Source organism: Parasphingorhabdus sp. SCSIO 66989 (assembly GCF_032852305.1).
GTDB lineage: Bacteria > Pseudomonadota > Alphaproteobacteria > Sphingomonadales > Sphingomonadaceae > Alterisphingorhabdus > Alterisphingorhabdus coralli.
On the sequence record NZ_CP136594.1, the window covers coordinates 2899031 to 2956701 of the forward strand.

Here is a 57671-nt window from a genome sequence, read left to right on the forward strand (position 1 = left end):
AATCGCAATCGCTGAGGTTGCGATTATCATGACAACAACCACGCCAACCACGACGACAATCAGCAGCCCGATAAAATAATCAAGCGAAACCGTGTCGGTACTCGCGGCGTAGATCAGGCTGGAAAAATAGGCACCAAAGCCCCCGATGATAGTCAGCAAAGCCGCCCAGGCTATCTTCTCATGGAATGGCATATGCATATCCTTTCTAACACCATGTCGAATCAATCTACCTTTATGTTAGATATATTTAACATTATGGCAAGTTTTTATGACATAGCGGAACTATGCACTGCGCGGAAAACCACACAGGCCACACTTATTTCTCTTGTTTTTTCTGAGGTTTAGCCACGTTGAAAAACGATCACGGGGTCATCGCTATGTATGCGCTCGCCGACCCTAATAAAGCCATGCCGTTCGGCCAAGCGGATAGACGGTAGATTGTCCGGTGTAATGATGCAGACCAGCGGCACAGCCAAATGGGTGTCGGCCCAATCCAGCGCCGCGGTTAGAGCCTCACTGGCATAGCCTTGTCCATGTACTTCGCTGTCGAACAACCATGATGCCTCGGGCCAGGAGACACCAAAGCGGCCCGGCTCAGCCGGCCCCGGCAATGGCGGCGAAAAATCCCGCTGATAATCGGCTAAAGCAACATCACCGATCAGTTGCCCACCTTCGCGCCGCTCCACCGCCCACACGCCATGGCCCAAAAGCGGCCATAGGCCGGAAGCATAGGCAAATTTCTGCCATAGCTGGCTACGGCTCTGCGGTTCAGTTGAGATATGCTTCACCACCTCGGGCTTGTTCCGGATACCGCAAAAGGCGTCAAAGTCTGCGCGTTCAAAAGCGCGCAGGATCAAACGGTCGGTAACAATACGCGGAGCAGTGACGGGCCTGTCTGTACCACCCATAACGCCGCTCTAGGCAGGAGGGTGGATCATGCCACCGCTATAGGTGAAGCCGCCCTCACGATCCTTTTTCAACAGCGCAGGAGCGTCGAGATCAACCCAGTCCGCCTTTTGCGCTAGGGCAAAGGCCGGCGCTGCGCCGAGGCTGGTGCAGAGCATGGTGCCGACCATGGTTTTCAGATCCCGCATCCGCGCCTTTTCCATCAGGTTCAGCGCCTCGGTCAGGCCACCGGTCTTGTCGAGCTTGATATTCACCACGCCAAAGCAGCCTTCAACCCGGTCAAGGTCTTCGCTGGTGTGGCAGCTTTCATCGGCGCAGAACGGCACCGGTGTTTCCACCGCCATCAGCTCATCCTCAAAGCCGGCAGAAACCGGCTGTTCGATCAGCTCCACGCCATATTGTGCGGTGCCGATGGCCATGCTCAAAATATCAATCTCGTCCCAGCTCTCATTGGCATCGGCGATGATCCGCGCGCCCGGTGCACCGGCATGAACCGCCGCCAGCCGCGCCATATCGTTTTCGCCATTCAGCTTAACCTTGAGCAGCTGATAGCCCGCCTCAACCGCCTTGGCGGCATCAGCCTGCATCTGCTCCGGCTCGCCCAAAGAAATGGTAAAGGCGGTTACCAGCGGCTTGGGTTCGGGCAGGCCCGCCAATTGCCACAAGGGCTTGCCGCTTGCCTTGCTCTCCAAATCCCAAAGGGCGGAATCGAGCGCATTGCGCGCCGCGCCTTCCATCATCGATTCCAGCAAATCCTCGCGGCTGATCGGGCGATTTTGCTTGGTGCGCATCTCAATCGCCTCGACGCACAGCTCGGCTGTCTCGCCTTCATAATAGATCGGCGTGCCTTCGCCCCGGCCAATATGTGTGCCGTCGGTAACCTCGCAAACGACGAGATCAACATCGGTCTTGCTGCCACGGGCAATGGTGAACGCGTTGTCGAGCGTCCAGCGTTCTACGGTTGCAGATTTGAGTGTAATCATGCGCGGTGATGTAGGGGATTCAGCCGGATGGGAAAAGGCCTAAAGAAAACCCTTGCATATATTTTCGTCATCCCCGCGAAGGCGGGGATCAGGCTTCTGAATTAGGAAAGCATTTCTCACGCGGAGGCGCGGAGACGCGGAGGATTTACTTTTTTCTCCGCGTGTCCGCGCCTCCGCGTGATTCAAAAAAAGCCCTGGCCCCGCGTTGACCTTCGGTCGCCTGCGGCTCGCGGGGCCGACAATGGCCGGGTATTTAACTACTAACCATTATGCTCCAATATCCACTCCTCAACAACAGGAGCGATTTTGGTGCGCCATTTGCTGCCGTTGAAAATGCCGTAATGGCCGACATTCTCCACCAGATCGTAGAATTTATAGCTTTCATCCAGCGCCGGTGTGAGATGCAGCGCGGCGCGGGTCTGGCCGATGCCGCTGATATCGTCGCGTTCGCCTTCAATCGCCAACAGGCCGATATCGTGGATCGCGCCGAGATCAATCCGCGTGCCGCGATGCATCATCTCGCCGCGTGGCAACAGGTGCCGCTGGAACACATGATCGACCGTCTGCAGATAAAACTCCGCCGTCATGTCACAGACCGCGCGATATTCATCGTAAAAATCCTTGGTCGCGGTCGCGCTTTCGCCGTCGCCATCGACAAGATGGCGGAACATCTCCCAATGGCTGAGCATATGGTTGCCGAGATTCATCGACATAAAGCCCGCCAGCTGCAGGAAACCGGGATAAACGCGGCGGCCACCGCCGGGATATTGCATCGGCACGGTGGTAATCGCGTTCTGCTCAAACCAGCTATGCGGCCGTTGCATCGCCATCTGGTTGACCGATGTCGGCGCCTCGCGGGTATCAATCGGGCCTCCCATCATGGTCAAGGTCCGGGGGCGGCAATCATGGTCTTCGCCCGACATCACCGCAGCAGCGGCAAAGCACGGCACCGAAGGCTGGCACACCGCCAGCATATGCGCACCGGGGCCGATATGCTCCAGAAACGCGATGACATAGTCAATATAGTCATCAAGATCGAAAGAACCCTCGGCCAAGGGCACCTGCCGCGCATCACGCCAGTCAGTGATAAACACCTCATGCCGCGGGATCATCCGCTCCACCGTGCCGCGCAGCAGCGTCGCGAAATGGCCTGACATTGGTGCGGTAATCAGCAGTCGCGGTGCATTGTCGGGCAATGCGGCATGGCGGAAACGCTTAAGCTGGCCAAAGGGCAGTTGCAGCACGATATCTTCGGTTACCGGCTGCGGCTTTCCATCGACATCCACGCTCTCAATGCCAAAGGCTGGCTTGCCGCGCGGGGCCGAGGCGTGGGCGAACACGTCCAATGCATGGGCTAATGCAGGTCCGCCACCGATATAGGACAGTGGATTGGCGGGATTATTGAGAAATTGTGCGCTCATATTCGCCCAGGCACTTGCGCTCGCCAGCATGGAGCGCTGCATTTCATAGGCGTGATAGATCATAAATGTTCCTTGCGACGCGGAGGGCCGACGGCATTGATGCTTCGTTTTCGGCTTTGCCCCGCCTGTTAATCCAAGATTCTAGCCGTTTTTGCCGCATTGCACAACCAGCGGGCGTCTCGCCTGTTGATATAGCGCGACTATCGCCAAATTAGATACCAAATCGGTTGAGCCTGTCGAACCGGGCTGCTAGCGCACTTGCCATGGCAAAAAACACCGACGGCGACGATAAGTCCGGTCGTTCGATCCGAAAATTAGGCAATTTGACGCTGCTTTGGCGGCATGCGACCCGCTACCCCAAGCAGATCCTTTTCGCCGGCATAGCCCTATTGGTGGCGGCGCTGGGCACATTGGCAATCCCGCGCCAATTACAGAAAGTCGTCGATGACGGCTTTGCCGCTTTGGGTACAAATGCCGCCGATATTGCGCCGTTTTTTCACTATCTGTTGCTGATTGTCGTGGTGCTGGCCGTGGCCACAGCGCTGCGTTTTTACTTTGTCTCATGGCTTGGAGAGCGCGTGGTCGCGGATATCCGGTTGGCGGTGCAGCGCAATCTGTTGCGCCAGTCGCCGGGCTTTTTCGAGGAGAACCGGCCATCGGAAATCGCTTCGCGCATGACTGCCGATACTGCGATTGTCGAGCAGATTGTCGGCACCACCGTATCGGTCGCTTTGCGCAATCTCGTCGTCGGTATCGGCGGGATTATCTATCTGTTCTATCTCGCACCACAGCTTACTGCCTATCTGCTGATCGGTATTCCGCTGATTATTGTTCCTATTGTCATCATTGGTCGCAAGCTGGAGAATGTCTCCAAATCGAGCCAGGATCGCGTCGCCGATGTCGGCGCGACGACAACTGAAACGCTGGGCGCGATGAAGATCGTACAAGCTTTCGGTCAGCAGGAGCGCGAGGCAGAACGCTTTGCCGGATCGGTCGAACGCACCTTTGAGACCGCGAAAAAGCGCATCAAACTGCGGTCGCTGCTGACCTTGGTAATTATTACGCTTATCTTTGGGGCGATTACCGGGATTATGTGGCAAGGCGCAGTCGATGTTGTCGAAGGTCGATTGACCGGTGGTACCATCGCGGCGTTTATCTTTGCCGGGGTGCTAGTCGCGGGTTCCTTTGGCGCACTGACTGAGGTCTATGGCGACCTGCTGCGCGCCGCCGGAGCTTCTTCGCGGCTGAATGAGTTGCTCAACGCCGAACCCGATATTGCTGCTCCTGCCAAGCCGGTGGACCTGCCATTGCCACCGCGTGGGCAACTGAGTTTCCAAAAGGTCACCTTCCGCTATCCGACGCGGCAGGACATTCCCGCGATTGAGGATTTCAGCCTGACCGTGGCACCGGGCGAGACAGTGGCAATTGTCGGCCCCTCAGGCGCGGGCAAATCCACGATATTCCAACTGGCACAGCGTTTCTATGACCCCGAAGCGGGGACTATCCGTATCGATGGCGTTGCCCTGCCCTCAGCTGACCCGGCAGATGTGCGCGAACGCATGGCCTATGTGCCGCAGGAGAGTGTGCTGTTCGCAGCCTCGGCGCGTGACAATCTGCGCTATGGCAACTGGAACGCGAGTGACGAGGAAATCTGGGCCGCAGCCGAAGCCGCCAATGCCGCCGAGTTTATCCGCGCTCTTCCTGAAGGCCTGGACAGCTATCTCGGTGAAGCGGGGACGCGGCTGTCCGGCGGCCAGCGACAGCGCATCTCTATAGCCCGCGCACTGCTACGTAATGCGCCGATATTATTGCTCGACGAGGCGACATCCGCGCTCGATGCCGAGAGCGAACAGTTAGTGCAGCAGGCCTTTGACCGTCTGATGGAAAACCGCACCACATTGGTCATCGCCCACCGCCTCGCCACCATCCGTGCCGCCGACCGCATCGTGGTGATGGATGAGGGGCGGATAGTTGAGGAGGGCAATCATACCGAGCTCAGTGCGAGCCAAGGGCTCTATGCGCGCTTGGCGAGCCTGCAATTTGATATGCCTCCACGTGCCGAAGCGGTAGCCGCTAAGTAAATGCTGAGGGCTTAGGAGCAACGCCTTGCCTGTGCGACACTTTGTTATCTCTCCCTCATAGGAGGCAATATTCACGCGGAGACGCGAAGGCGCGGAGGGAGCATAGTTAGCAAGCATTCTCTTTGATTATCTTGGCGTGCTTTGCATAGATATGCACTTCCATGGTCTCAGGTCGCCTGACACTCATTGTAGCGAGCCTATCTTCTCCGCGCCTTCGCGTCTCCGCGTGAAACAAAAAGGGCTGCATCTTGCGATGCAACCCTTTTCCTATTTTCTGAGTTTGATCGATCAGGTCAAACCAGTGTCAGCCCTCGGTAAAGACGCGATATTGCTCATTACCGACGAAACCGAATTTCGTCACTTGGGCGACCTTAATTGACCGCAGTACCTGATTAACCCGCTCATAGCGTGCAACCGCATCAGGCTGGAACTGTAGTTCCGGTTCCACATCCATCGCCATTGACCGCGCCAGCAATTCTTCGACCTGGCTGAGGCTAACTGCCTCGCCATTCCACAACAGGGAATCATCGGGTGAAACAATCAGCTTGTTCCGCACCGGGTCAACCGGAGGGACATTCTGACTGTCGTCCGGTTGTGGCAGGTCCAGCTTCACCGCGTGCATTTGCGGCGGGATGGTAATGATGAACATGATCAGCAACACGAGCATAACGTCGATCAACGGCGTCGTGTTCATATCCATCATTGGACTGCCGTCGTCTTTACCACCACTCATTGCCATAACAGGCTCTCCTTAAACTCTTGTCGCTTCAGCGACGGGCCGAAGACCAAGCTCCGGCACTCACAGGCTTTGTCAGCCTCCGGTATTGGGTTCAGAAATAAAGCCAACCTTCGGGAAGCCCGAAGCCTGCATGATGAAAATCGCGCCACCGATGCAGCGATAAGGCACATCGACGTCCCCACGAATATGCGCCTCGGGCACATCTTCGGGCTCAATATTTTCAATGCCACCACGATCTTCGACGAATTTTTCGATATAATCCGTCGCCCATTCCTGCAATTCGGTCGATGAAACGGGGGTAACATTGCGGTAGACGCGGCACTCGCCACCCTGCGAAGCCCCCTCATAACCGGCATCACCCGGGCTACGACCAGAAGAATCGGTGGACGTTACCGACAACAGAACATTTTCAGCCTTGGTTTCATTAGGCTCATATTCCTGTATCGGCAGTTCGAGGTTCTCAATCGTCTGAATCGCCACCGGGATGGCGATAAGGAAGATAATGAGGAGAACGAGCATAACATCCACAAGTGGTGTGGTGTTAATGTCGGACATCGGCGTTTCCGCGCCGTCGCCTCCCATACTGATTGCCATAACGTAATCCTGTTTCCAGCTTTTGCCTAACGTCATGAAAGATCATGACGGTCAGCTTATGGAATATTGGCTACGGCCCGCATAGTGCGGGCCGTCTCCGATATTGTCAGTTACTTCTTGCCTGCAGGCGTTGTGGTCGCAGCAGGCTTGGCAGCGGCTGGCTTAGCAGCAGGCGCTGGCTTCTTGGCCGCAGCAGGAGCCGCAGTCTCTGGAACAACCTTACCGTCAGAAGCGATATAGGCGAGCAGATCGGTCGAGAATGAGTGCAGGCTCTCCGCGATCCGCTTGTTGCGGCTTTGCAACCAGTTATAGGCAAGCACAGCAGGCACAGCGACGAGCAGACCAAAGGCGGTCATAATCAGCGCCTCACCAACCGGGCCGGCAACGTCACCAATAGCTGCCGATCCCTTGGCACCAATTTTGATCAGTGCGCGGTAAATACCAACAACCGTACCGAACAGACCGATAAACGGAGCCGTAGCACCCACGGTTGCGAGGAACGGCAGTCCGCCGGCCAGCTTGGCATTGATGCTGTCTTCCGAGCGGGTCAGCGAACCGTGCAGCCAATCATGTGCTTCCATAGGATCGGTGAGCTTGGCATGCTCTTCATCAGCCTGAATAGCATCGTCAACGAGCTGCTTATAGGCAGAGTTCTTTTCCAGCTTGGCCGTACCTTCACGAAGTGACTTGGTACGCCAGAACGAACGGTTGGCTTCTTTTCCCTGCTTCATCACCTTGTTCTGCTCGAACAGCTTTACCAGCAGAATATAAAGCGAGAAAAACAGCATAATGGCCAAGATACCAGCGGTAGTCCAAGCAACCGGGCCACCTTCTTCCATCGCCTGCATAAAGCCAAATTCGGTTTTTGGAACTTCAGCAGCTGCCAAAAATTCAATAATCATCGTATCTTCCTCTCAGAAAATTTGCGCCCAACCCACCATCAAGGCCGGGCAAATCAACCATAAACTTCAATGTGTTGCGCCAAGCATCATTGTGGAATCTGCCAACGCACCGCGAACGGATAGGTCCCCGTTATTGGGTTATCCTGCGGGTCCAGTGCAGGGCGGAAGCGAGCACGACGCTTAACATTCTTACATGTCGCCGCATCAAGATCGCTGTGACCACTGGAGCCCGTCACTGCACAATCCGACACGCGACCATTTGCACCCACGGTCAGACGAACGCGCGTTGTTCCCTCACGACCCTCACGCAAAGCCCGTGACGGATAGTCATTGGTATTCGCCCAGCTACCACGATTGTTGCGTGGCTCAGGGTTAGGACGCTTTGACACCGGCGGAGGCGGTGGAGGCGGGGCTGCTGGGCCAGGATCAGGCACAGGCGCGGCCTGCTCCGTCGGCACAAACGAATCAGGAATTTCCTGCTGCGTCTGGATCGGCGGCGGAGGCGCCGGAAGCTGAATTGGCGGCGGAGGCGTCACAATTGGTGGCGGCTCAGCCTGTTTCTCGGGTTCTGGTGGCGGTTCCTCTTCTTCAGGTTCCGGCACTTCTTCTTCAATGTCGATGACTTCGGTCGTATCAAGGATCTTCTTGCCGGTAACGACTTCGAAGCCTTTGATAAGCGCATAGGTTAGCGCGACCATGGTCAAAGCAACGATAATTGCGGAAACAATTCTGTTTCCGGTCATATCCTGATCAACATACGCCATTCAGTAAAGCACTCCCTTTAGCTTAAGCATGTTCGTTTAGAGGGGCGATTTATCACAGCCAAACGCCCTGTTCGGCCATATGCGAACCGTGGTGACAAATATCACTCTACCCCCTGCAATACAGCATCACATACTGACTGTGTTTAACGCCCACCCGCAATATTTTTGTTTTCTTGTTATGCGCATGCTTTAACGACAGTGAGCGAGGCAGGCAATCGCTTTCATAAATTCATATCGGATTAACCCTGTCACAGTCACGTTCTGAACATTACCAAATCCGATTGTGCAGTGCAAAAAGGTTTCGAGCTTATGCGTCCCGGCTTTTTGATTATTCTAGGATTAGCGCTGTTTTTCGTTGCAAATCATGGCGCTGCTCAATCGCCTTCGACATCATCGGGCTTGAGCTATGCCAAGTTGGCGCAACTGAGTGATAATTCTGATATCATCGCGTCAGCGCGTGTAAAACGAGCCATTACATTGCCGCCAGAGCGTGCTCCGAATGTCGCAATCGGCAATGTCCGAATCTATGTAGAAGCCGAAATTCTCGGTTTGATCCGCGGTCAGGGCGGATTGCCCGAATCGATTCGCTATCTGGTGGATATGCCGCTTGATGCTCGTGGCAAAGCGCCAAAGATCAAGAAAAAGTCCTTCTTGTTGTTCGCCCGGCGCGGCGGTTCCCCTGCCGAGCTGCAACTGCTGGGGCCAGATGCACAGCAACCATGGTCACAGACGCTCAATGATCGTGTCCGCGCCATTACACAGCAGTTGCTGGCAGCCGACGCACCACCCGTCATTACCGGGGTAAAAGAGGCCTTTCACGTCCCCGGTAATCTGCAAGGCGAAGGCGAAACCCAGATTTTTCTCAACACCCCCAATGGTGACCCAGTCTCGATCTCGATTCTGCGGCGGCCGCGGCAAACGCCGGTCTGGGCGGTATCGCTAAGCGAGATTGTCGACGCTTCGGCAACGCGGCCCCGACGCGACACGCCTTTATGGTACCGCCTTGCCTGCGGGTTGCCGCGTGAGATCCCCGATGATGTGCTGTTCTCCGCCGACAACCGTGCCAATATGATAGCGCGGGAGGACTATTCGCTGGTGCTGCGCGATTTGGGGCCGTGCGAATAGCGCCCGCGCCAAGCTCAGAGCTTGCGCTTCGCCAGCAACTCCTCGCACACATCATAAGTGCGTTGATTATCGACATCGACGGCATAGGCACCATCATCATAGACATGCGCAGTGATTTTAACGCCGAACCGGCGTGACAGCGTACCCATAATCTGGTCGAGTGACCACCAGCCCAGCTTGAACCGAATCAGATTGAGAATGCCAAAGGCCTGGGCGATCCGGCCACGGGTCTTGATAAACTGCCCACCTTGGCGAAACGCCTCAGCCGCACGCATCGCATGGGCGTTGCCGAGCCAATAGGCATTGCAATTGGCGATAGCGACATCACGAAACTCATAGAACTTCCGTTGCCCTTCGGGATGCGCCGCCAGGATATCCTCACGCCGCGCAACGGCCAGAACCGCCCCGGAACCGGTAGCGATGCCATGATCGTGAATTTCACGCAGCGATTCCGGTGTCGCCAGCACATTATCGCCGGTGGTGATCAGCAGCGGGAAGCGGTTCCCGGATTCGGCCACCGCCGCTTCGACGCTCTCGACAATTCCCGCCTGCGCCTCACATATAGTAAGCCGCCCGGCTTTTTTGAGCGCAACCACGGCGGGAAGGTCGGCAATCACTTCCGGATCATGGATCGAGATGATGATAAGATTGTCCGGCCACGCCTCGCCTGCGGCTTCCAATACCCATTGCAGCAATGGCTTGCCTTGTATGGGCACGCGGCATTTATGGCTGACCCCGGCCTTTTCGGCCAAGGGGTCGAGCTTACCGTCGCGCTTGCCAGCGAGGATAAGTAGGGTTGGACTATTGGCTGCCGCCGCCGCGGCAGATGAAGGGGTTTGGGCTGTCGCCATGATATTTCCTAATGATGTTTCTGCTCCGCTGGCACATCATCGCGCTGCGGGCATGACTATGGTGCGGCATATAGTAAGCAAGGGCCGCAACGTAAACCTTGCCGGGCAACGCGTTTAGCGCTGGCAATTCGCATCGACCAAGTTAGACAGGCCGAATCATATAAAGAAACGGGACAATCACATGGCATCGCGCACTCTCTCTATCGGCATTGTCGGCCTTGGCACGGTCGGCACCGGGGTCATTCGGCTGATCGAGGAAAATGCGATGTTGATTGCCCGCCGTTCGGGCCAGACCATCAGCATCGGCGCGATCACTGCACGTGACCGCAATAAGGATCGCGGCGTTGACTTGAGGGGCTATCGCTGGGTCGATGATATGCTGGAAATGGCTGATGACCCTGAACTCGATATCATTGTCGAGCTGATCGGCGGCAGCGATGGCCCTGCCCTGACTTTGGCCAAGAAGGCGCTGACCAATGGCAAGTCCTTGGTCACGGCCAACAAGGCCATGATCGCGCATCATGGATTAGAACTAGCGGAACTCGCCGAAACCAATGGCGCCGCCCTACATTATGAGGCGGCGGTGGCTGGTGGCATCCCGGCAATTAAAGGCGTGCGCGAGGGCACGGCGGCGAACCGCATCGAACGCATTTACGGTATCTTGAATGGGACCAGTAATTATATCCTCTCGACCATGGAAACCAGTGGCCGCGATTTTGATGATGTCCTCGCCGAAGCACAGGCGCTGGGCTATGCCGAGGCGGATCCCAGCTTTGACATTGATGGTGTTGATGCCGCGCATAAGCTTTCCATTCTCGCCAGCCTGGCCTTTGCCAGCCGTCTCGATTTCGATGCGGTGGCTACTGAAGGCATTCGCGCCATACAGGCGGCCGATATCGCCCAGGCTGATGCGCTGGGCTATCGTATCCGCTTGCTCGGTCTGGCTGAACGCCATGATGGCGATAAGGCAAGCGAGCTGTTCCAACGCGTCCACCCCTATCTGGTGCCCAAAAGCCATCCGCTCGCCAATGTCGATGGCTCAACCAATGCCGTCGTGGCCGAAGGCAATTTCTCCGGGCGGCTATTGTTTCAGGGTGCTGGCGCAGGCGACGGACCAACCGCCTCGGCAGTCGTCGCCGATATTATCGCCATTGCCCGCGGCGAACTGTCGCCCGCCTTTGCCATGCCAGTCAAAGCGCTGGAACCATGCGCCCCGGCAGAGTCCGGCCATCGCATCGGCCGCGCCTATCTGCGCTTTCAGGTTGCAGACAAGCCGGGCGTGCTCGCCGAGATCACCGCGGCCCTGCGTGATGCCGATGTCTCCATCGAAAGCCTGATCCAGAAAGAGCGCAGCCCAAATGATGCAGTGCTGGTCGCAATGGTGACGCATGAATGTGCCGAAAGTCAGGTCAATGCGACACTCGATGCACTGGCCGGTTCGTCAAGCCTTTTGGGCGAGCCCATGGTTATCCATATATTGGGTGATGAATAACAGCAGATGGACCTATCCGCTTCATGATATCGGCAAGAATAGGGTTATCTGATGGATAAACGAGGCTCAAAATGCATGTACTGACTGGTCGCCATATTAATAAAGCTGCAAAAAGCCTTCTATCAATCATAGCGTTAGCATCCCTTCCTCTCCCATTGGCAGCACAGGAAACGCAGCAAGAAAACGAGGCCTCTGAATGTGATGAATGGGCTGCAAGCGACAGTGCCTGGCAAGACATAGAGCAGGCACTACGCGAGAATTATGCCTATCTAGATCGCGTATCGGATCATGATGCTTTGCTCGAGAATACGGGCCGAAACGCAGAGAAAGCGGACAGTCTTGCTGAGCTCTCAATCATAGTAGAAAACCTTGGCTATGCATTTCGCGACAGTCATTTCCATGTGAGTCCCGCACCGCCTGTCGAGCGCGCATGGATACCCACGGGAACTGACCTATGGGCTGCTCGAAATGAACTTGGGAAGTTCATGCTCATTGATGTCAAAGCAGACAGCGATGCTTATGCCAAAGGTCTGCGTCCGGGAATGGAAATTCTGTCGATTGGCGGAGAGCCCACAGCCGATGCCGTCGCGAAATTGCTTGAGCCTGTCACCCAATCGCCTTCAGCCGAGCAGCTGGACTATGCAGTGAACGTACTTCTCTCCGGGTTTACCAACACCGATCGCTCCATAGCTGTCAGGCAACCGGATACGACCGCCCGCTTGGTGACTTTGGCAAAGGGGTTATCCAGCTATAAGCGCCCCAAGGAACCTGTAACCTTCAAAGCCATGGGAGAAACAGCCTATTTCCGTTTCAACAACCAGCTTGGTGAAAACCGCACCATTGCAGCTTTTGATACGCTAATGGGGGAACATGCCGATGCCGCCGCTTTCATTATTGATCTCCGTGATACACCAAGCGGCGGAAATACCACCGTCGCCCGCGCAATAATGGGGCATTTTGTGCAGCAAGAAGCTCCGTATCAGCAGCATATCAATGCTTATGAAAACGACTTTCTCGGCGTCAAGCGGCTGCAGGTAGAATATGTTTTTCCCCGCCAACCCAATCCCTCGGTTCCCGTGGTTGTTCTGGCTGGTCGCTGGACCGGCAGTGTTGGTGAGGCCATTGCGATGGGCATGGATTCTGCCGCAAATGCGTATAGCATTGGCACCGATCTTGGTGATTTGCTGGGGACACTCAACAATCATACACTGCCTAATGGCTGCATGACACTGAACTTTGCCTATGACCGATTGATGCATGCAGATGGCACGAGACGCGAGAACTGGATGCCTGACCAGATACTGACAAGTGGTGAAACTGATGCTGCAGGAAAAGATCCTGCTTTATCTGCGGCATATGAATATCTTGCGTCACGCAATATTCAAACCCGATAAGCATATGCTGTGTCATGACACTGAAATCCAACACCCGCAAACTCGCAAAACTTGGCAAGCAGGTCAGTGATCGGCTGAACCGTAACGCGCGTGTCTATCGTTTTGAGACCAACAAAGCACAGGTTTACAGCATGTGTGGCTTCCTGCCCGCCGATGACTGCCGGATGCTGGTCCGTATGATCGATCAGGATGCTGTGCCTTCAACATTATATGATGCTTCTGAAGACAACGAGTTTCGCACCAGTTCAAGCTGCAACTTCTCAAGACATGACCCGGAAATCCAGCGGATTACCCAACGCATATCCGGGCTTCTCGGTATTGATACTGGCTATGGTGAGACGATTCAGGGGCAGCGTTATCAGGTCGGACAGCAATTCAAGATGCATCACGACTTTTTCCATGAGCGCACCAGCTATTGGGAGAGGGAAATGTCCCGTTCCGGTCAACGCACCTGGACGGCCATGGTCTATCTCAATCAGCCTGAAGGCGGCGGCGAGACCCATTTTCCCCATCTCGGCTTTGGCGTGGTGCCGCAAGCGGGTACATTGCTCGCCTGGAACAATCTCAGCCCGGAAGGCAAGCCCAATGGCTACACCGCCCATATCGGCGCACCGGTGACCGCGGGGACGAAATACATCATCACCAACTGGTTTCGCGAACGCCCTTGGGCAGACGATTAATCGTTGATCATCTCGAACCCCTAACTTGAGAACTTAAAACGATATATCATTACGTATAGTAAACATCGACCAACGGTCCTGATGGTTCGGCTGACGCATTTGCCCGGTCGACCCCGAAGACGTAGAATCGGCGCAAATTTCTACAAAGGGATCAAGATCATGCGCATGACCATGTTGCTCGCCACCTCCACTATTGCTCTAGCGGTATCCGCGCCGGGCAGTGCCTTTGCCAACACTGCGGCGCCCGAGGCCATCGCTGCAGCCGATGCCATGATTGACAGTCATGAAGACCAGACCGAAGGCGAGAAGCTGCGCGCCATTTTTTCTGCCGATGACCAGGCCAATCTGAAGCGCAATCCGCTCTTTGCTCTGTTCCGCGGCGATATGCGTTATGCGGATCAATTTGGCGACTATATTTCTGACGCCTATAATGAAGCCGAGAAGAAAGCCGCCGAAGACAATCTGGCGGCGCTGGCCGCGATCGACACCACGAAACTCAACAGCGTCGATGCGATTGCCTATCAGGTGTTCAAGCGCAATCAGGAATCCTCGCTGAAAGGCTATTCCGACGAGATTTTACCACTCACCATCGTCCGCCCGCTCAACCATTTCTCCGGCTTTCACACCTTCTATCCGACATTCGCCTCAGGCAAGGGAGCCGCGCCGTTCAAGACGGTGACCGATTATGAGAATAATCTGAAACGGCATCGGGGCTTTATCCGCCTGATGGATGCCAGCATCGAGCGCTTCAAACAGGGCGAAGAATCGGGCGTTTTTGAAACCAAGCTGACCATTCGCAATGTTATTGAGCAGCTCGATACCCAGCTTGCGCAGGCGCCGGAGGAAAGCCCCTATTACGGCCCGATAAACAGCTTTCCCGAGGACTTTAGCGAAGCCGATAAGGAGCGCCTGACCGCCGAATATCGCGATATCATCACCAAGGGTATCTATCCGGTCTATACCCGGATGCGCGACTATCTGCGCGATGACTATCTGCCGCAAGCGCGCGATGGCGTTGGCCTCTCTTATATGAAAGGCGGCGACAGGATGTACCAACATCTGCTCGAACAGACGACCACCCTGCCGCTCACCGCCAATGAGATTCACGAGCTTGGCCTCAGCGAAGTCGCACGCATCACCACCGAGATGGAAGCGATCAAGAATGAGGTCGCGTTTGATGGCACGTTGAAAGAGTTTTTCGACTTCATCCGCACCGACCCGCAGTTCAAACCGGAAAGCCGCGAGGCTCTGACTCAGGCCTATTATGATCTTGGCAAAAAGGTCGATGCGGTGATCGAAACCCAGTTCAAGGTGATCCCCAAAACGCCGCTGGAAATCCGCCCTTATGAGCCGTTCCGCGAGAAGTTTCAGGCAGGTGGTTCCTATCAGTCGGGCACGCCTGATGGCTCACGCCCCGGTATCTTCTATTTCAACGCCTATGATCTGCCCAGCCGAACTACGCCGGGCCAGACCACGCTGTATCTGCATGAGGGTGCACCAGGCCACCACTTCCAGATCAGCCTGGCGCAGGAGAATGATGACCTGCCCGCCTTTATGCGCTTTGGCGGCAACACCGCCTATGTTGAAGGCTGGGCGCTTTATTCGGAGAAGCTGGGCTTCCCCATGGGCCTGTTTGACGACCCGTATCAGCGGCTTGGCCATCTCGACGACGAGATGCTGCGCGCGATGCGGCTGGTCGTCGATACCGGGCTGCATTCCAAAGGCTGGACCCGCGAACAGGCGATCCAATATATGCTCGACAATTCCTCCATGGGCGAGACCGACGCCACTGCCGAGGTCGAGCGCTATATCGCCATTCCGTCCCAGGCGGTCGCCTATAAGATCGGCGCGCTGACCATCCAGCGGCTGAAAAAAGAAGCACAGGCCGAACTGGGTGACAGGTTCGATCCACGTGAATTTCACGACCAGATACTCAACACCGGGGCGCTGCCGATGAGTGTGCTGGAAGCGAAGATCAAGGACTGGGTGGAAAGCGTGAAGACGTCCTGAGCATATCCTCCCCTTTAGGGGAGGGGGACCAGCCGGAGCTTTAGCGAAGGCTGGTGGAGGGGCACCCTCGGCATGATCCAAACCCTCTGAAGATGAGAGGCGCTTGGCCTGAGTGATTTGCGACTTTGCCAATGTAGCGGCCTATTGACTATTCTGCCTGTGCCCCTCCACCAGCTTCGCTGGTTCCCCTCCCCGTCCCGGGGAGGATCGGCTAACCCCTTGCGGTAATATGGCGCGCGACTAGAACAGAGCGATGCGCATTTCTGTTCTTCTGGCCGCCACCGCCCTCGCCTCGCTTTCGCTGAACGCCTGCAAGCGGATCGATCTTGAGCAGCAAGAAGCCGAAGCCGGCACCGCCGCCATCCCCGAACCGCGCGCCGATGTCCTCACCGACCGCTTCGCCAGTTTCGCGCTGGCCTGTGTGCATAAGCAATATCCCAACAAGATCAGCCATGTGCTCGACAGCGAAGCCGATGTCGCCGCGCCGCGTGATCTTTACCCCGCCTTTTATGGCTGTTTTGACTGGCACAGCTCGGTGCATGGCCATTGGCTGCTGGTGCGTATCCTTAAAACTGATCCCGATAGCCCCGGCGGCGAGGCGATGCGCGAGGCGATCATCACCGCGCTCGACCGCAGCTTCACCGAGGACAATATCGGAGGCGAACTCGCCTATTATCAAGGTGAAGATCGCGGCAGTTTTGAGCGGCCCTATGGCATTGCCTGGTATCTGCAACTGGTTGCCGAACTGCATGAAAGCGATGAGCCCAAGCTGCGCGAATACCGCCAGACCCTCGCACCGCTGGAGGACGCGATTGTCGCGCAAATCATGCAATGGCTGCCCAAGCTCGCCTATCCGATACGGCTCGGCACCCATAACCAAACCGCCTTCGCCTTTGGCCTGATGCTCGACTATGCCCGCACCGTCGAGAACAGCGCGCTGGAAAAGGCGCTGACCGACAAGGCGCTGGAATTCCATAAAGACGATGTGAACTGCCCGCTTGCCTATGAGCCATCGGGTGAGGACTTCCTCTCGCCCTGTCTGATGGAGGCAGACCTTATGCGGCGGGTGATGCCGCAAGCCGAATACAGTGCATGGCTCAGCCGCTTCCTGCCCACCATCCCCACCGATGGTTCCGCCAATTGGCTAGAACCCGGCGTGGTGCGCGATGCCAGCGATGGCAAGCTGGTGCACCTTGATGGCGTCAACCTGTCGCGCGCCTGGGCATTGGAGGGCATTGCCTCCGCCCTGCCCGACAATGACCCGCGCGCCGCCGCGCTCACCGCAGCCGCCAAACTGCACAAGGAAACCGGCATCGCCGCGGTCAGCGATGAGCATTATTCGGGCAGCCACTGGCTCGCCAGCTTTGCCACTTATCTTGAAACAAGGCGCGGCCTATGACCTCCTCTCCCCTGCTCACCTCGGCGCTGGAAATCCTTGAAAAGCTGATCAGCTTTGACACCACCTCGCGCGGCTCCAATCTTGAGCTGATCGCCTGGGTCGAGGACTATCTGGCGCAACATGGCGTCAGCGCCAGCCGCGTCGCCAATACGCCCGGCGAAGATGGCGTTAAAAAAGCCAATCTCTTCGCCACTATCGGCCCCGAAGTTCCCGGCGGTGTGATCCTCTCAGGCCATAGCGATGTCGTGCCGGTCGATGGCCAGCCCTGGACCAGCGACCCATGGACGATGACGCCGCGCGAAGTGGAAGGCGAAGACCGGCTCTATGGCCGCGGCACCGCCGATATGAAAGGCTTTCTCGCGCTGGCGCTCGCCACCGTGCCGCTGTTCGTCAAGGGGAGCAAACCCGTCCATCTCGCGATCAGCTATGATGAGGAAGTTGGCTGTCAAGGCGCCCCGGCGATGATCGCGCGGCTGGCCGAGACCATCGCGCCGCCGCTCTGCGCGATTATCGGCGAGCCGAGCCTGATGCAGCCGATCAGCGGGCATAAGGGCATCAATGTCTATGAGGTGCATGTCACCGGCAAGGAGGCGCATAGCAGCCTGCCGCATCTCGGCGTCTCGGCGACCATGGTGGCGGTCGATCTGATGGCCGAACTGCGCGAACTGGCGCTGGCGCTGGAGGGCAATCCGCCTGCGGGCTCCGGCTTTGTCCCGCCGCATGCAACGCTGACCATCGGCACGATCCAGGGCGGCACCGCGGCCAATATCTTGGCGCGCGAATGCCGCTTTACCTTTGATCTGCGCTGCCCGCCCGGCATCACCGCCGAGGAAGTGCTGGTCCCCTTCCGCGCCGACATAGCCCGCGCCGACGCCGCGATAGGCGCGCAATGTTCAGAGGGCGGCGTGACCCTCACCCAAATCGCCAACGCCCCGCCGCTGGCACCGACAGAACACAACCCCGCCGAAACCCTGGCCCGCAGCCTCAGCCCCGCGGTAAAACCCGGCGATAACAGCCCCGCCGGCCAAGTCTCCTACGCCGCCGAGGCCGGCCAGTTCCAGCAAGCCGGCTTCCCCACCATCATCTGCGGCCCCGGCTCCATAGAACAAGCGCACCAGCCGGACGAATGGATCGCAGTCGAGCAAATGGCGCAGGGGGTTATGTTTATGGAGCGATTGGCGGCGGAGTTGGGAAAATAGCCTGCGACCGCAACTCGCCATTACAAATAGTGCCTAGCTGCACGCCATGCTTTGCGGTTTAGAGACCGTCAGGCTCTCACACAATCCTCGGTAAGCTACAAATGGCTGAATATCAAATTTGTTCCAACGTGCAAAACTGATCGGAGCATCCGTTCTACAGCGAAGGGCTAACGGTCCCATTTCACCGGAAAAATCTCAGCTAGGCGGCGCGTCTTCTGCTGTGGGTGGCACCGTAAGGCTGTCATCTGATCCGGGATTATCTGGCGTCAATTGCACATCGCTGCCCGCCGCCTGTGCAGCCGCGGCTTCTTCCGCTTCGCGCTGTTTGCGATAGGCCTCCAGCTCGGACTGGCGCTCCAGCTCGGCAGCTTCGACCAGCGCGGCTTCTTCATCAATACGCGACAAGCGTTCCTGGCGCGCTTGCTCGATTAGACGGCCTGCCTGGACATCGGCATTGTTACGCTGTGCCGAATAATAATTGTTGATCAACTGGGTGGTACAGCCGGTGAACCCGCCAACACCAACAGGGGAACAACTGTTCGTTCCCGTTGCGCCAACGGTTTCAAGCGATTGCACCCGCAACGCCCAAGCCTGGTTTTTCGGGTCATTCGGGTCACCGCGCAGATTGGGTGGAATGCGATAACGCTCTGACTCATCAAAGCGGACGCAAACCACAATCTCGTCCGCATCAACCGAAGGCTCACACTCATCATCGCCATAAACGGGCTTTTGTACGATCCGTTCGGCGACATCGGCGGGAACCTCGGACTGCGCCCATGCCGGAATTGGCGCGGCAATCAGGCCGAATGTGGCTGCAACAATAAGTGGACCCTTGGGCATATCAATCTCCGTCACGCGGCCTGCAAGGCCGGACCGGGAATGGTCCCGGCATGTTCCTTATGGCGATTAGGCGAATGTGGCTGAATGATTGGTGAAAGCCCCCGCCTCTCGCTTAAAAGGCATTTGGCGCAATTCAGACGCGCTTGGCAAGGGCAATCGCGGCACGACATCCAAGACGGATCATTCCGGTCATCAGCGGATAAGCAGGTGCCTGCTCAGCGCCCTGCTCCAGCGCCTCATGCTTGTGCTCCAGCTCTTCCTCGCGGAATTTGGCTATGGCTTCGGACAATTCCGGGTCTGCGTCGCCCAGTTCATCAAGCTGATCCTGATAATGTTTGTCGATCTCGGTCTCGACCGCGACGGTGCAGGCCATAGCGGCTTCCGGGCCAATCAGCGCGGTTGCGGCACCTAAACCGAAACCCGCTACATCCCAGAAGGGCTGTAAAGCCGTTGGGCGCACGCCGCGCTCGACAATCAGCTTGTCAAAAAATTCGCGATGCACCTTTTCCTGCTCTGCCATACCAGCGATAGCGCGCGCCGAAGGGTGGCGATTGCCCATGACCGCGAGCTGCCCCTCATAAATCCGGGTCGCGCCAAATTCTCCCGCCTGATCGACACGGATCATCGAGTCTATTTCCGCCTTATCCGCCATATATCATGCACCCTTGCTGCTGCGCGCCATCATGAAGATGATAATAGCGCCAAAGACCGAGAAGAGGAAGTTAAAGCCCGCCAGGGAGATACCGAACACGCTCCACGGTGCAGTGTCACAACGCACTATCGGCGCATCCATGATCGCATCGAGTGTCTGCGCCGCGTCCAACCCCTGCTCAAAGCCGGATGCGCAAGAGGTGATCCCTTCCCACCAGCCATATTCCACCCCGGCGTGGAAACCACCAATGGTACCTGAAATCAGGATAGCGAGAGCAGCGAGCAATGTCAGCGGTCGAGCCATCACCGAGCGGTTCAGCACCAGCGCCAATCCGCCCAACACAATGGCGGCATAGTGCGGCCAGCGTTGCCACATGCACATTTCACACGGGAAAAGACCAAAGCCATATTCGCTGATCAGCGCACCCGCAATAAGTCCCAATGGCAGCACAAATGCCAGCAGGCTCGCCCATTTATTGCTCATGGGTATCCTTCAATTCGCGCAGTAATACGGTCAGTTCTTGCGCGTGTTACCACCGGTGCGCGCAGCCAGACGCGCGCTGGCCTCTGTGGTGCGGCCAATGGTTTCCAGCGCATAATGCAGTTGAAAGTCCTCTACGCCCTTCTCTTCCAGCTCTTCAGCGCTGGTCGAGAAACGCGGATCTTCAACGGTATCATCTTCAAGCACATCATCATCAATATCGACTTCATTGATCAGATGACCACGCAGATCGGATTCGCGGAAACGGATACGCGTCTTGTAATCCGGGTCGGACAATTGCGGCACAACAATATCGGGGCGAATACCGCCCTCCTGCACCGATTTGCCATTGGGCGTGAAGTAACGCGCCGTAGTGAGTTTCAGCGCAGTGGTGCGCGACAGAGGCTGCAGCGTCTGCACCGAGCCTTTACCAAAGGTCTGGTTACCCATGATCAGCGCGCGATTATGATCCTTCAGCGCACCGGCCACGATTTCCGAAGCCGAGGCAGAACCAGCATCGACCAGTACAATCACCGGCAAATTGCGGGCATAGTCGCCGGGCCGCGCAAAGAAGCGCTCAATATCGCCCTTGCGCCGACCGCGTTGGGAAACAATTTCGCCTTTGTCCAGGAAGACGTCACTCACCGCCACAGCCTCATCAAGCAGGCCGCCCGGATTGGAGCGCAGATCAAGCACGATACCATCAGGCTTGCCACCCAGCTTTTCTTCAATATCGCTGATCGCATTGCGCACATCCGCACCAACATCGGCGGTAAAGCTGGAAATGCTGATGACGCCAATATTGTCTTCAATCTCCCAGGTCACCGGGGTGAGTTCAATAATCGCACGGGTGATATCGACATCAAAAGGCTTGTCACGACCGGGGCGGACAATGGTGAGGTTGATCGTTGTGCCCGCCTCGCCGCGCATCTGATCAACCGCCTCGTCCAGCGTGCCGCCAAAGATCAGCTTGCCATCGAGATGGGTGATAAAGTCGCCAGCCTTGATACCGGCCTTGAACGCCGGGGTGTCCTTGGTCGGCGCGATGACCTTTACCGCACCATCCTGCATCGTCACCGAGAGGCCAAGGCCGCCATAGGACCCTTCGGTCTGGGTGCGTAGATTCTCAAAATCATGCGCATCGAGAAAGGAACTGTGCGGATCAAGGCTGGAGAGCATACCATCAATCGCGCCGCGCATCAGGTCTTCTTCGGTCACCTCATCGACATAGTCCATGCGAACACGTTGCAGCACGGTGAGAAACTCTTCCATCCCGTCATAGGATTTCGCATCCACTGCGGAAATAGCCGCTGTAGTCGCTGGAATGGTCGCCAAGGCGGTGACCAGCAGCGAAGCGCCAATAAGATTGGATGAGAAAAGACGAGAGGCAGCCATCAAACAAGTCCTTTGCGATTCATTATGCCGTGCGCATGGTTACAATATCGCATATTCCGCGCCCAAACGCATGACCATCATGCGCTAAAGTTGCGAAATTGCCAAATCCGTTAACCGCAATTATCATTGCGCATGTGTCAACAGGTCTGACAGCAATATAATAACCTACAGGATATGGTATCCCGCATATGAACCTGCAATGAGCAAAATTGTATCAAATCCGCTCAAGGAGCGTCAGGCAACATGGGTCTGGTCGTTCTGCCAAGGCTCGGTAGAGACAATCCAACCGCCGCCGAGGACGCGATCACCAGCATAGACCACCGCCGCCTGACCTGGTGCCACACCATATTCCGGCTTAAGGAAGCGGATGACATTGCCATCCATGCGCCCAGGAACCGGTCTGGAAAGCGAACGCACTTTGACGGTCAGCTCTTCATGCGCGTCCTCATCAGGCGCTCCGCCAATCCAGTTCACATCGCGGATTGCAGCAGCCTGCACAGCCAACGCGATTTTCGGGCCGACAATCACCTGCTGCTTGGCCGCATCAAGACGGATGACATAAAGCGGCTCAGGCTGGCCGCCAATCTCCAGACCTCTACGCTGGCCCACGGTATAGTGGATCAGCCCCTTATGCTGGCCCATAACCCGGCCATCAATATGAACGATATCGCCGACAGTCTCGGCTTCGGGCCGCACCTTGCGAACAATGCGCGCATAATCGCCATCGGGGACGAAGCAGATATCCTGACTATCGGGCTTCAGCGCCACGACAAGTCCCATTTCTTTAGCAATCTCGCGCACCACCGGCTTGGGCATATCGCCCAGCGGGAAGCGCAGATAGTCAATCTGTTCATCGGTGGTGGCAAACAGGAAATAGCTCTGGTCGCGCGCCGGATCAAAGGCGCGATGCAGTTGCGCCCGGCCATCTTCGCCGACAACACGGCGGACATAATGACCGGTGGCCAGACAATCGGCACCCAGATCACGCGCCATCTTGAGCAGGTCAGTGAACTTCACCCCCATATTGCACTGGATACACGGGATCGGCGTCCGCCCGGCGAGATATTCATCGGCAAAATTGTCGATCACAGAATCGCGAAAGCGGCTTTCGTGATCAAAGACATAATGCGCAATGCCCAGTCGCTCGGCGACAGCCCGCGCATCCCGGATATCCTGCCCGGCACAGCAGGAGCCGGTGCGATTCACCGCCTCGCCATGATCATAGAGCTGCAAGGTAATGCCAATCGTCTCTGCGCCACTGGCCGCAGCCAAAGCGGCGACCACGGACGAATCCACCCCACCCGACATCGCAACCACGATGCGCTTGCCGGACAGGTCTTCGCCCAGCTGGAAATCAGCCTGCTGCCTTATCATTGGTGAGAGAGTGTCAACCATGCGCGCCACATAGGGTGATTCTGCCAGATTTGCCAGTATTTGCGTGAATCGCGGTCGCCAGATGCCGGTTGGAGCCATTAAATCAGCTTTTCACAGGCTCGGCGCGCAAAGAGACTGCGCCATTCTGATGGGGTCGGCAAGACAAAATTAACCAAGACTAATCAGCCGTCAATGCCGCTTTTACCGGACTTTAGAGAGTGCCGATATATAGGCTGATACATGGATATGAACTTCCCCCATAAGCGGCCAGCGCATTGGCCGCATGATCCGGCGCTTGCCGAGACACGGCGAGAATTGCGTCCGGTGACCTATGCCGAGCTGATTGCGCTGTCACATTCCGCCATATCCGTGGCAGGTCAGTCCAATTTGGGCGTATCCGCTATTGGCCAAAGCGCCGCAAAGTCGCATCATTCATCAGATATTGAGGCAAAAGCATCGGAAACCGATGATTGGCAATGGCCCCGAAGGATCGAAATGCTGGGCAAAGGCAATGTATCCATTGCGGCCCGGCCTGATCAGGGAATGGGCAGTTTCGCCGATGCTGTTCAACCTTTGCCTCCGGGGGATGACATAGAGCAGAGTGATGCAGCGAGAGGGCAAAGCAACTGACGTAAAGGGTTACCATCCTGTTTACCTTGCGCATTTAGCATCTGGCAAAGGCTGGAACGTATAGAATGGCGGACAAGAAAACGGGGCATGATGATGAGAATGAGATTGAGGACCGCATGATTGAGAATCAGAAAATAAAGCCGGACCGGGTCATCGGGCCTTTGGGCGAACCGCTGACGCTGGACACGCTTCCCCCGCGCGATACCCGTCGCTGGGTGGTTCGGCGCAAGGCTGAGGTGGTCGCTGCGGTCAATGGTGGACTGCTTACCATTGATGAAGTGTGCGAGCGCTATGATCTCACTCTGGAAGAATTTGCCTCATGGCAGCGCGCGGTTGACCGTTCGGGAATGCCGGGCCTGCGCGTCACCCGCATTCAGCATTATCGCGACCTCTACGAACGGCAGCAGAAATACTGAAGAATAACTAGGGTCAGGATGCATGACTTGGATCTCAAGCTCCAACTCCCTCCAATAGCTTAGAAGCAATGCGCATATGCGCGTCCTATAATCAGGTTTTACATGCCAACCTGATCCTGCACCTCTTTCCCAGAACCATCTGAAAAATATATGGCTTTTCGCGACTCAGTGGCTGAATGGCTGGTGCAACGCTATAATGGTGCCACTGGCTTGGGCGTTGTCCATTGCCTGAAACCAGCCATTCTGGCAAAGGCGCGACGTCTTTGGCCTGTCATCATAGATCGCTATGATGTTTTCAGGCTCTTCAGATAAGCAGAGGGACACAAAAATGGGTTGGATTGTTGCAATTATCGTAGGCGGTATCTCAGGCTGGTTGGCCAGCATGGTGATGAACCGCGATGCCAGTATGGGCATTTTCTGGAACGTCGTGGTCGGCATTATTGGCTCGAGCATCGGCAATTGGGTCGGCGGCTTTTTCGGTTTCGGTGGCACGATTCAGCAGTTCTCCCTAAGTGGCCTGTTCACCTCCTTTGTCGGCGCCGTCATTCTGCTGGGTGTGCTGAACCTGATCCAGCGCGGCAAGGTTCGCTAAAACGCGACCACCGGCGAATCTCGCCAGGGAAACACAAGCCTAAAACGCCTGGGCCGGATATGCCGCGCCCGGGCGCTTTTGCGTGTCACATCGGTGAAAATGCAGAAAATTGTCGTTCCGCAAGACAAACAAGGCGATCTCTTCGACAAGTGGCATGGGGCGGAATTGCATCGCCAGTGCTCGCGGCATATTACGAACCTAGGATGAACAGCAATCTTGCACACGGTGCATTATTGAGATAATACACTATAGGAAATGCGAAGATAGCTGTCCGGTTCATCAGGGAGTTATGAACCGGCAAGCCCAACCCCTAATCACCGGGTGAGGGCTGCATAGATGCAATTGAGAGAAGTGCTGAATGAAACACGAGACCAAGATTAGCGGCGAGCGTATTGAAACGCCGGTCGAGTCACCGCTTCACGATGTGGAACAGGACGAGTTGAAGGGCTCTAGCGGTCGTCGCAATCTAATCATTGCGGCTATTGTTGCCGCGGCTGTGATCATCGGCGGCATCGTGTATTTTTCAGGCACCGGCGCGGGAGAGACGAGTGTCGCCGCGGGTGCGGATGAGGGCAGCAGCCAGGCTGTGACGGTTGTCGTTCCGGGCAGCAGCACGGTGGAGCGGGTTATCAACGCCACTGGCACTTTTGCCGCGCGCCGCGAAATGCCGATTGGCGTCGCCGGGGAAGGCGGCCAGGTGATCCGCGTTCTGGTTGAACCTGGCACATGGGTCAAACAGGGCCAGGCGCTGGCGATTATCGACAAAGCCGTCCAGAATCAGCAGTCGCGCGCGCTTGCCGCAGAGATCGGCGTCGCCGAAGCTGATCTTCAACTGGCGCAAAACCAGCTTGAACGCGCCAAGCAGCTTGTCGGACGTGGTTTTATCTCGCAGGCGGATGTTGACCAGCGCACCGCAACCCGCGATCAGGCTATTGCACGGCTGGAAGTCGCCAAGGCGCGGTTGCGCGAACGGCAAGCCGCCAATGCCCGTTTGAACATCGTCGCGCCTGCCAGCGGACTGGTGCTGGAACGTAATGTCGAGCCGGGTCAGGTTGTCGGCGCAGGATCGGGCGTCTTGTTCCGTATGGCTGCAGGCGGCGAGATGGAATTGCGGGCCCAGCTAAGTGAGAGCGATCTTGCCGGGCTGTCCAACGGTGTCACAGCCAAGGTTACCCCGACCGGTACGAGTAAGAGCTTTGAAGGTCAGGTCTGGCAGGTTGCACCGATTATCTCTGAACAATCGCGTCAGGGTATCGCCCGGATTGCCTTGCCTTATGATCCGGCGATACGACCGGGCGGTTTTGGCAGCGTGGCGATTGTTAGCGGCGCGACGGATTCTCCGGTGCTGCCGGAATCGGCGATCCAGAGCGATGCCAAAGGCGCCTATGTCTATATCGTCAGCAAGGATAACAAGGTTGAACGCCGCGATATTGAAACCGGTGGCGTGAATGCCAGCGGTATCACCGTCACCTCGGGCTTGGCCGGCAATGAGAAGGTCGTGCTCTATGCCGCCGGTTTCCTTAACCCTGGTGAGACCGTCAATCCGCAAGTGCGCGGAAACGAGCAGGTCGCCTCGGCAGGCAATGGTGGGTAAAGTTGGGCAGCGCAGCAATGCCACGGCTAACCAGTTGATTGGGACAGGACAATGAATTTTCGTAACATCTCCGCATGGTCCATCCGCAACCCGGTGATCCCGCTGGTATTCTTCACCATGTTGCTGCTGGCTGGAATGCTCAGCTTTGCGCGCATGGACGTTGTCAACAACCCCGATGTTGAGTTTCCTGCGGTCAATGTCACCATAACCCAACCCGGTGCCGCACCAACAGAGATTGAAAACCAGATTACGCAACGGGTGGAGTCAACCGTGCGCTCGATCAGCGGCGTGCGACAGATCACCTCTACGGCCAGCGAGAGCGTTTCCAACACCAGTGTCGAATTTGTCGTAGGCACCGACCCCAATGATGCGGTGTCAGAGGTCAAAAACGCGGTGGACTCGATCAGGGGAAGTCTGCCTGATGGCATTCAGGAGCCGTTTGTCAGCAAGATCGAGATCGCCGGCGGTTTTCTCGGCATCTTCGCGGTTGAAGCCGATGATATGACCATCGAACAGCTGAGCTGGTTTGTCGATGACACTGTTTCAAAGCGGCTGCTCAAGATTAACGGCATGGCCGAAGTGGACCGCTTTGGTGGCGTAGATCGCGAGATTCAGGTGATCGTCGATCCAGCCAAGATGCAGTCGCTCGGCGTGACCGCCAGCCAGATCAACAATGTGCTGCGCCAGGTCAATCTCAATGCTGCTGGCGGGCGGGTCGAAGTCGGCGGCGCCGAGCAATCGGTGCGCGTGCTAGGCAACTCCAAGGACGCCTATGAGCTGTCACAGACTCAGATCAGCCTGCTCAATGGAACGACCATCAAGCTCTCCGATGTCGCCACCGTCCGTGACGGCTTTGCCGAACGAACATCGATCAGCAAGGTGAAGGACAAGGAGGTCGTCAATTTCTCCATGTCGCGCGCCAAAGGCGCGTCCGATGTGTCGACCTATGAAGAGGCACTGGAAGAAATAGCCAAGATTGAGGCGGAAAACCCGGGTATCAAATTCATCAAGCTGTTCAACACCGTCAAATATACGCAAGATCAATATGAAAGCTCTATCGCCGCTATGGTTGAAGGCGCGATATTGGCGGTTGTTGTTGTCTTCTTCTTCCTTCGTGACTGGCGCGCGACCATTATCTCCGCTGTTGCGATCCCGCTGTCTGCCATTCCGACTTTCTGGTTTATGGATTTGCTCGACTTCAATCTTAACCAGCTTTCACTGCTGGCTTTGGGCTTGGTCGCCGGCGTGCTTGTCGATGACGCGATTGTGGAGATCGAGAATATCGTACGCCATATGCGGATGGGCAAATCGGCCTATCAAGCCTCTATCGACGCGGCGGATGAAATCGGCCTGGCAGTTGTTGCCACCTCTTTCTGTATCGTCGCTGTGTTCCTTCCGGTTGGCCTGATGCCAGGCATTTCCGGGCAGTTCTTCAAAAACTTCGGTATTACCGTAGTTGTCTCGGTACTGATGTCGCTGGCGGTTGCGCGCATGATAACGCCGCTTATGGCGGCTTATTTCCTTAAGGCAAAGGGCCATGCCGAACATGGCGAAGGTCCATTGATGGACCGCTATATGGGAATTTTGCGCTGGACCCTCGACAACAGCGCTGCGCAGCGCTTCAAGGCTGCCGGTGACCCTGATGCCGGTTGGTTTGCGCGACTGCCACGTCGCATCGGGGCTCGCTTTCTTGACCATCGCATGTGGATGATGGGCCTCGGTGTCTTGGCATTTCTCCTTACGCTTGTGCTTTTCGCCGTCACGCCGCAACAGTTCCAACCGACCACCAACTCTGACAACAGTCAGATCACTATTAGTGTGGTACCGGGAACCACTCTTCAACAGAAAGAACAGATTGTCGATTCGGTAGCGGAGCTGATGTATGAGCAACCGGAAGTCGAAATGGCGCTGAAACGCGTCCGTTCCGGTAGCGAAAGCAGCATCTTCATTACGCTGAAAAAAGATCGTGAAAAAACTTCGATTGAATGGGAGCGCAATCTTGCACCGGTACTCGCCAAGATTCCCGATGCGCGCGTTCGCTTCCAGTCGCAATCAGGCGGTTTTGGCAGCGGCCGTGATATCACCGTGCTGCTTTCGGGCTCTGACCCGGATGTGCTGCAAAAAGCGGCAGCCGATCTGGTCGAGCAGATGAAAGGGCTCGATACCCTCGTCGCTCCCCGTGTTGAGGGCGATATGAGGCGCCCGGAAATCATCATCGAGCCAAGAACCGAATTGGCAGCGGAACTGGGTATCACCACCGCAGCGCTCAGCCAGACAATCCGCATCGCAACACTGGGTGAGATCGAGCAGAATATTGCCCAATTCTCATTGTCCGACAGGCAAATTCCCATTCGTGTGATGCTGCCGCAGTCTTCACGACAGGACCTTTCAACAATCGAGAATCTGCCCGTGCCGACTGCTACAGGCGGCTCGGTTCCACTTAGCCGTGTCGCCGATATCAGCTATGGCGCGGGCCCCACGTCCATCCAGCGCTTCAATCAGAGCCGCCGTGTCCTGATCGGAGCCGATCTGGCCAAGGGGATTGTGACCGGAACGGCGCAGCAACAGATCGACAATTTGCCGGTTATGAAGAATCTGCCGACCGGTGTCAGCACTGCACCAGTAGGGGATGCGGAATGGCAGCAGGAGCTGGCAGAAAACTTCATCATCGCGCTGGTGTCTGGCGTGTTTCTGGTGTTTGCCGTTCTGGTGCTGCTCTACAAACGCCTGATGTCGCCACTCGTGAATATGTGCTCGCTCGCGCTGGCACCGCTAGGTGGCATCTTCCTAGTCTGGGCCGTTGGCCAGCCACTTTCCATGCCTGTGATGATCGGGGTGTTGATGTTGCTCGGCATTGTGTCGAAAAACTCGATCCTGCTGATCGACTTTGCGATTGAGGAAATGGCGACGGGCACCGACAAATTCGCCGCCATTGTCGAGGCAGGACATAAGCGTGCGCAGCCTATCGTGATGACCACCGTCGCGATGACCGCCGGTATGGTTCCCACTGCCCTGTCGCTATCCGGCGATGGCGCCTGGCGCGCGCCTATGGGTACGGTGGTGATTGGCGGCCTGATCATGTCGACGCTGCTCACGCTGCTGATCGTTCCTGCTGGCTTCAGCCTCGCCGACGGGGTTGAGAAGCGCATGGGCCCATGGCTACGGCGCAAATTGCTGACCTATAATCCGGGTGATGCCAAGCCTGCCAGAACAGGGGATGACAGCAGCGGCTCACCGGGTATACAACCCGCCGAGTGACGTCAGTTAGCAATACCGGCTTCTCCGGGGGGCAAGTTCCGGCACAGGAGGATCGCGCGCGGCGAATGCGTATCGTCGCGACATCTTTGCTATTGCTGATGGCGCTGGTGTTTATCGGTGCCCTGCAACTGGAAGCGCAGCATCCGGCATGGGGCTATGTCGTCGCTTTTTCAGAGGCGGCCTTGGTCGGCGGTCTTGCCGACTGGTTTGCCGTTACTGCGCTGTTCCGTCATCCGCTCGGCCTGCCGATCCCGCACACCGCGATCATCCCCAATAACAAGGACCGCATCGCCACCACCATGGCCGGGTTTCTGCGCAGTAACTTTCTGATTCCCAAGGTGATGGCGCGGCGTATGCGCAATATGAATGTCGCGGCGGCGGCCGGGCGTTTTCTTATTCGTGAGCATGAGGGTGATGCTGTTGGCGAGAGCGCGATGCGGTTGGGGCTCTCCAGCCTGTTCGCCGATGTGATGGAGTCGCTGGACAATGACAAGCTCGGCGGCATCGTCAAAAGCGCTCTACGCCAGCAACTGACGACGCTGCAGATCGCGCCGCTGCTTGGTCAGATATTGAAAGCCTCGATCGCCGATGGCCGTCATCGCCCGCTGATCGACAGCTTCATCCTCTGGGGCGCCCGTACATTAGAGGCCAATGAGCATCTGATCCGCGATATGGTGCATGAAAAGGCCAACACGATCATGCGCTGGACCGGGCTGGATGACCGGCTCGCCAATGGTGTTGTCGATGGTCTCTATAAGCTGCTCACAGAGGTCGCCGATGATCCTGAGCACCCCTTACGCGAAAAGGTCGAAGAAGGCCTAGCGACGCTGGCCGATGACCTGATCAACGACCCGAAAATGCACCAGCGCGTTGCCGATATCAAAGCCGAGGTTATCTCCAATCCCGCTATGGGCCGCTGGATCGACGGCCTGTGGGAGCGCGGTCGCACCGCCCTGCTCACCGCCGCACGCGACCCTGATCGTTCGCTCTCTGGCCAGTTCAGCCAGAGCCTCGAACAGGTCGGCGACGCCCTGATGCAAGAAGGCGAGTTGCAGATACAGGTCAACCGCTTCGCCCGCCGCACCTTGGTCGGCGTCGCCACCCGTTATGGCGACCAGATTGTCCGCCTCATATCGGAAACCGTACGCGGCTGGGACACGCGCACCCTGACCGCGCGGGTAGAAGGGGCGGTAGGTCGCGATCTGCAGTTTATCCGCATCAACGGCACGCTGGTTGGCGGCCTGGTTGGCCTGACCATTCACGGGATATTGCAACTGGCAAAGTCTTTTTAGGCAAACCGACACAACGACTTGCACAGACAAATCAGGTGTATTAGTAATACAATACACCTGATTTGTGAAAGGGCCTCATCTTGCCTGCAGAAATACAGCCACTCGAAACACCACAGCAAAAAACCGGCCGATGGCATCTCGGCGCACTGGGTGACTTGCTCATCGTGATGGCGGTGCTGGTTGGAGTGAAGCAGTCGCTCTTGCCTTTCACCTATCTCTATGCCGGCCCCGCCTCGACAACCAGCGCGATGATCGTCGCCACCTATTTGCTATGGCGTCGCGGTTCAAGCTGGAAGGCGTTGGGTTTCAAATGGCCGGAAAGCTGGTGGAAAATCGCCGCTTTAACGCTTCTATCCATGGTCGCATTTGTTGCGGCCACCGGGTCCATGCAGTTTGTTGCCGACCACTTCTTTGAAAAAGTCGGCACAAGCGGTCGCTTTGATCATGTCGAAGGCAATTTATGGGCCTATATAGGGATCATGGCCTTGGTCTGGACGCATGGCTCATTCTTCGAGGAGCTGCTTTTCAGAGCCTTTATCATTGACCGATCAAGCAGCTTTTTGGGCGGTGGGCTAAGGGCGGACCTTATCGCCGTGCTGTTCTCTTCCGTCTTCTTTGGCTATCGGCACTATTATTATCAGGGCATTTATGGTGCGCTCGTTACCGGAGCAGCAGGCCTGGCATTCGCCCTGATCTATATCTGGGTTGGCCGCAAAAACATCCTGCCGCTGATCTTCGCCCATGGCGCTATTAACTCGCTGGCGCAGACATTGCGCTATTTGGGGAATTAGCCAGCAGGATCAGCACTGGGCTGCCTGGCCAGAAGAACTGCTAGGCAAAGCTGGCCTGGCCTTCCTGAATGCCCTCGGTCTCGCCAGACTGGGACGCTGGAGCAGTGGCACCATCCGCCTCTTTGGGTGACATGGAGTAGATAATGGCAAAAGTCATGCGCAGCACTCCAGCGGCGGTTACCCCGGTGCTTTGATGGCCGGTGGGGCCGGCTGCATAGATGATGATTGCCGTGACAAAACCCAGCAATGCAATCAGCAACTTCATTATTGCTTCTCCGCGAATTACGGAGAAACACCTATGTGCCTAACCAACTGGCCCTGTGACATGCCGCATAGGTCATGCCGTTTTAGGGTGGATTTACAGATTGTTACTCAAAATATCCCAGAGATACTGAGTTTTATATCAAGCAACACAGCGTGAAGAGCCAAAGGACTGTCTATCCGCGCTGGAGCAGCATCCGCGCCTGATTGGCGATCTGCGCCAGCATCGAGACGCTGGGCGGGACCGAGAGTTGGGCGCGTTTTACCAAGCGACGGAATTGGGTAATGCGATCAGCATTGGCCGCGATCCAGCCCTGTGCATGCGCAACCGGATCATCGGCCTCAGCAAGAAAATCGCGGCGCATCTGCTGAAAATCGCGGGCCATGCCGGAGACCAGCAACCGCTCCCATGGGTCGGTCGGACTCATCCGCGCTGCGGTCATCTGCACCCAGTCGAGTGCCAGGGCAGATCCAAGATCAGAAAAGGCGCGGGTGACGATATCGGGCGCGATTCCCGATTGCAGCGAAAGCTGGGCGAGGCCAACTGCACCATCCATCTTGAACAACCATGCAATCAGCGCTGCCATTTCTTTCGGCGCGCCGTCGCTGCATAGCGATTCTTCGAGCTCATGGTGCTGGCTGCGTGACTCAGCGCTGAGCAACTCGTCCACCTTGTCAGACAGCTTGGCCACTGGCGCGGCGAATTGCTCGACGATCGTACCCGGCAATGTTGTTGCACTGGTCTGGCGGATAATATCCGCCATTTGCGAGCGCAGCGCCAAGGCCGCGCGATCAAACAGCATCAACCGCACCTGCTCATCCATCGGGGCTTTATCCAGCTTCTCCCAGAGGCTGGTCATATCGAACAGCCGTTCCGCCGCGACAAAGGCGATGGCGACATGGCCGAGCGAACAGCCTTCTTCTTCCGCCAGGGCCATCGGATGGATAATGCCCAATCGGTTGATAATGCGATTGGCCAGCTTGGTGGCAATCAACTCTTTACGCAGCTGGTGCCCTGTGATCTGGTCGGCAAAATCCTGCTGCATCGCCTCTGGGAAGGCAGCCAGCAGTTCGGGCTCCATTGAAGGATCATCGGCAATCGGGCTGGCTTCAATCGCGTCCTGCAGGCTGAGCTTGGCGGTCGACAACAGCACCGCCAGTTCAGGCCGGGTCAGGCCTTGATCATCGGCGATACGGCGTTTCAGCGTATCATTATCGGCAATGCCCTCAACCTCGCGGTCGAGCCGTCCCATTTCCTCGAACGACTCAATCAACCGGATATAGGACGGCAGCGTATCGGCACCGCCGCTCTCGGCAATGGACAGGCCGAGCGCCTGAAAACGATTATCCGCCAGTACCAGATCGGCGACTGCATCGGTCATACTTTCCAGCAGGCTGTTGCGGTCGTCGGTGGACAGCGCTCCGGCGCGCACCGCCTGTCCCAGTGCAATCTTGATGTTGACCTCATTGTCCGAGCAATCAACGCCGGCGCTATTGTCGATAAAGTCGGTATTGACCCGACCACCATCGAGCGAAAAGGCGATACGACCCGCCTGGGTAATGCCGAGATTGGCGCCCTCGCCTATCACCTTGCAGCGCAGATCTTCAGCATTGACGCGAAGGACATCATTGGCGGGGTCACCTACGTCGAGATTATTCTCATGCGCCGCCTTGATATAGGTGCCGATACCACCAAACCATAGCAGATCAGCCTCGGACTTGAGAATGGCGGTGATCAACGCATCCGGTTCAATCTCATCCTGCTCCAGACCCAGGAGCGTCTGTATCTCGGGTGTCAGCGTCAGCGATTTTTGTGAACGCGAGAACACTGCACCGCCCTTGGAAATCAGTTTGGCATCATAGTCCTCCCAGCTCGAACGCGGCAGATCAAACAGTCGCTTGCGCTCTACCCAGCTTTTCGCCGGGATGGGGTCAGGATCGATAAAGATATTGCGATGGTCAAAGGCGGCGACCAGCTTGATCGCCTTGGAGAGCAGCATGCCGTTGCCGAAGACATCGCCCGACATATCGCCGCAGCCGATGACATTGACCGGCTGGCTCTGCACATCCACGCCCATTTCCAGGAAGTGACGCTGCACCGAGACCCAGGCACCACGTGCGGTGATACCCATGGCCTTATGGTCATAGCCTTGGCTGCCGCCGCTGGCGAAGGCATCACCCAGCCAGAAACCGGCCTCTTCGGCAATACCATTGGCGGTGTCGGAGAAGGTCGCCGTGCCTTTGTCGGCGGCGACCACGAAATAGGGGTCCACACCATCACGGACATGCACGCCGTCAGGATGGACCACTTCGCCATCGACAATATTGTCGGTGATCGAGAGCAGCGAGCGGATAAATTTCTTATACGCCTCTTTGCCCGCCGCGGCCCAGGCATCGCGATCACGCGCCGGATCGGGGAGCGATTTGGCGAAAAAGCCGCCTTTGGCACCGGTCGGCACAATCACCGCGTTCTTGACGCGCTGCGCTTTCATCAGGCCGAGAATCTCGGTACGGAAGTCATCGCGCCGGTCAGACCAACGCAGGCCGCCACGTGCCACGGCACCGGCACGCAAATGCACACCTTCAACGCTCGGCGCATAGACGAAAATCTCGCGCCAGGGCAGCGGCTTGGGAAGACCCGGCACTTTGGCGCTTTCAATCTTGAACGCCAGAACCGCATTGTTGCCCGACGCAAAAGCATTGGTGCGCAAGATTGCGAGGATCAGGTCACGAAGCAGACGCAGAAGGCGGTCATCATCAATAGCCGACACCTGCGTCAGCCCGCTACGGATAGACCGCTGCGCCAGTTCCTCAGCCTTTTCACGGTCCTTGTCGAAAGTCGGGTCATGCCGGGCGCGGAACAGCACCATCAGTGCGCTGGTCACCTGCGGCGCATCGCGCAGCGCATCGACAAAGGTGCCAAGACCATAAGGCATACCGGTCTGACGCAAATAACGGAACCATGCGCGCAGCAGAATCACATCATCTGCGGTCAGGCCATTGATCGTGATCAGCTGATTAAAGCCATCATCCTCGGCGCGGCCATCAAGCACATTGGCGATAGCGTCTTCGAGCAGCTTCGCGCGCTCCAATATCGTCTCGGGTTTAACCATGCCCTGCGCTACCAGCGTGAAATCATGGATATAGCCAAGCTCACCATCGGCCAGCGGCGTTGGCACCTCTTCGGCCACATCAAAACCGAAATGCTCCAGCACTGGGACCGCTTCGGACAGCGCAATGGACCCGCGCACATTGTAGAGCTTTAGATGCAGACCGTTAGTCGCATCATCGGACACCGCATAAAGCCGTGCCGACCGGCGATTATCATCGTCCAGCGCATGGAGCCGCAAGATATCGGTCGCCGCTTCCTGCGCGCCGCATTCCATGCGGTAACTTGCGGGAAAGGCCTCGGCATAGCGGCTTGCCAAGGCGGCAGCGCGGCTTTCATCGCCCAATTCACCCAGAGCATTTTCCACCTCGGGCAGCCAACCACGCACCATATCCTTCAACTGCGCATCCAGTTTCGCGCCATCAGGGACACGACCATTGTCACGCAGATCAAGCACATAGCGAAGCATTGCCACCTGGCCGTCTTCCAACGAGATGGTCCAACTCAGCGTCTTGGCATTGGCAGCTTCGGTGAGCATCTTCTCAATCGCGATCCGGCGACCAGTCGAAACCTCATCACGCGGCAGCCAGACAAAGGCGAACAAATGCCGTTCAAGCGAGGATTCAATCGTAATCAGCTTGGGCCGGGGCCGATCCGCCAGCGACATAAAGGTCAGCGCCGCGCGCTCAATGTCTTCTGTCTTGAAAGCGATCAATAGGTCATGCGGCAGTGAGGTCAGCGCATGCGCCAGCGCCTTGCCGGCATGTCCCGACGAATCAAAGCCGAACTTGTCATTGATTGTCTTGAGATGCGCGCGCAGCAGCGGCACCTTGTCCGGCGCGGTGACCAAAGCGGCGCTGGTCCAGATGCCGCAATGCACCGAAAGGCCGGTGATCTTGCCATCTGCGCGCAGCGGCAGGATGACCAAGTCCATCGGCACCCGGCGATGCACGGTGGAGAGCCGGTTGGATTTGACGATCAGCGGCACCGAACCGCCATTCTCAAACCATTGCACCGCTTTGCGATAATTGGCCTCGGCGAGTACAGGCTCGGATGATACGCGAACAAAGCCTTTGGCATCACGAATGCTACTGTCCAGATCCCAGATATGATGCGCCAACTGGGTCATATTGCGATCAATAAACCAGCGCAGCAGCGCAGCCCCCTCAGGATCGGCAATATTCTCCGCATCGGCGGACATGGCATGTTGCAGCAAAGGCCAGTCCTGCACCGTTGCGCGAACGTCGGCCAACATTTGCTCGACTGCGCTGTGCAGTTGCTTGCGCACCTTGGCATCGGCGCGCTGCATCTCGATATAGACAATCGATTCTTGCCGTTCGCCCGACGCGTCGCGTGACATGATCTCGGTCAGATTGCCCTCATCATCACGGCGCACCGACAGTACCGGGTGAATGATGCGGTGAATATCGAGACCTGCCGCGCTCACCTCATTGGCAATAGAGTCGACCAGGAACGGCATGTCGCGGTTGATCACCGCCATGCGCATTGTCCGTCGGCCATCGCCACTAGCATCGGTGTCGATAGCAATAGCTGGCTTGGCACGCTCCCGATGCATCATTGTAGTCAGCGCAAACTGCGCCGCCTCGCGTGAAGCGTCATCGTTGAACCCGTCATTCTCGCCGGGCAAAGCGCCTTGCGAAAAAGCCTCCTGCAAAGCGCCTAGAAGGGCATCATTTTGCGGTTGGTCAGTCGAAGTGGAAAGGGAAGCATCGTCAGAGATGGCATGGGACATGGGGAGAAAGCCTCGGGCGGTCTGAAGTGGTCCTAAAACGCCCTATGCGCCTTTTCTCCCAGCACCTCAAGCACCGAAAAGGTCCACGAAACAAAGTAACACTATTTCAGTATTTTACCGCACTAATCAGGTGCAGCATTGACCGCAATTGATATGGTCTTGCAGTGTTCAACCCGCGACCTTGCGCACCACATGATCGGTCACCTTATCGTCGGCCAATGCGGCGACAATAACTATCCTGCCAGCAGCATTGCGCCGCGCTACCAGAACCGCAAATTCGCTTTCTCCCGGATCGACGGAATCAAGCGGCAATTCAGGAGCTTCGCGCAAGCTGGAATAGGCAGAGGCCAGCGCCTGTTCGGGGTCGGTGCCGACAGCCGCAACGGGCCGACGCTGACGCCGCTCGGCACGCACCACGCCTTTCAGGCCGCCATCATAGCTTTTGAGATACTCAGGAAGCGCGCCCAGCGAAAGTTGCTGACGATGCGCATGGCTAAGTGCCGTCGCATATTCCGTAAGCCGTGTTTTGTCATAATCCGCGCCGAACACCAGCTTGACTATGGGCGTCATCGGGGCGCGATCCTGTTGGATTATGCCGGCATTATCGAGAATCACCGCCAGCGCATTCGGTTCGCGCGCGGCCACCAGCGATACATCATAGGCGCGGCCAATGGCCCGATAAAGCGCGGCACGGCTGCGATTCTCGGATTGCAGTGCTTTCAGCGCCAGATTGCGCGCATCATCAAGCCAGTCTTCCAATCCCGCATCGGCATCAGGCGCGGCGGGCTCGTTATCCGCAGGCACAAACTCATCAGCTTCGCTTTCCTGATCCACGGTCAACCCGAAATCGACAGCCTCGGTATGCAAGAGTTCAGCAGACGCTGTCACCGAAAAGGCAAGAGAATCGCGGCGGATAGGGATTGATCCCATGGACGCGGCGGGCGTTTCAATATCGGCTTTAGCCTTATGCGCAACCGGATGGCCAAAAGCGACATCGGGTAAATCTATCGAGCTGTGAGCTGTTTCATCCTCATCGGGCCAGATTGGGGTATCAAAACCTACATCAGCATTGGCATCCAGCACCTGCTCAACTTCCAGCATCAGCGCGTCAGTGCTGGCCTGATCGGCCACCGTTTTCCAATTTATCACGCCAAGGACGAAATCAATGCTGTCATCATCCGAGGAGAATGGCAGCAATATGCCACGATACAGCACCGTCACATCACGTTGATTGACAAACTCCGCCTCAAAGCCAATCGGCGCCTGATTGGCGAGAATTTCCATATAATGGTCGGTAATGCGCGAGAGCAGTGAACGCCCGGGAATATCGGCAACATAGCCTATATCGTCGGCAACGCCGGATTCCTCGGCGACGGCTGTCCCGATATGCGAGATTGCGGGATTATCGATTCCCGAAGTAAAGTCGAGCAGGACGCTGTTCGGTGCGAAATCATCCAGCCGGTCAAGATCAAGGTCATCGATAGACGGAAAGGAACGATCACCCAGCAGCATTACCCAATGATTATAGGCGCGCACATGCATCCGGCGCTCATCATTGCCGAATCGGTGTGCCGGTTCCATCACCGCGTCATCATCTCCGTCACCCGCAATATCGCCGTGCGGTTTCGTCGCGACATCATAGTCCGCGCCGTCCTCATCGGGTCGATCAAATCCGTGGTGATTGTCCATAACTGCCCCACTGCATATGCTCGGTCGGTCCCCTTTTCGCGCAATAGAGTAAATCCTGAGTTAACGCAGATGCATATCTGCGCGGAAAGCGTATTGCGAGAGCCAGAAAGACGCGAGGGACTTGCGCACAAAGACAGGTGCTGGTAACGGCCTCGCCCAGCATCCAGACATGTCTGGCAGCAACCGGTTAGCCGCTTTAGCTCAGTTGGTAGAGCACATCATTCGTAATGATGGGGTCACGTGTTCGAGTCACGTAAGCGGCACCATTTGCAATTTAAGCGTTTTCCCGCCTTGCATTACACCCACATTGCCGGTGCACATACTATGCAGCCAGTTCTTCCGCGCTTAGTGCGTAAAGCAAGTCTGCACCACCCATGGCTGACGCCTTCAGGCCCAGCGCTTCGGGGACCATATGGTCGCAATAATAGCGGGTAGTGACCAGCTTGGCCTTTAGGAACGCGCTGTCGCCCTCTCCGGCGTCGAGACGCTCCTGCGCCACGCGGTGTTGCTTCGCCATCAGCGCGCCCGATGTTGCCACCGCCATCATCGTCATAAAGGCATAGCTGCCCGCCAGCCGTTCATCGACCGACGCACCCAGCATCCAGTTGGTAACCTCCTGGCACGCCGCGACCAGCTCGGCGACGTGCGCCTCATTGCCCGCAATATCGCGTAGTTCGTCGAGAAACTCCTTCATCGCCTCGCCGCCACGCATGGCCAGTTTGCGGCCAACTAGATCGGCGGCCTGAATGCCATTGGTGCCTTCATAGATCGGCATGATGCGGGCATCGCGATAATGCTGCGCGGCACCGGTTTCCTCGACAAAGCCCATGCCGCCGTGAATCTGCACACCGAGTGACGCGATCTCTATGCCGAGATCGGTGCCATAGCCCTTGGCCAGCGGGGTGAGGATATCGACCTTTTCCTGCGCGCCGTCCATTCCGAGCGTTGCGCGATCAACCTGCCCCGCGGCAAAATAGAGCAAAGCCCGCGCCGCTTCGGTGCCTGCCTTCATCCGCAGCAACATGCGGCGGACATCGGGATGCTCGACAATCGCTACCGGGTCACGGCTGTCGCCACCGGCGCGTGCCGATTGCACCCGCTCTTGCGCATAGTAAAGCGCCTGTTGCGTTGCGCGCTCGGCAATCTCGACGCCCTGCAGCCCGACATTGAGCCGGGCATTGTTCATCATGGTGAACATCGCGCGGATGCCGCCAAATTCGCCACCGATCAGCTCGCCAATGCACTCGCCGCGCTCGCCATATTGCAGCACACAGGTGGGCGAGGCATGGATGCCGAGCTTGTGCTCGATCGAGACGGTTTCGATATCCTGCTCCTTGCCCGGCGTGCCATCGTCATTAAGCTGATATTTCGGCACCAGAAACAGCGAGATACCTTTGGTCCCCGGAGGCGCATCGGGAGTGCGCGCCAGAACCAGATGGATGATATTGTCGGCCATGTCATGATCGCCAAAGGTGATATAAATCTTCTGGCCCTTGATCTGATATTTGCCATCTCCCAGCGGCGTCGCGGTGGTACGCAGCGCGCCGACATCGCTGCCCGCCTGTGGTTCGGTGAGGTTCATCGTGCCCGGCCATTCGCCGGAGATCAGCTTGGGCAGATAGCGTTCCTTCTGCTCCTCACTGCCATGGTGTTCGAGCGCCTCAATCGCGCCGACCGAGAGCATGGGGCACAGGGTAAAGGCCATATTCGCCGCGCCGAGCGAGTCCAGCGAGACCGTCGCCAGCGCAAAGGGCAGGCCCTGCCCGCCATGATCGGGCGTGGCGCACAGGCTGTTCCACCCGGCCTCGACATAGCCCTTATAGGCTTGCTTGAAGCCTTCAGGCATAACCACCCGGCCATCGACCAGCTTGGCACCGACTTCATCGCCTACGCGATTGAGCGGCGCAAATTCGCCCTCGGCAAATTGGCCGACGCCTTCAACAATGGCTTGCACCAGATCGGCGTCTGCCTCGGCAAAACGGTCATGGTTCGCCAGTTCGGCAATATTGGTGGCGGTCTCCAGCGCGAAAAGCTGGTCCTTGGTCGGCGCGGTGAAAGTCATCGGTTGAGATTATCCCGTAGAATCATTGAAAGTTCGGGGCTATGGCGGCCCGTGATGGTGGAAACTAGTGCAGATAAACCGGAAATCCTAGCCTTTAGTGACGATGCGATTGCCCGTGTTGTCGAGGCTTTACAAGCGGATCAACCGGTCGCCCTGCCGACCGAGACGGTCTATGGCCTGGCCGCCAATGCCGCATCCGCGGATGCCGTAGCGGCGATCTATCGCGCCAAGGGACGGCCCGATTTCAATCCGCTGATCGTGCATGTGCCGGATGTCTCTGCCGCGCGAACCATTACGCACTTCAATGCCATGGCGGAAACGCTTGCCAAGGCCTTTTGGCCCGGCCCGCTGACGATGGTTTTGCCACTCAGCGATAATGGGCGCGCCAAGATTACACCAGCCGTAACAGCGGGACTGGATACCATTGCCCTACGCTGCCCCGCGCATCGGGCGATGCAGACGATATTGCATGGTTCCAGCCTGCTGCTGGCCGCCCCTTCGGCCAATCGCAGCGGCGCGATCAGCCCAACCGCAGCCGCGCATGTTGCCACCAGTTTGCAGGACCGGATCGATTTGGTGCTTGATGATGGCCCATGCAGCGCGGGTGTGGAATCCACCATTGTTGGGGTGACAGGTGATGGCTGGCGCATATTGCGGCCCGGCCCGATAGCGGCGCAGGTGATAATTGATCTACTGGGCATCGAGCCGATTATAGCGAGCGATGACAAACACATCACCGCACCGGGTCAAATGGCCAGTCATTATGCGCCCACCAAGCCTTTGCAACTGGCGACAACCGTATCCACAGCGGACCAATGGCTGATCGGATTTGGAGAGATTGCAGGCGACGACACCCTGTCCGCCAGAGGTGATTTGGCCGAAGCGGCAGCGCGTTTATATGCCGCGTTGCACCGAGCCGATGCCAGTGATCGAAAGCGCATTGGCATTGCGCCAATACCCGATAGCGGAATCGGGACCGCTATCAATGATCGCCTGCGCCGCGCAGCATCAAAGCACTGATATTTTGATATAATTAGAGCACCGCCCATAGCGTTGCCGAGACGCTGAACGGCTTGTTACATTTGTTTACCTCAGGCAAGTTGGGATGCTGCTATAGCGAGCGCGAGCAACAGTTCGTCTGTCTTAGGGTCGCTCTCTAACGGGGGCAGAGAGGCAGGCGAATGGGGCGGTTCGGGGGCCATATCCCTCATATGGTCCCCGAACATGCGTCCGCCAATCTTTGCTTGGATAGATCATCCATCCTGTCTAACGCATATCGCAACATTCTGGCTGCAAAAGGGGTAGATTGAACCATGACTCAACGTGCACTTGCGGAATTACTCGGAACATTCTGGTTGGTATTTGGCGGCTGTGGCAGCGCCATTTTGGCAGCCGCTTTTCCCGATGTGGGCATTGGCCTGCTCGGCGTATCCTTTGCCTTCGGCCTTACTGTTCTGACCATGGCCTATGCCATTGGCCATATCTCCGGTTGCCACCTCAATCCAGCGGTTACGCTGGGTCTGGTTGCTGGCGGGCGGTTCCCGATGAAGGAAGCGCCGGTCTATATTATCGCACAAGTCATCGGGGCTATTCTCGCCGCCGCTGCCCTATTCTCCATCGCCAATGGTGCCGAAGGCTTTAGCGGTGGGCTTGCCACCAACGGTTTTGGCGAGCATTCGCCCGGCGGCTATAATATGATGGCCGGTCTGATCGCCGAGGTGATCCTGACTGCCTTCTTCCTGATGATCATCATGGGTGCCACAGATGGGCGCGCACCGGCAGGCTTTGCACCTATTGCCATTGGCCTAGGCCTCACGCTGATCCACCTGATCAGCATTCCGGTTACCAACACCTCGGTTAACCCCGCGCGCAGCACCGGTCCGGCGCTGCTCGAAGGTGGTATTGCACTGCAGCAGCTCTGGCTGTTCTGGGTCGCGCCAATTGTCGGCGGCGTGCTCGGCGCGATTGCCTATCGCGTTATCGGCGGCAGCGACGACAGCTAAGACCAGGAACCGATCCACGAACAAAAAAGGGGCGGGGAGTTACTCCCCGCCCTTTCTTGTATCTGTCTGGACTCAAGTGACTATCGCGGCTCGCTCAATATACGCTGAATTTCGTTATTCACTGCGGGCAGTTCATCACAGGCGTCATCATCGCCATCAGCGCAGTCTTCTTGCAGCTTGTCGCGTTCGCGCGAGAGTTTGCCGAGCCTTTCCTCACGCTCCCGCATAGCTCGGCCCCGCTTCTCATCTGCCTCTGACTGGCTTTCGGTAACAGCATCGACACCCGCCCCAACTGCCTTGACCGGCAGGGTGACAACACCCACAGCCGTATCGGCGACGGCCTTGGCGAGGCAGCCGGAGAGCATCATCGCAGCAAGCGGCGCAATGATCAGGCCGGATGGAATTTTGACCACAATATTACTCCTTTTGCCTCGCCTGATATCAAGCGAGAGATGGCTATTGGCTGAACTGCCCGGGCAGGGTGCAAGCTATTCTTCAAGCAGAGCCTTTGCCATTGCCCGCACTTCCTCGGCCATATCAGGACGCTCCAGCGCCAACGCCAAATTGGCTTCGATATAGCCTGTCTTCGAGCCACAATCATAGCGCCTGCCATCAAAGGTTACCGCATGGAAAGGCTGATTGCCGATCATCTGGGCCATCGCATCGGTTAGCTGAATTTCGCCGCCAGCCCCGGCTTCCTGGTGTTCCAAGGTGCGCATGACTTCGGGTTGCAGGATATAGCGCCCCGACACGATGAGATTGGACGGAGCATCTTCGCGCTTGGGTTTTTCGACCAGCCCTGTCACCTCGGTCAGATTGCCTTCAGCCTTACCCGGTGCAATCACACCATAGCTGGAGACCTTCTCTTCGGGCACTTCCAGCACACTGACGAGATTGCCGCCGGTGCCCTGATAGGCGTCAACCATCTGCTTCATGCAGCCGGGTGAGCCATGCATGAACTCATCCGGCAGGAATACGGCAAAAGGCTCATCGCCGACAATATCACGCGCGCACCAAACCGCATGGCCCAGCCCCAACGGCTCCTGCTGGCGGACATAGGCACAGTTACCGGGGCCCAGCCGGGTCGGCTCCAGCACCGACAGATCCTTGCCACGCTCGGTCATGGTGTTTTCCAGCTCGAAGGCGATATCAAAATGATCCTCAATCGCGCTTTTGCCGCGACCGGTGACAAAGATCATCTGCTCGATACCGGCCTCAACCGCTTCATCTACGGCATATTGGATAAGCGGGCGATCGACCACAGGCAGCATCTCTTTGGGGATGGCCTTGGTCGCAGGCAGAAAACGTGTGCCAAGACCGGCGACGGGAAATACCGCCTTGCGAATGGGCTTCATGAAAGACCTCTTATAATTGCATTGGTCTCATGGCTAACCGGTAGCGCCTGCCTCTGCAAGTTTAGCGGCCTATGACTTTACCCGATTGGCAAAACTCTTTCGCAGCTTTTGCAGCTTGGGCGGGATAGTGGCGAGGCAATAGGGGTTACGCTGGCCCTCGCCTTCCCAATATTCCTGATGATAGTCCTCGGCAGAATACCAGGTGCTGGGCTCCTCAATTGTGGTGACAATCGGCTGCGGCCAATCCGATGCCGCGCGCGTCTTGCCTGCCTCGGCTTCTGCACGCTGCGCATCGTCCAGCGGGAACAGCGCCGAGCGATATTGGGTGCCGACATCATTGCCCTGACGATTGAGCTGCGTCGGATCATGGGTGGCGAAGAAGATATCCAGCACTTCGCCATAGCTGATCACATCATCGTCAAAAGTAACGCGGATCGCCTCGGCATGGCCGGTGCGGCCTGAACAGACCTGACGATAGGTCGGGTTTTCGGTCTCACCGCCAATATAGCCACTCTCGACCTTGCTGACCCCGATGACATCATTGAACACCGCCTCGGTGCACCAGAAACATCCGCCTGCCAATATCGCTGTCTGTTCGCTCATAATGATTATCCTGTGCTGTGTTAGCACTCTAGATAGGATTACCGGCAAGTCCGCTCAAGCAATCATTGACCGCTGCTAGGCCGGAGCCGCCTCGCTCTTGGTATCGCCACTATCATCGGTATCCCCGGCATGGCGGGCGATCAGCAGGTACATTACCGGCGTGATGATCCGCGACAGCACGGTGGACGAAATAAGCCCGCCGATAATCACCCAGGCAAGCGGGCCGTAGAGCGAGCCACCGGCAATCGCCAATGGGCTGAGCCCGCCTACAGCGGTGACCGATGTCAACAATACCGGCAGGAAGCGCACTTCACCCGCGCGCTCAATCGCCTCGCGCAAAGGCATCCCCTGATCACGCAGCTGGGCGGTGAAATCGACCAGCAGGATCGAGTTTTTAATCTCGATACCCACCAGCGCGACAAAGCCGATGATCGCCATATAGGAGAGCGAATTGCCGGTAAGCAGCAAGGCAATCAGACCGCCAAAAGTGCCGAGCGGGATCACCCCGGCGACCACGATAGTCTCGCGGAAACGGCCAAATTCGGCGACCAGAACCGCAAAGATACCGAAAAGGGCAATGACGATGATCGGTCCGAAGCCGGAAAAGGTATTGCCAATCGCCTCGGTCTCGCCACCGACCAAGATGCGATAACCTTGGGCGAAGTCCACCTCCTTCTCGATCCGCTGCAGCGCATCACGGGTGACGTTGGTGACCAACACATCGGGCTCGACATTGGCGGTGACAGTAACGGTACGCTCCTGCTGATAGCGCGCAATCTGTGGCGGCACCGCCTCCAGCTTGGGGCTGGATATCTGGGTCAGCGGCACCGGATCGCCGGTTCGGGTCGCGACATAAACAGTGTCGAGTGCAGAAACCGGCTGGTTATTCGCCAGCGGCAAGCGCACTGTCACCGGATAGCTGTCTCCCTCACTGTCACGGAAGGTCGCCGCCTGCTCACCACGCAACGCCAGACGCAGGGCGCGCCTTGGCTCTCCCACCGGGATATTGAGCAGCGCCGCCTTGCGCTCATCCAATCCCAAATTTAGGTCGATGCGATTGGTGCTGACCGGATTGATGACATCGCGCGCGCCCGGCGTATTGCGCAATATCTGCTCAATCTCTCCGGCATATTCGCGCAGCGTCTCCAGATCATCGCCGACAATTCTGAGCTCAATCGGAGCGGCAACCGGCGCGCCATTCTGGAACAGCTCGACATTGATGCGCGCACCGGGGATGGCGTCAAATTGCTCACGCAAACGGGCAATCATGTCGGGGCTGGTCTTGGGGTTCCATTCATCCAGCACCACCAGCGTCTCGCCATAATTGGTGCGCTGGCGATTGGAGAACACATTGTAGAAGACCTGGGGATTATCGGCACCGACATTCTCGGCGCGCGCGATAATCGATTCTTCCTTGGCCAGGATGGTGTTGATCTGCTTGGTGATCCGGTCGGTACGGTCGAGGCTGCTGCCTTCTTCCGACTCCACCGTCACCAGAAAATAGCTGGTGTCGGCATAGGGAAACAGGCTGAAACCGATTACCGGGATCAACCCGAAAGCCGAGATACACAGCGCCATCGCGCCCCAGAATGTCATCCGCGGATTATCCAGCGCGCGGTGCAATATCGGGTTATAGAAGCGCTCAATCTGATGCGTCAGCCAGCGCAGCAGTGCATTGCCTTCCGGATCCTCATTGCGCGACAATATGCGGCTGGCGAGAAACGGAATGATGGTGAGCGAGACCACCAGCGACGCCGCTACGGTGTATATGATCGCAAAGATGAAGGAGCGGGTAAACTCCCCCGCCCCCTCAGGCAGAAACAGCAAGGGCGCAAAGGCGAAGATCAGCACCCCTGTGGATCCCAACACGGCGGGCGTAATCTCCTTGGTGGCATCGATCGCGGCGATACTTCGTCGCTTGCCCATGCGCAAATGGCGGGCGATATTCTCGGTCACCACAATCGAGTCATCGACCAGCAGACCGAGCGCGACAATAAAGCCGGCAATGGTCAACTGGCTGAGATTATAGCCCGAGGCATCAATCGCCAACAGGCCCGACGCCAGCGATAGCGGGATCGAGATCATCACAATCACCGATGCGCGCCAGCCAAGCGGCAACAGGGTGAAGATCACCAGGGTCACCGCGATGGTGAAGTCGCGGGTCAACTCGCTCAGCCGCTTTTCAATATCGCGGCTCTGGTCGAATATCTGTTCCAGCTTCATATCCGGCGGCAGGAACTGTTTCTGCTGGTCAAGCTCGGCGATAATCTGCTCGCGCAGGCGGATCACATCGACGCCATCCTTTTGTCGGATGGTAACAAACACGCTGCGCTTGCCGTTGAACCGGGCGCGATAGAGCTGCTCGCTATTGCCCCAATAGACCTCGGCGACATCATCCACCGTCAACGTTGCGCCATTGGCGGCGCGGACCGGTAATTGGCGGATAGTATCAAGATCGCGAAACGCGCCGCCTGCCTCGACATTGAAGCGCCGTTCACCGCTCTGCACCGCGCCGGGCGGCAATTCCGCACCCCCGGCGCGCAGCGCATCGGCAACGGCTGTTGGCGTGATGCTGAGCTCGGCCAACCGGCCGGGCTCAATCGCCACTTCGACTTCCGGCTGGGGCAGGCCATCAATATCCACCCCCCTGATGCCGGGATAGCGCACCAACGCGTCCTGCAGATCACCGGCATATTTCTCCATCCGCCGCCAGCTTGCGGTATCGCTCATCAATGCCAGTTGCAGCACCGCGGATTCGGTGGTGCGCACCTTGCGATAGTCGAGGCTCAGCAACCCCTCAGGCAACTGATCGCGGATCGCGCCGACCTCGCGCACCACATCATCAAAATATTTGTCAGCGTCACCACCCCAGTCAAACTGGGCGCGGATGACCGATTGCCCATCATAGCTGGTCGAGTTGATTTCATCGATATCATCCAGACCCTGCAGCACCTCCTCAATTGGCTTGGCAACCGTCTCTTCCAGATCAGCTGCATCGGCGCCGGGTTGAGCGGCGACAATGGTGACGACCGGAATGGGAAAATGCGGATCGACCGAGCGGGTGATGGTGAGCAGCGAGCTGACACCCAGCGCCGCCAGCAACAGAAACATCACCAGCGACAATTGCCAGCGGCCAATGGTGAAGGCGGCAGGACTCATGCGGCGAGCCTAATCACGGCTATGCTCATGCGGTGGCACCTGTAGCGGCGATCACTGCCCGGCCCCGCTTGCCGCTTTGGCTGCAGAGGCCTTGGCCGCAGAAGCCTTAGGGCGCGCCGATTTGGCCACCGCCACCAGATCGCCCGAATGAACATCCTGATGCCCGGTAACGATGATGCGCTCGCCCGGCTTCAGCCCGGTATTGATCGTGATCCGGTCATCCAGCACATTGCCTATACTTACATTACGCGCCTCGGCTTTCAGCGCCTTTTGGCCACCCTCGGCCTTCACCTCTTTCAGCACATAGACAAAGCCCTCATCGGCGCGCACATCGAACAGCGCCTCGGGCGGTATGGTCATCTGGTTAGAGACCCGTGTCTTCGGCATGGTGACATAGGCGGTGCCGATCTGGCCTGAACGCAGGCCGGGATTGGCGGGCAGCGCAAAGCTGACGGTGAAGGTGCCCGAAAGCGTATCGGCACGGCCATCAATATCGCGGATCTGCGCCTCAATCTCTTCATTGCCGAGCGCGGCGAGACGGATTTTCGCGGGCATGCCGATGCTGAGCTCGGCAACATCGCTGTCAATTACCGGCACCTCAAACACCATGCCGCGCGCCGCTTCGCCCAGGATCAATACCGCCGTGCCCGGCTGGACAATCTGCCCCGGCTCCGCATTGCGCGCCAGGATGACGCCGCTGGAAGGCGCGATAATCTGGGAGGTTTCGCGGGCAAATCCGGCCGAGCTGACCGCCGCGCGCGCCGCCTTGGCCGCCGCTTCGGACTGGTCGAGCCGGGCGCGTGTCACCCAGCCCTGGTCAAACAGCTTGGCAATGCGGCCATATTCCGCCTCGGCCCGCTCCAGCTCGGCGCGCGCACTGGCAAGGTCTGCGGTGACGGTGGTGGTATCGAGCGATGCCAGCAATTCGCCACGCTTGACGCTCTCGCCCGCGACATAGCGGATGGAAGCGATCTTGCCCGGTGTAGTAAACCCCAGCGAGGTCTCCGCCAGATAGCGCACCGTGCCCGCCGCTTCGAGCACGCGAGTGGTATCGGCAATCTGGACGGCGGTGGTGGTGACCTCAGGACGCGGCTGCTCCTTAGCATCATCCTCTTCGGCCCCGCCACCGCATGCCGAGAGCATCAGCAAAGCCCCGGCCAGCGCCAGCCGCCCGCCAAGCGAGCCCGACAGCAGCCCGGTCTGTTTTCTCTGCCTAATAATGGATAATCGCCTCACCTGTAGTCCCTGCTGCATCAAACGCATTGCATGCTATATAGTTGCAGGACTTTTCGCAATACTAGTTGCAATGTGCAACTTAAAAATCGTGCTGGTGGTGGGCGATGGCGAAAAGGCCCCAACTGTCAGGCGCGCTTGACAAAGGTTACAAAGGTTCCGCTCGCGAGGCGCGGAAAGCGGTGCCTGGGTTGGAGATAGCCAACAGTGTTGGGGTGTTGGAGATGCGAGGCTTTACAAGCCATAAGTGAGAATAGAGCCGGGGTGACAATAGCAGTTGGCCGTGCTGTAGGACAGAAGACGCTGCGGCGTTATGTGGGAACAACGGTAATGCGGGATTGGGGTAATTCGGGGACAGTTTGTTAGCACGCCGGTCTCTTTAAGAACCATAGGAGCAAAAACTGTCCCCGGATTACCCTTGCACCGCCCTTTCGACAGATAAGTTGGGGATTTGAGAGCCTGATTCGAAAGTATCTCAAGCATAACAGTATTTTGCGGTTCTTCGTATAATCATACGGATGGAAGCGATGAGCGCCCATGCGGTTGAGCTTTCGATGGATGTTTCCCAGTCTTTGGCGAGGCGTCGGCATCGCCCTAGCCATGCGAAGGTGCGTTCGACGACCCATCGGCGTGGCAGGGCTTGAAAGCCCTTGGTGTGATCGGAGCGCTTGATGATTTCCATGGTCCACGCCCCCATGCCAGCCAACGTAACCCCCAGTTTTTGCCCTGCATATCCTCCGTCAGCAAAGACGTGTCGCAACCAGGGGAAGCGGTGGCGAGTTGCCGCCAGCACATCGACAGCCCCGTCACGGTCTTGAATATCGGCACTGTGGACGAGGACGAAGATCAGGAACCCGCATGTGTCGGTTATGATGTGCCGCTTCCTGCCTTTCACCTTCTTGCCCGCGTCATAACCCGATATTCCACCGCTCTCGGTGGTTTTCACGCTCTGGCTGTCGATCACGCCAGCACTGGGCGAGGCTTCGCGCCCCTCGATCTCGCGCAGGTTCATCACCAGCACCATGTTGAGCGTATCGAACAGGCCAGTGTCCCGCCATGCGTAGAAATAGCGCCGTACCGTCGACACTGGCGGAAAACACTTGGGCAGCAACCTCCATGCACATCCGGCAGAGGCAATATAGAGCAGCGCATTGACCACCTCGCGCATATCCGCCGTCCGCGGCCGACCACCACGCCTCGCCGGGGGAATGAACGGCTCCAGCAACATCCACTCCCTATCCGTCATATCCGATGGATATCGCAAACCTTCCCGGCTATGCTCAGCCCGGGCAATACCAGTCCATGCCATGCTTCACTCCTACTCTTCGCAAAGCAGGTGTGAATCACAAATGGCTGGTATTGTTCAATAACTTTCGGATCAGGCTCTGAGCTGTCACTGTAATTCGACGGAGATACTGGAAAGAAAGGGCTAAAGACTTTGACTGATAGAAATCTAATTTTGGAAGCTATCAATGAAATTGACAATTCTGTTTTTGATAGGCCTTTTTTAAATGCAAAATTCTCTGTGTCTGAGGATGACATCAAAGAGGTAGAAAGATCTATTTCCATATCTTTTCCACTATCCTATCGAATGTTTTTGAATTTTTTCGGCAGTGGTGAATTCAGAGGAATGGAAATACGCGGCCTTGTGCCGAATAAACTGTTTCAGGATACTAGTAGTAGTGCACTAACGCTAAATCGTAATCTACAAAGAGATTTCGATTTTCCTGATGATTTATTCGCCTTTGAAAACCATGATGGAGATGCTGTTTCGTGCCTGATGTTATCTTGGATAGAGGATGGCGAATGCCCGGTAATACTGTGGGACCATAGCGAGAGTTACGAACGGCAGTTAGCGAGACCTCACATCTTGGCAGAGTCTTTCGGCGCGTATTTCTTGCATAAGGTGCGTGAGTTGATTGCAGAATTAGACTGACGATACATCTTCACCAGTATGGCTCCATATGGGTTACGGTGACAAGGGTTACGAATTATGGTGACAATTTTAAATTACGGTGACAGTTTACCCAATCCCTAAATTCTCGAGAGGAAGACGCAGGGGAATTCGGGGACAGTTTTTGAGAGCTTCGGTCGCGTTTGAGCGCATTCGCCATGAAACTATCCCCGAATTCCGCCTAAAGACCCCAACAAACCTAACGATGCGGCCGCGTCCATAACCCCTTACGCGCCTCCGCATCCGCATTAGGCCGTGGCGGTTGGGTTGCGCGCCAGCAGCTGCGGATGATCCAGCCGAGTTTCGCCATGCTGGTGGTGACCGTGCGGTGGTCCCAGGCGCTTTGCCCGCGGGCGCGGACTTCGCGGGCGATATCGCCATAAATGCCTGCCGCTGCCAGCACCGCCCAGCGGGCGCGATAGGGCAGCTTGCGCGCGCCGATCCGCGCCGAGGCTTCATAGCGTTCTGAATTGTCCGCCAGCCGCTTGGCCAATCGGGTCAGCCCCTCACGAAAGGGCGGCTTCATATGCTGGCCGGGCGGAATATCCATTTCCGCCAGCCAGTCCATCGGCAGATAACAGCGTCCGACACTGTCATCCTCCTCAATATCCCGGGCAATATTGGCGAGCTGAAACGCCATGCCGAGATCACAGGCGCGATCCAGCGTCGCCTCATCCTGCGGATCGACGCCCATAACAATCGCCATCATGCAGCCAACGGCGCCGGCGACATGGTAGCAATATTGGTAAAGATCATCCTCGCTGCGCGGGCGCCATTCGGCGACATCGAGCGCGAAGCCGTCAATCACATCTTCGGCATAAGGCTTTGGAATGCCACATTCCTGCACCACCACGCCGAGACAATCAAAAGAAGCCTCTCCCGTCGGCTCGCCGCGAAACGCCATCGCGGTGCGCTCGCGAATATAGGCGAGCCGCGCCTCGGCATCATCGACCTCTTTCATGCCATGGCCAAGATCCTGCCCATCGGCGAGATCATCGCATTTGCGGCACCAGGCATAGAGCAACCAAGCCCGTTCGCGCGTCTCCTGATCGAACAACCGGCTGGCAATGGAGAAGGAGCGTGAGCCCTTGCCGATCACGGTAAAGGCATGGGCCACCAGTTCCTGTCGGTTAAAGCGGGATCGCGGCGCGTGCATAAGCCAATTCTTTAAAGGTCTTTGGTCTGCATCGCAAAGATTGTCTGGATCGGCTGATAATGCGCCATCTTGTCGACCAGACCATGGATCGTCGCATCGACCTGCAAAATGCCGCGATGCTGGGGACGAACAAAGCCGACCGCACCCATATGCTCGTTAAACGCGATCAGATGGTCATAATAGCCCGCGATATTGAGCAGGCCGACGGGTTTCTGGTGATAGCCCAGCTGGGCCCAGCTGATCGCTTCCCACAGCTCGTCCATCGTGCCAACGCCGCCGGGAAGGTTGATAAAACCGTCGGACATATCGGTGAACAGCTTTTTGCGCTCATGCATACCGGGGACCACGTGCAGCTCAGAGCACCCGCGATGCGCGACCTCGGCCTCGACCAACGCTTCGGGAATCACCCCGATGACCTTGCCCCCCGCCTGTAGTGCGCTATCGGCCACCGCGCCCATCAGGCCCAGCCTGCCGCCGCCATAAACCACGGTAATCCCGCGCTCGGCAAGCACCTGACCGACCTGTTTGGCGGTTTCGATATAGACCGGATCGGAAGGGGTGGCAGAGCCACAATAAACGGCGAGGGATTTCACTTTAAGTCCTGTATCATCAGAGTCGAACCGCGCCTCTCTAGCGGCTCATGTACAGCTTGTCGAAGGGGTTTCCTATGTGTTGGCAAACACCCGCTCTTTCCGTCGGCCCCGCGCAGGCGGGGCGAGGGCTTTTTTGACTCACACAAAGACACAAAGCCGCGAAGAGCTACCACCAAGAAGCCGTCTTTGTGCCTTAGTGGCTTTGTGTGAAATAGAATTTTAGCTTCGGCTTCGCCGACTATATCCTGAGCGTCTGCTGCAAGCAGTCAGTCGAAGGGAGGCGTACTTCTTTTAATCAAACCATATCCGCAATCATCAAATCCGCCGTTGCTTTCGCACTGCCCACAACCCCCGGTATCCCCGCCCCCGGATGCGTTCCGGCGCCGACAAAATAGAGATTGTTGATCACATCATCGCGGTTATGGGTGCGGAAAAAGGCGCTTTGGGTCAATACCGGTTCCAGGCTGAAGGCACTGCCCAGATGCGCATTCAAATCGCGGCCAAAATCGGCGGGCGTATAGTGGAATTTGGTGACCACCCGCTCATGAATATCGGGGATCAGGCGGCGACCGATTTCATCGAGAATGCGATCCGCCAGCTTTGGCCCTTCCTTCTCCCAGTCAATCGGCAATTTGCCCTGATGCGCGACCGGTGCCAGCGCATAGAAGGTGCTGTGCCCTTCCGGCGCCATGCCCGGATCAGTGACGGTCGGGTGATGCAGATAGAGCGAGAAATCCTCGGGCAAGACGCCGTTGGTATAAATATCATCAAGCAGACCCTTATAGCGCGGGCCGAACAGGATCATATGGTGCGGGATGCCGGGCCAGGTGCCTTTCAGGCCAAAATGCAGCACGAACAGCGACGGCGAGAATTTCTTGCGCGAAAGCGCCCTCGCCGCCTTTTTGCCGCGCGGATTATCGCTCAGCAAATCACGATAGCTGTGCATGATATCGGCATTGGTGGCGACGGCATCGAATGTCTGTTCGCCATGCGCCTCGGTCACCACGCCGGTGGCGCGGTCGCCCTTTGTGGTGATCTGCTGGATCGGCGTGGACAGATGCATAGTGCCGCCAATCCGCTCAAAATGGCGCACCATCCCGGCGATGAGCTGGTTGGTGCCGCCCTTGGCGAACCAGACACCGCCCGCCTTTTCCAGCTTGTGGATCAAGGTGTAAATGGCGCTTGTCTGCATCGGATGACCGCCGACCAGCAAGGTGTGAAAGGACAGCGCCTCGCGCAGCTTCTCGCTCTTCACATAGGAGGAAACGATGGAATAGACCGAGCGCCAGGCCTGAAACTTCATCAGCCCCGGTGCCGCCTTGATCATCGAGGTGAAGTCGAGAAACGCCTTTGTGCCGAGCTTCAAATAACCTTCATCATGCACGCCCTCGCTATATTTGAGGAAACGCTCATAGCCCGCGACATCATCGGGGTTGAGCTTGGCGATTTCGGCGCGCAGTTGCTCATCATCATTGGAATAATCAAAATTGCTGCCATCGGGCCAGTTGAGGCGGTAAAACGGCATCACCGGGACCAGATCGACATCTTCTGAGATATCGTGCCCGGTCAATTCCCAAAGCTGTTTGAGGCATGGCGGATCGGTGATCACTGTCGGCCCGGCGTCAAAAATAAAGCCGTCCTTGTTCCAGTGATAGGCACGGCCACCCGGCTTGTCGCGGCCTTCAAAAACGGTGGTCTGGATGCCCGCCGATTGTAACCGTATTGCTAGCGCCAGACCGCCAAAGCCTGCGCCGATAACCGCTGCTGTTGTCATGCAAAATTCCCCGCCGCTTTCAGGAGAAAAGCGCCTTTATCGCCCGGCTTATCGGCATCGGTGGTTCGCCCGTCAAGATGCGTGCCTTGTCATAGCGTGTTGACTGGCCTGCATAAAATCGCTCGATCAGCTTTTCAGACAGGCCATAAAAGCGCTGGAACACGCCATAGCGCTGATCGGGCTCGGCACCGATAAACAGGAATTTGCCAAGCAGACGATAATACCAGCCTTGCCGCCAGTGCTTTGCGGCGAAATCGCTACTCGCCCGGGCCAGGCTGGCACTGTCGAGCGTGTCCAGTGCCGAGATATGCATGGCAAAGCGCACCGCATCGGGCAGTGAATAGCTGGTGAGGCAATGGAACAGCCCGGCGCGCGATCCGGCTAGCGCGACGCCATTTTCATTGTCCTTGCGGAAGCGCTTGTAATCGCCCTTGAACACCACCGGCAAAACGCCCTTTTCCTCGCGCAGGACATTCTTGACCTTCCAGCCCTGTTCATCGGCATATTGCGCAATACGCTGGCGCAAGATGCGCGGATCAAGCTTGCTGCCATCGCTATAATAGGTATCCTCGACAAACACCTCGGTCGGGCTGAAGGGCAGGCAATAGACAAAGCGATAGCCATCGCGCTGTTCCACCGTGGCATCCATGACAATCGGATGCTCCAGCCCATGCGGCTCCTCGCATTCGAGCAATTGCCCGGTAAATTTCTGCCAGCCGCATGTCAGTGCATCGACATTGCCACCGCCGCGCGCATCAATGACGCCTGCCGCCTCGATCCGTGTGCCATCGGCGAGTTCGACGCTGGTTTCGTCATGGCTGACCACGCTGGCATTAGTGAGATATTGATCCGCCGGGATTTTCTCGCGAATGACTGTGTCGAAATGGTCGGAGAGGATCGAGTGATAACGGCTGCCCAGTGTGCGTTTCAGCTTGGGGAAGCGCACGCTATATTCATTCCAGTCATAACAGATGAGCGGATCGACCAGCCATTTGGCGTCATCGGGAATATCATTGGCGAAGAAGGACCAGACATGATCGCCGCCAAAGGTCTCGGCCTCTTCGATCAGCAGCAACCGCACATCGGGCTGCCGCTTAGCCAGCGCCATAGCGAGGAGACCACCGGCAAGACCGCCGCCCAATATAGCCAGATCACAATTTTTGACGCTCATAGATATCCTTGTCGCAAGGCTATATTGCAGCGCAGCGCCAGGTTACAAGGGTGGAACCATTATTAACCCGGTTTAATATCGCAAATTCGTCAGAGTTGTCATTTGATAGCATAGCTACTTATCTCGTCGGCCCCGCGCAGGCGGGGCCAGGGCTTTCTTGTATGACTCACACAAAGACACAAAGACGCGAAGAGATCGCATCAAGAACAAACCCTTCGTGCCTTAGTGGTTTTGTGTGAAATAGAATTTTAGCCTTGGCCCCGCCTGCGCGGGGCCGACGAAAACTGAAACAAAGCTATAATTAGCTACTAACCATCAAATTCGGCATAAGCAGTTACCGCGCTTTGACACGAAAAGCCTTTCGATTTGGCCACCAATCAGGCTAGAGGGATGTCCCAATGATTAAGGCCCCGCTTTTCATATCTCTGCTGGCCATGACCGGCATCATTGCTGTGCGCTATCTCGCCGCCAGCTGCTTCTTCGCCTGGGTGACAAGCAAGATACGCCCCGGCCAGTACAGCAAACAAAGCAAGCAGATCCGCAAGGAAATCTACTGGTCACTTATGTCCGCAGCGATATACGGCATCCCGGCGGGATTTGTTGGCTGGGGCTGGCAGCATCATGGTTGGACGCAGATTTATGAAGACTTCTCCGCCATGCCGCTCTGGTATGCACCGCTATCCATCCTACTCTATCTGCTGGCACATGACACATGGTTCTACTGGACCCATCGCTGGATGCACCAGCCGAAATGGTTCCGCATCGCCCATGCGGTGCATCACGAAAGCCGCCCGCCCACGGCATGGGCCGCGATGAGCTTTCATCCGATCGAGGCGGTCACCGGCGCTATTGTTATCCCGCTTCTGGTCTTCATCATCCCGATCCATGTCGGCATGTTGGGCATCGTATTGGCGATCATGACGATTATGGGCGTCACCAATCATATGGGCTGGGAACTCTTTCCGCGCTGGTTGGTTCATGGACAGTTAGGAAAATGGGTGATAACGGCCAGCCACCATGAACGGCATCATCAGGCCTATAATTGCAATTATGGGCTGTATTTCCGGCATTGGGATCGTCTATGCGGCACCGACCAGGGCCTTGGGGATTGGGCCAAAAAGCGTGTTGGACGAAGCTCTGCTGCCTGAAATAGCGCGGTGCTTGGGTCGCCAAACAGTATTCAAGTGGGGAAAATATGACATCATTTCTGGTAGCGGCGCTAAGGTCGCATCGCTTTGGCAACACCGTCAAAGCTGGACTTGCGCTGGCTGTGACGCCTTTGCTCGGTGGTGCCGCACCATTATGCAACCTGCATATCGATATTGATAATCTGCGTTCAACCAAGGGTCTGGTGCAGCTTTGTCTTACCGCCGATCAACGCCATTTTCCCGATTGCGATGATGACCCGAATGCGCGCCGCCTGACCGTCAAGGCCAGTTCTGGCCAAGCGGTTTTCTCCAACCTGCCCTCAGGCGACTATGCCATCGCCATCGTCCATGATGAAAATGGCAACTCGCGGCTCGACAAATTTGCCGGTATCCCGCGCGAGGGCATTGGCTTTTCGCGTAACCCGAAATTCACCTTCGGCCCGCCAAAGTTCCGCAAGGCGTTGTTCACAGCCTCGCAAAGCGCAAACCATGAGCGTATAAGAGTGAAATATTATCTCTGATACACGCGTGATACACACGTTCATCGGGCAATAATCTTCACATCCATATAGGCGCTTGGCAGGCGGATTTCGTCGGTTTATCGAGAATATTTGCGATTCCGTCCCAAGTTATTGAACGCTGCGTAAAGTAACTCTAAAGGCTATCGCAAACGCACGCCCAGTATGGATTCGGAGGGCATTTTTGCCTGCATATCGGAAAATTTCCCCATTGATATCTCTGCACGCGCTTGCACTGGCGTTGCCGCTCGCCCTTTGGTCACACGGCCCGGCGCA

At 57.1% G+C, this 57671-nt stretch carries 49 protein-coding genes and 1 tRNA gene (2 of these 50 running past the window's edge); 22 read left to right on the top strand and 28 right to left on the bottom strand.

Annotated features, from left to right (window positions below):
• The 4 genes from RB602_RS13535 to RB602_RS13550 form a co-directional block, all read right to left on the bottom strand.
• Window positions 1-192, bottom strand: partial view of a hypothetical protein gene (locus RB602_RS13535; RefSeq protein WP_317081231.1) — the 5' end (the start) only. It extends 228 nt beyond the left edge of the window; 192 of the gene's 420 nt are visible here — the first part of the coding sequence; its start codon is at window positions 190-192; the stop codon falls past the left edge of the window.
• 149 nt (window positions 193-341) lie between these two features.
• Window positions 342-908 (bottom strand): GNAT family N-acetyltransferase, encoded by a 567-nt coding sequence (locus tag RB602_RS13540; RefSeq protein ID WP_317081233.1) that lies wholly within the window; start codon window positions 906-908, stop codon window positions 342-344.
• Between the two features lie 9 nt (window positions 909-917).
• Complete coding sequence (locus RB602_RS13545) at window positions 918-1889, bottom strand: dipeptide epimerase (protein ID WP_317081235.1); 972 nt, start codon at window positions 1887-1889, stop codon at window positions 918-920.
• A gap of 260 nt (window positions 1890-2149) precedes the next feature.
• Window positions 2150-3373: a polyhydroxyalkanoate depolymerase gene (locus RB602_RS13550; protein WP_317081237.1), complete on the bottom strand. Its 1224-nt coding sequence runs from the start codon at window positions 3371-3373 to the stop codon at window positions 2150-2152.
• Between the two features lie 200 nt (window positions 3374-3573).
• Here RB602_RS13550 and RB602_RS13555 point away from each other — a divergent pair, with 200 nt between their 5' ends.
• Entirely contained in the window at window positions 3574-5391 is a 1818-nt protein-coding gene (locus RB602_RS13555) for an ABC transporter transmembrane domain-containing protein (RefSeq protein ID WP_317081239.1), read from the top strand.
• A 304-nt stretch (window positions 5392-5695) separates the two neighbouring features.
• Here RB602_RS13555 and RB602_RS13560 read toward each other — a convergent pair whose 3' ends face one another.
• The 4 genes from RB602_RS13560 to RB602_RS13575 all read right to left on the bottom strand — a co-directional run bounded on the left by RB602_RS13560 (window position 5696) and on the right by RB602_RS13575 (window position 8390).
• Entirely contained in the window at window positions 5696-6130 is a 435-nt protein-coding gene (locus tag RB602_RS13560; protein ID WP_317081241.1) for an ExbD/TolR family protein, read from the bottom strand.
• A 72-nt stretch (window positions 6131-6202) separates the two neighbouring features.
• Complete coding sequence (locus RB602_RS13565) at window positions 6203-6724, bottom strand: ExbD/TolR family protein (protein WP_317081243.1); 522 nt, start codon at window positions 6722-6724, stop codon at window positions 6203-6205.
• A gap of 110 nt (window positions 6725-6834) precedes the next feature.
• On the bottom strand, window positions 6835-7626 hold the full coding sequence (locus RB602_RS13570) for a MotA/TolQ/ExbB proton channel family protein (protein WP_317081245.1): 792 nt from the start codon (window positions 7624-7626) through the stop codon (window positions 6835-6837).
• A gap of 86 nt (window positions 7627-7712) precedes the next feature.
• Window positions 7713-8390 (bottom strand): energy transducer TonB, encoded by a 678-nt coding sequence (locus tag RB602_RS13575; RefSeq protein ID WP_317081247.1) that lies wholly within the window; start codon window positions 8388-8390, stop codon window positions 7713-7715.
• A gap of 399 nt (window positions 8391-8789) precedes the next feature.
• On the opposite strand from RB602_RS13575, the gene RB602_RS13580 reads away from it, so the two are divergent.
• Window positions 8790-9515 (top strand): hypothetical protein, encoded by a 726-nt coding sequence (locus tag RB602_RS13580; protein ID WP_317081249.1) that lies wholly within the window; start codon window positions 8790-8792, stop codon window positions 9513-9515.
• Window positions 9516-9529: 14 nt separating this feature from the next.
• Here the strand turns inward: RB602_RS13580 and RB602_RS13585 are convergent, their stop codons facing one another.
• Window positions 9530-10366, bottom strand: a complete 837-nt coding sequence (locus tag RB602_RS13585) for a nucleotidyltransferase family protein (RefSeq protein WP_317081251.1) — start codon at window positions 10364-10366, stop codon at window positions 9530-9532.
• A 181-nt stretch (window positions 10367-10547) separates the two neighbouring features.
• On the opposite strand from RB602_RS13585, the gene RB602_RS13590 reads away from it, so the two are divergent.
• The 6 genes from RB602_RS13590 (at window position 10548) to argE (ending at window position 18540) form a co-directional block, all read left to right on the top strand.
• The gene (locus RB602_RS13590) at window positions 10548-11858 is read left to right on the top strand and encodes a homoserine dehydrogenase (RefSeq protein WP_317081253.1); all 1311 of its coding nucleotides are present in this window, start codon (window positions 10548-10550) and stop codon (window positions 11856-11858) included.
• A 71-nt stretch (window positions 11859-11929) separates the two neighbouring features.
• Window positions 11930-13252, top strand: coding sequence for a S41 family peptidase (locus RB602_RS13595; RefSeq protein ID WP_317081255.1), 1323 nt, complete (start codon window positions 11930-11932; stop codon window positions 13250-13252).
• A 14-nt stretch (window positions 13253-13266) separates the two neighbouring features.
• Window positions 13267-13932 (top strand): prolyl hydroxylase family protein, encoded by a 666-nt coding sequence (locus RB602_RS13600; protein WP_317081256.1) that lies wholly within the window; start codon window positions 13267-13269, stop codon window positions 13930-13932.
• 159 nt (window positions 13933-14091) lie between these two features.
• Window positions 14092-15942 (top strand): DUF885 domain-containing protein, encoded by a 1851-nt coding sequence (locus RB602_RS13605; protein ID WP_317081258.1) that lies wholly within the window; start codon window positions 14092-14094, stop codon window positions 15940-15942.
• A 253-nt stretch (window positions 15943-16195) separates the two neighbouring features.
• Complete coding sequence (locus RB602_RS13610) at window positions 16196-17341, top strand: DUF2891 domain-containing protein (protein WP_317081259.1); 1146 nt, start codon at window positions 16196-16198, stop codon at window positions 17339-17341.
• Window positions 17338-18540: an acetylornithine deacetylase gene (gene argE, locus RB602_RS13615; protein WP_317081261.1), complete on the top strand. Its 1203-nt coding sequence runs from the start codon at window positions 17338-17340 to the stop codon at window positions 18538-18540. The genes RB602_RS13610 and argE overlap by 4 nt, the downstream gene beginning before the upstream one ends.
• A 195-nt stretch (window positions 18541-18735) precedes the next feature.
• Here argE and RB602_RS13620 read toward each other — a convergent pair whose 3' ends face one another.
• From RB602_RS13620 to mnmA, 5 genes are all read right to left on the bottom strand, one after another.
• Complete coding sequence (locus RB602_RS13620) at window positions 18736-19380, bottom strand: hypothetical protein (RefSeq protein WP_317081263.1); 645 nt, start codon at window positions 19378-19380, stop codon at window positions 18736-18738.
• 133 nt (window positions 19381-19513) lie between these two features.
• A complete protein-coding gene (locus RB602_RS13625) occupies window positions 19514-20032 on the bottom strand; it encodes a demethoxyubiquinone hydroxylase family protein (protein WP_317081264.1) in 519 nt (172 codons plus the stop codon).
• 3 nt (window positions 20033-20035) lie between these two features.
• Entirely contained in the window at window positions 20036-20515 is a 480-nt protein-coding gene (locus RB602_RS13630) for a disulfide bond formation protein B (RefSeq protein ID WP_317081265.1), read from the bottom strand.
• Window positions 20516-20545: 30 nt separating this feature from the next.
• Window positions 20546-21907, bottom strand: coding sequence for a S41 family peptidase (locus RB602_RS13635; RefSeq protein WP_317081267.1), 1362 nt, complete (start codon window positions 21905-21907; stop codon window positions 20546-20548).
• Between the two features lie 234 nt (window positions 21908-22141).
• Window positions 22142-23302 carry a tRNA 2-thiouridine(34) synthase MnmA gene (gene mnmA / locus RB602_RS13640; RefSeq protein WP_406568375.1) on the bottom strand — a complete coding sequence of 387 codons (1161 nt, stop codon included), beginning with the start codon at window positions 23300-23302 and terminating at the stop codon, window positions 22142-22144.
• Between the two features lie 225 nt (window positions 23303-23527).
• Here mnmA and RB602_RS13645 point away from each other — a divergent pair, with 225 nt between their 5' ends.
• The 7 genes from RB602_RS13645 (at window position 23528) to RB602_RS13675 (ending at window position 31854) form a co-directional block, all read left to right on the top strand.
• Window positions 23528-23911 (top strand): hypothetical protein, encoded by a 384-nt coding sequence (locus RB602_RS13645; protein WP_317081269.1) that lies wholly within the window; start codon window positions 23528-23530, stop codon window positions 23909-23911.
• Window positions 23912-24027: 116 nt separating this feature from the next.
• Window positions 24028-24327, top strand: coding sequence for a CtrA inhibitor SciP (gene sciP, locus RB602_RS13650; RefSeq protein WP_317084559.1), 300 nt, complete (start codon window positions 24028-24030; stop codon window positions 24325-24327).
• A gap of 328 nt (window positions 24328-24655) precedes the next feature.
• Window positions 24656-24919 (top strand): GlsB/YeaQ/YmgE family stress response membrane protein, encoded by a 264-nt coding sequence (locus RB602_RS13655; RefSeq protein ID WP_317081271.1) that lies wholly within the window; start codon window positions 24656-24658, stop codon window positions 24917-24919.
• A gap of 358 nt (window positions 24920-25277) precedes the next feature.
• On the top strand, window positions 25278-26513 hold the full coding sequence (locus RB602_RS13660; protein WP_317081272.1) for an efflux RND transporter periplasmic adaptor subunit: 1236 nt from the start codon (window positions 25278-25280) through the stop codon (window positions 26511-26513).
• Between the two features lie 51 nt (window positions 26514-26564).
• Window positions 26565-29771 carry an efflux RND transporter permease subunit gene (locus RB602_RS13665; RefSeq protein ID WP_317081274.1) on the top strand — a complete coding sequence of 1069 codons (3207 nt, stop codon included), beginning with the start codon at window positions 26565-26567 and terminating at the stop codon, window positions 29769-29771.
• Between the two features lie 65 nt (window positions 29772-29836).
• The gene (locus RB602_RS13670) at window positions 29837-31063 is read left to right on the top strand and encodes a DUF445 domain-containing protein (RefSeq protein ID WP_317084561.1); all 1227 of its coding nucleotides are present in this window, start codon (window positions 29837-29839) and stop codon (window positions 31061-31063) included.
• An 80-nt stretch (window positions 31064-31143) separates the two neighbouring features.
• Window positions 31144-31854, top strand: coding sequence for a CPBP family intramembrane glutamic endopeptidase (locus RB602_RS13675; protein WP_317081276.1), 711 nt, complete (start codon window positions 31144-31146; stop codon window positions 31852-31854).
• A 40-nt stretch (window positions 31855-31894) separates the two neighbouring features.
• Here the strand turns inward: RB602_RS13675 and RB602_RS13680 are convergent, their stop codons facing one another.
• The 3 genes from RB602_RS13680 to RB602_RS13690 all read right to left on the bottom strand — a co-directional run bounded on the left by RB602_RS13680 (window position 31895) and on the right by RB602_RS13690 (window position 38666).
• Window positions 31895-32119, bottom strand: coding sequence for a hypothetical protein (locus RB602_RS13680; RefSeq protein ID WP_317081277.1), 225 nt, complete (start codon window positions 32117-32119; stop codon window positions 31895-31897).
• A gap of 172 nt (window positions 32120-32291) precedes the next feature.
• Window positions 32292-36977 carry an NAD-glutamate dehydrogenase domain-containing protein gene (locus tag RB602_RS13685; protein WP_317081279.1) on the bottom strand — a complete coding sequence of 1562 codons (4686 nt, stop codon included), beginning with the start codon at window positions 36975-36977 and terminating at the stop codon, window positions 32292-32294.
• 168 nt (window positions 36978-37145) lie between these two features.
• A complete protein-coding gene (locus RB602_RS13690; RefSeq protein ID WP_406568376.1) occupies window positions 37146-38666 on the bottom strand; it encodes a PAS domain-containing protein in 1521 nt (506 codons plus the stop codon).
• Between the two features lie 190 nt (window positions 38667-38856).
• Between RB602_RS13690 and RB602_RS13695 the strand changes: the two genes are divergently transcribed.
• Window positions 38857-38932, top strand: a tRNA-Thr gene (locus RB602_RS13695).
• Between the two features lie 56 nt (window positions 38933-38988).
• Here RB602_RS13695 and RB602_RS13700 read toward each other — a convergent pair.
• Entirely contained in the window at window positions 38989-40728 is a 1740-nt protein-coding gene (locus RB602_RS13700) for an acyl-CoA dehydrogenase family protein (RefSeq protein ID WP_317081280.1), read from the bottom strand.
• A gap of 54 nt (window positions 40729-40782) precedes the next feature.
• On the opposite strand from RB602_RS13700, the gene RB602_RS13705 reads away from it, so the two are divergent.
• Together RB602_RS13705 and aqpZ are read left to right on the top strand one after the other, a co-directional pair.
• Window positions 40783-41748 carry an L-threonylcarbamoyladenylate synthase gene (locus RB602_RS13705; RefSeq protein ID WP_317081282.1) on the top strand — a complete coding sequence of 322 codons (966 nt, stop codon included), beginning with the start codon at window positions 40783-40785 and terminating at the stop codon, window positions 41746-41748.
• Window positions 41749-42041: 293 nt separating this feature from the next.
• Window positions 42042-42731: an aquaporin Z gene (aqpZ, locus tag RB602_RS13710; RefSeq protein WP_317081284.1), complete on the top strand. Its 690-nt coding sequence runs from the start codon at window positions 42042-42044 to the stop codon at window positions 42729-42731.
• 80 nt (window positions 42732-42811) lie between these two features.
• Here aqpZ and RB602_RS13715 read toward each other — a convergent pair whose 3' ends face one another.
• The 6 genes from RB602_RS13715 to RB602_RS13740 form a co-directional block, all read right to left on the bottom strand.
• Window positions 42812-43144: a hypothetical protein gene (locus tag RB602_RS13715; protein ID WP_317081286.1), complete on the bottom strand. Its 333-nt coding sequence runs from the start codon at window positions 43142-43144 to the stop codon at window positions 42812-42814.
• A 75-nt stretch (window positions 43145-43219) separates the two neighbouring features.
• On the bottom strand, window positions 43220-44086 hold the full coding sequence (gene galU / locus RB602_RS13720) for a UTP--glucose-1-phosphate uridylyltransferase GalU (RefSeq protein WP_317081288.1): 867 nt from the start codon (window positions 44084-44086) through the stop codon (window positions 43220-43222).
• Window positions 44087-44155: 69 nt separating this feature from the next.
• Window positions 44156-44689 (bottom strand): peptide-methionine (S)-S-oxide reductase MsrA, encoded by a 534-nt coding sequence (gene msrA, locus RB602_RS13725; RefSeq protein ID WP_317081290.1) that lies wholly within the window; start codon window positions 44687-44689, stop codon window positions 44156-44158.
• Window positions 44690-44764: 75 nt separating this feature from the next.
• Window positions 44765-47848 (bottom strand): efflux RND transporter permease subunit, encoded by a 3084-nt coding sequence (locus RB602_RS13730; protein ID WP_317081292.1) that lies wholly within the window; start codon window positions 47846-47848, stop codon window positions 44765-44767.
• A gap of 51 nt (window positions 47849-47899) precedes the next feature.
• Window positions 47900-49084: an efflux RND transporter periplasmic adaptor subunit gene (locus RB602_RS13735; RefSeq protein WP_317081294.1), complete on the bottom strand. Its 1185-nt coding sequence runs from the start codon at window positions 49082-49084 to the stop codon at window positions 47900-47902.
• Window positions 49085-49556: 472 nt separating this feature from the next.
• Window positions 49557-50390 carry an IS5 family transposase gene (locus RB602_RS13740; protein ID WP_317080037.1) on the bottom strand — a complete coding sequence of 278 codons (834 nt, stop codon included), beginning with the start codon at window positions 50388-50390 and terminating at the stop codon, window positions 49557-49559.
• A 129-nt stretch (window positions 50391-50519) separates the two neighbouring features.
• On the opposite strand from RB602_RS13740, the gene RB602_RS13745 reads away from it, so the two are divergent.
• Window positions 50520-51017, top strand: a complete 498-nt coding sequence (locus tag RB602_RS13745) for an SMI1/KNR4 family protein (protein ID WP_317081295.1) — start codon at window positions 50520-50522, stop codon at window positions 51015-51017.
• A 217-nt stretch (window positions 51018-51234) separates the two neighbouring features.
• Here RB602_RS13745 and RB602_RS13750 read toward each other — a convergent pair whose 3' ends face one another.
• From RB602_RS13750 to crtY, 4 genes are all read right to left on the bottom strand, one after another.
• Window positions 51235-52191, bottom strand: a complete 957-nt coding sequence (locus RB602_RS13750) for a phytoene/squalene synthase family protein (protein WP_317081297.1) — start codon at window positions 52189-52191, stop codon at window positions 51235-51237.
• 11 nt (window positions 52192-52202) lie between these two features.
• Complete coding sequence (locus RB602_RS13755; RefSeq protein WP_317081299.1) at window positions 52203-52784, bottom strand: LOG family protein; 582 nt, start codon at window positions 52782-52784, stop codon at window positions 52203-52205.
• Between the two features lie 295 nt (window positions 52785-53079).
• The gene (locus RB602_RS13760; RefSeq protein ID WP_317081300.1) at window positions 53080-54558 is read right to left on the bottom strand and encodes a phytoene desaturase; all 1479 of its coding nucleotides are present in this window, start codon (window positions 54556-54558) and stop codon (window positions 53080-53082) included.
• Window positions 54559-54577: 19 nt separating this feature from the next.
• The gene (crtY, locus tag RB602_RS13765; protein ID WP_317081302.1) at window positions 54578-55729 is read right to left on the bottom strand and encodes a lycopene beta-cyclase CrtY; all 1152 of its coding nucleotides are present in this window, start codon (window positions 55727-55729) and stop codon (window positions 54578-54580) included.
• Between the two features lie 398 nt (window positions 55730-56127).
• On the opposite strand from crtY, the gene RB602_RS13770 reads away from it, so the two are divergent.
• From RB602_RS13770 to RB602_RS13780, 3 genes are all read left to right on the top strand, one after another.
• Complete coding sequence (locus RB602_RS13770) at window positions 56128-56877, top strand: sterol desaturase family protein (RefSeq protein WP_317081304.1); 750 nt, start codon at window positions 56128-56130, stop codon at window positions 56875-56877.
• Window positions 56878-56924: 47 nt separating this feature from the next.
• Window positions 56925-57398 carry a DUF2141 domain-containing protein gene (locus RB602_RS13775; RefSeq protein ID WP_317081306.1) on the top strand — a complete coding sequence of 158 codons (474 nt, stop codon included), beginning with the start codon at window positions 56925-56927 and terminating at the stop codon, window positions 57396-57398.
• Between the two features lie 208 nt (window positions 57399-57606).
• Window positions 57607-57671, top strand: partial view of a MipA/OmpV family protein gene (locus RB602_RS13780; RefSeq protein WP_317081308.1) — the 5' portion only. 880 nt of this gene lie beyond the right edge of the window; 65 of the gene's 945 nt are visible here — the first part of the coding sequence; the start codon lies at window positions 57607-57609; the stop codon falls past the right edge of the window.

Bases quoted from the DNA above. Each gene is read 5' to 3' on its own strand.
- aqpZ (WP_317081284.1), top strand. From the start codon at position 42,042: ATGACTCAACGTGCACTTGCGGAATTACTCGGAACATTCTGGTTGGTA.
- RB602_RS13645 (WP_317081269.1), top strand. From the start codon at position 23,528: ATGAACTTCCCCCATAAGCGGCCAGCGCATTGGCCGCATGATCCGGCG.
- RB602_RS13740 (WP_317080037.1), bottom strand. From the start codon at position 50,390: ATGGCATGGACTGGTATTGCCCGGGCTGAGCATAGCCGGGAAGGTTTG.
- crtY (WP_317081302.1), bottom strand. From the start codon at position 55,729: ATGAGCGTCAAAAATTGTGATCTGGCTATATTGGGCGGCGGTCTTGCC.
- RB602_RS13620 (WP_317081263.1), bottom strand. From the start codon at position 19,380: ATGCCCAAGGGTCCACTTATTGTTGCAGCCACATTCGGCCTGATTGCC.
- RB602_RS13600 (WP_317081256.1), top strand. From the start codon at position 13,267: ATGACACTGAAATCCAACACCCGCAAACTCGCAAAACTTGGCAAGCAG.
- RB602_RS13545 (WP_317081235.1), bottom strand. From the start codon at position 1,889: ATGATTACACTCAAATCTGCAACCGTAGAACGCTGGACGCTCGACAAC.
- msrA (WP_317081290.1), bottom strand. From the start codon at position 44,689: ATGAGCGAACAGACAGCGATATTGGCAGGCGGATGTTTCTGGTGCACC.
- RB602_RS13540 (WP_317081233.1), bottom strand. From the start codon at position 908: ATGGGTGGTACAGACAGGCCCGTCACTGCTCCGCGTATTGTTACCGAC.
- RB602_RS13750 (WP_317081297.1), bottom strand. From the start codon at position 52,191: ATGCACGCGCCGCGATCCCGCTTTAACCGACAGGAACTGGTGGCCCAT.
- mnmA (WP_406568375.1), bottom strand. From the start codon at position 23,302: ATGGTTGACACTCTCTCACCAATGATAAGGCAGCAGGCTGATTTCCAG.
- RB602_RS13770 (WP_317081304.1), top strand. From the start codon at position 56,128: ATGATTAAGGCCCCGCTTTTCATATCTCTGCTGGCCATGACCGGCATC.
- RB602_RS13760 (WP_317081300.1), bottom strand. From the start codon at position 54,558: ATGACAACAGCAGCGGTTATCGGCGCAGGCTTTGGCGGTCTGGCGCTA.
- RB602_RS13555 (WP_317081239.1), top strand. From the start codon at position 3,574: ATGGCAAAAAACACCGACGGCGACGATAAGTCCGGTCGTTCGATCCGA.
- RB602_RS13700 (WP_317081280.1), bottom strand. From the start codon at position 40,728: ATGACTTTCACCGCGCCGACCAAGGACCAGCTTTTCGCGCTGGAGACC.
- RB602_RS13575 (WP_317081247.1), bottom strand. From the start codon at position 8,390: ATGGCGTATGTTGATCAGGATATGACCGGAAACAGAATTGTTTCCGCA.
- RB602_RS13635 (WP_317081267.1), bottom strand. From the start codon at position 21,907: ATGGCTGCCTCTCGTCTTTTCTCATCCAATCTTATTGGCGCTTCGCTG.
- RB602_RS13550 (WP_317081237.1), bottom strand. From the start codon at position 3,373: ATGATCTATCACGCCTATGAAATGCAGCGCTCCATGCTGGCGAGCGCA.
- RB602_RS13660 (WP_317081272.1), top strand. From the start codon at position 25,278: ATGAAACACGAGACCAAGATTAGCGGCGAGCGTATTGAAACGCCGGTC.
- RB602_RS13590 (WP_317081253.1), top strand. From the start codon at position 10,548: ATGGCATCGCGCACTCTCTCTATCGGCATTGTCGGCCTTGGCACGGTC.
- RB602_RS13565 (WP_317081243.1), bottom strand. From the start codon at position 6,724: ATGGCAATCAGTATGGGAGGCGACGGCGCGGAAACGCCGATGTCCGAC.
- RB602_RS13605 (WP_317081258.1), top strand. From the start codon at position 14,092: ATGCGCATGACCATGTTGCTCGCCACCTCCACTATTGCTCTAGCGGTA.
- RB602_RS13690 (WP_406568376.1), bottom strand. From the start codon at position 38,666: ATGGACAATCACCACGGATTTGATCGACCCGATGAGGACGGCGCGGAC.
- RB602_RS13665 (WP_317081274.1), top strand. From the start codon at position 26,565: ATGAATTTTCGTAACATCTCCGCATGGTCCATCCGCAACCCGGTGATC.
- RB602_RS13670 (WP_317084561.1), top strand. From the start codon at position 29,837: ATGCGTATCGTCGCGACATCTTTGCTATTGCTGATGGCGCTGGTGTTT.
- RB602_RS13685 (WP_317081279.1), bottom strand. From the start codon at position 36,977: ATGTCCCATGCCATCTCTGACGATGCTTCCCTTTCCACTTCGACTGAC.
- RB602_RS13775 (WP_317081306.1), top strand. From the start codon at position 56,925: ATGACATCATTTCTGGTAGCGGCGCTAAGGTCGCATCGCTTTGGCAAC.
- RB602_RS13625 (WP_317081264.1), bottom strand. From the start codon at position 20,032: ATGGCGGATAAGGCGGAAATAGACTCGATGATCCGTGTCGATCAGGCG.
- RB602_RS13705 (WP_317081282.1), top strand. From the start codon at position 40,783: ATGGTGGAAACTAGTGCAGATAAACCGGAAATCCTAGCCTTTAGTGAC.
- RB602_RS13595 (WP_317081255.1), top strand. From the start codon at position 11,930: ATGCATGTACTGACTGGTCGCCATATTAATAAAGCTGCAAAAAGCCTT.
- sciP (WP_317084559.1), top strand. From the start codon at position 24,028: ATGATTGAGAATCAGAAAATAAAGCCGGACCGGGTCATCGGGCCTTTG.
- RB602_RS13630 (WP_317081265.1), bottom strand. From the start codon at position 20,515: ATGAGCAATAAATGGGCGAGCCTGCTGGCATTTGTGCTGCCATTGGGA.
- RB602_RS13655 (WP_317081271.1), top strand. From the start codon at position 24,656: ATGGGTTGGATTGTTGCAATTATCGTAGGCGGTATCTCAGGCTGGTTG.
- galU (WP_317081288.1), bottom strand. From the start codon at position 44,086: ATGAAGCCCATTCGCAAGGCGGTATTTCCCGTCGCCGGTCTTGGCACA.
- RB602_RS13585 (WP_317081251.1), bottom strand. From the start codon at position 10,366: ATGGCGACAGCCCAAACCCCTTCATCTGCCGCGGCGGCGGCAGCCAAT.
- RB602_RS13570 (WP_317081245.1), bottom strand. From the start codon at position 7,626: ATGATTATTGAATTTTTGGCAGCTGCTGAAGTTCCAAAAACCGAATTT.
- argE (WP_317081261.1), top strand. From the start codon at position 17,338: ATGACCTCCTCTCCCCTGCTCACCTCGGCGCTGGAAATCCTTGAAAAG.
- RB602_RS13560 (WP_317081241.1), bottom strand. From the start codon at position 6,130: ATGGCAATGAGTGGTGGTAAAGACGACGGCAGTCCAATGATGGATATG.
- RB602_RS13730 (WP_317081292.1), bottom strand. From the start codon at position 47,848: ATGAGTCCTGCCGCCTTCACCATTGGCCGCTGGCAATTGTCGCTGGTG.
- RB602_RS13610 (WP_317081259.1), top strand. From the start codon at position 16,196: ATGCGCATTTCTGTTCTTCTGGCCGCCACCGCCCTCGCCTCGCTTTCG.
- RB602_RS13680 (WP_317081277.1), bottom strand. From the start codon at position 32,119: ATGAAGTTGCTGATTGCATTGCTGGGTTTTGTCACGGCAATCATCATC.